The organism is Stenotrophomonas sp. GD04054, from assembly GCF_029836955.1.
GTDB classification, from domain to species: Bacteria; Pseudomonadota; Gammaproteobacteria; order Xanthomonadales; family Xanthomonadaceae; genus Stenotrophomonas; species Stenotrophomonas maltophilia_A.
The window spans coordinates 1-57,671 of record NZ_JAOECR010000020.1; the positions used below are offsets into that span (position 1 = coordinate 1).

A 57,671-nucleotide genomic window follows, 5' to 3' on the forward strand; every position below is an offset into this window, starting at 1 on the left:
CATCGCGCATCGCACGAACAGCAGCCAAGCATGGACTCGGTGCTACAGGCCATCAGGCAACAAAAAAAAAACCGGCTTTCACCGGGGGTTCTTCGTTTCAACGGGTTGCCGGCCAGCGGCCGGCACTACCATGCGTCGTCGGCCCACAAAAAAACCCCCGGCGCGAGCCGGGGGCTTTTCGTTACCGCATCAGGCGGCGACCGTCTTGGCCACGTCCTGGTATTCCTCGATCTGGTCGAAGTTCATGTAGCGGTAGATCTCCGCACCATTGGCGTTGATCACGCCGATGTCCGCCATGTACTCCTCCTTGGTCGGGATGCGGCCCAGGCGCGAGCAGATCGCCGCCAGTTCCGCCGAACCCAGGTACACGTTGGTGTTGCGGCCCAGGCGGTTCGGGAAGTTGCGGGTCGAGGTCGACATCGCGGTGGAGCCTTCGCGGATCTGCGCCTGGTTGCCCATGCACAGCGAGCAGCCCGGCATTTCCATGCGTGCACCGGTGGCGCCGAAGGTGCCGTATACGCCTTCCTTGGTCAGCTCCGAGGCATCCATCTTGGTCGGCGGGGCCACCCACAGGCGGGTCGGCAGGTCACGCTTGCCTTCCAGCAGCTTCGCAGCGGCTCGGAAGTGACCGATGTTGGTCATGCACGAACCGATGAACACTTCGTCGATCTTGGCGCCGGCCACTTCGGACAGGGTCTTCACGTCGTCCGGGTCGTTCGGGCAAGCCACGATCGGCTCGTGGATGTCGGCCAGGTCGATCTCGATGACGGCGGCGTATTCGGCGTCGGCATCCGGCTCCAGCAGCTCCGGGTTGGCCAGCCACGCTTCCATCTTCTCGATACGGCGCTGCAGCGAACGCGGATCCTGGTAACCCTCGGCAATCATCCACTTCAGCAGGGTGATGTTGCTGTTGAGGTACTCGATGATCGGCTCCTTGTTCAAGCGCACCGAGCAACCGGCCGCCGAACGCTCGGCCGAGGCGTCGGACAGCTCGAACGCCTGTTCGACCTTCAGCTCCGGCAGGCCTTCGATTTCCAGGATGCGACCGGAGAAGATGTTCTTCTTGCCAGCCTTGGCCACGGTCAGCAGGCCCGACTTGATCGCGTACAGCGGGATCGCGTTGACCAGGTCACGCAGGGTCACGCCCGGCTGCATCTTGCCCTTGAAGCGCACCAGCACCGACTCCGGCATGTCCAGCGGCATCACGCCGGTGGCAGCGGCGAAGGCGACCAGGCCCGAACCGGCCGGGAACGAAATGCCGACCGGGAAACGGGTGTGCGAGTCACCACCGGTACCGACGGTATCCGGCAGCAGCATGCGGTTGAGCCAGCTGTGGATCACGCCGTCGCCGGGGCGCAGCGAGACGCCGCCACGGGTGGAGATGAACTCCGGCAGGGTGTGGTGGGTCTTCACGTCCACCGGCTTCGGGTAAGCGGCGGTGTGGCAGAACGACTGCATCACCAGGTCGGCCGAGAAGCCCAGGCAGGCCAGGTCCTTCAGCTCGTCACGGGTCATCGGGCCGGTGGTGTCCTGCGAGCCGACCGAGGTCATCTTCGGTTCGCAGTAGGTGCCCGGGCGCATGCCCTGGCCTTCCGGCAGGCCACAGGCGCGGCCGACCATCTTCTGCGCCAGCGAGAAGCCCTTGCCGGTATCGACCGGCTGCACCGGCAGGCGGAACAGGTCGGTCGGGGCCAGGCCCAGCGCTTCACGCGCCTTGCCGGTCAGGCCACGGCCGATGATCAGCGGAATGCGGCCACCGGCGCGCACTTCGTCGAACAGCACTTCGGACTTGACCTGGAACTCGGCGATCACTTCACCGTTCTTCAGCGCCTTGCCTTCGTACGGACGCAGCTCGACCACATCGCCGTGCTCCATCTTCGACACGTCCAGCTCGATCGGCAGTGCGCCGGCATCTTCCATGGTGTTGTAGAAGATCGGGGCGATCTTCGAACCCAGGCAGACGCCACCGGCGCGCTTGTTCGGGATGAACGGAATGTCATCGCCGGTCCACCACAGCACGCTGTTGGTGGCCGACTTGCGCGAGGAACCGGTGCCGACCACGTCGCCCACGTAGGCGACCAGGTGACCCTTGTCCTTCAGCGACAGGATCTGCTGGATCGGGCCGCGCTTGCCGTCTTCTTCCGGGGTGAACGGCGCGTCGTCGCGCTTGTTCTTCAGCATCGCCAGGGCGTGCATCGGGATGTCCGGGCGGGTGGTCGCGTCCGGCGCCGGCGACAGGTCGTCGGTGTTGGTTTCGCCCGGCACCTTGAACACGGTGACGGTCAGGCTCTGCGGCACTTCCGGGTTGCTGGTGAACCACTCGGCGTCGGCCCAGCTCTGCAGCACGGCCTGGGCGTTGGCGTTGCCGGCCTTGGCCTTTTCCTGCACATCGTGGAAGGCATCGAACACCAGCAGGGTCTTCTTCAGACCGTTGGCGGCGATGGTGCCGACGCTGGCGTCGTCCAGCAGCTGCACCAACGGGGCAACGTTGTAACCGCCGAGCATGGTGCCCAGCAGTTCGGTGGCGCGCTCGCGGCTGATCAGCGGGTTCTGCTCGCTGCCCAGGGCGATCGCCGCCAGGTACGAGGCCTTGACCTTGGCCGCGTCGTCGACGCCGGCCGGCACGCGGTGGGTCAGCAGGTCGAGCAGGAACTCGGCCTCGCCCTGCGGCGGGTTCTTCAGCAGTTCGATGACATCGGCCGTCTGCTGCGCGCTCAGCGGCAGCGGCGGGATGCCAAGCGCAGCGCGCTCGGCGACGTGGTGGCGGTAGGCTTCCAACATGACAACTCCCGGGTAATGCGTAGGTTGAAAAAACAAAGTGGGCTCAGGCTTGCGGCACGATCAGCTTCAGGCCCTTGAAGTAGTCGCGGTAAAACGTGTCGTTCCAGGTGATCAGGCCATCGCACTGCAACAGTGCGTGGGCTCCGACCATGAATTCGTCCAGGCTGCGGCGGCTGCCGCTGCGCTGACGGTGGCGACGGTGCATCTCGCCGGCACGCAGCGCCGACTTGGCTTCCATCGGATTGAAGTGCACGCCCATTTCTTCCAGCGCTTCGAGCACCTCGGCACCGCCACGCAGCGATGCGCAGACCTCGGCCAGGGTCGCGCCGCAGACCACCACGCGGCCACCGACCAGGCTCTGCCTGAGGATGGCTTCCACGGCATCGGCCTGCGGACCATTGCTGAGCAGCTCGACCAGCACCGGAGAGTCGACGGCGATCATCACGGCTTATTCCTCGTCACGCACCGCGCGTACCGCTGCGTCGGACGATTCGAAACCGTCCAGCGCGAACTTGCCGCGCGCCCGTGAAATGGCATCGTCAACACTCTTGCGCAGGATGATGCGGCTGCCGTCCAGTTCGACCTTCAGCAGCGTGCCCTTGGTCAGGCCGAGGGCATCACGCACCGCCTTGGGCAGGGTGATCTGTCCGCGTTCTGCAACAGTGGCTTCCATCGGTAGGCCCTCCAGAGTATGCACAAATTATACATACTTCCCCGGGCATACTTCCACCCTGAACAGGACCGGCACCCCGCCAGCCCTTGCCTCGCAAAGGATCGGCCACAAACGTGACATACGCCATACACCTTCCCCTGTAGTCTGGAACCGATGCCGCAGGCCGGAACCCGGCCCGGATGAATCCATTCAGTCTGGGGTTCATACTGGGACCACCGGGGCCGTCAGGCCCGCGGCGACCGCAAGCAGGTCCGCCCATGCGCGGGCCACTGCAAGCCATCCGCAAGAAGGAGTTACCCCGCATGAGCGATTCGTTCTCCACCCGCAGCCAGCTGAATGTCGGCGGCAAGACCTACGACTACTTCAGCCTGCCCACGCTGGGCCAGCGCTTCGATATCTCCCACCTGCCCTACTCGATGAAGATCCTGCTGGAGAACCTGCTCCGGCACGAGGACGGCGGCATCACCGTCGGCAAGGACCACATCGAAGCCGTGGCCCGCTGGAACCCGGCGGCCGAGCCGGACACCGAAATCGCCTTCATGCCGGCGCGCGTGGTCCTGCAGGACTTCACCGGCGTGCCCTGCGTGGTCGACCTCGCCGCAATGCGCGACGCGGTGGTCAAGCTCGGCGGCTCGCCTGAGCAGATCAACCCGCAGATTCCCTCCGAACTGGTCATCGACCACTCGGTGCAGGTCGACGTGTTCGGCAAGCCGGACGCGCTGGACCTCAACGGCAAGATCGAGTTCCAGCGCAACCAGGAACGCTACGGCTTCCTGCGCTGGGGCCAGAAGGCCTTCGACAACTTCAAGGTAGTGCCGCCGAACACCGGCATCGTCCACCAGGTGAACCTGGAGAACCTGGCCCGCGTGGTGATGACGGCGGACAAGGACGGCAAGGCGGTCGCCTACCCCGATACCGTGTTCGGTACCGACAGCCACACCACCATGATCAACGGCATCGGCGTGCTGGGCTGGGGCGTGGGCGGCATCGAAGCGGAGGCGGCCATGCTAGGCCAGCCGTCGTCGATGCTGATCCCGCAGGTGGTCGGCTTCAAGCTGACCGGCAAGCTGCCCGAGGGCGCCACCGCCACCGACCTGGTGCTGACCGTCACCCAGATGCTGCGCAAGCAGGGCGTCGTCGGCAAGTTCGTCGAGTTCTACGGTGACGGCCTGCAGCACCTGCCGCTGGCCGACCGTGCCACCATCGGCAACATGGCGCCGGAATACGGCGCCACCTGCGGCATCTTCCCGATCGACGCCGAGTCGCTGAACTACCTGCGCCTGTCCGGCCGCAGCGAAGAGCAGATCGATCTGGTCGAAGCCTATGCCAAGGCGCAGGGCCTGTGGCACGAACCGGGCAGCCCGCACGCGCAGTACAGCACCACGCTGGAACTGGACATGGGCACGGTGAAGCCGTCGCTGGCCGGCCCGAAGCGTCCGCAGGACCGCGTGCTGCTGGAAGACGTGCAGAAGAACTACCGCGAAGCCCTGGTTGGCCTGACCACCAACCGTGACAAGCGCAGCGACGATGTCTCCTCGTTCGTCAACGAAGGCGGCGGTGCCGCGGTCGGCAACGAGCAGCTGGCAAAGGGCTACGCCGACATCGAAACCGAAGGCCGCAAGGTCCGCCTGAAGGACGGCGCGGTGGTCATCGCGGCCATCACCTCGTGCACCAACACCTCCAACCCGGCGGTGATGATCGGCGCCGGCCTGCTGGCCCGCAATGCGGCCGCCAAGGGCCTGAACCGCCAGCCGTGGGTCAAGACCTCGCTCGGGCCGGGCTCGCGCGTGGTCACCGACTACCTGGAAAAGGCCGGCGTGCTGAAGGAGCTGGAGAAGATCGGCTTCTACGTGGTCGGCTACGGCTGCACCACCTGCATCGGCAACTCCGGCCCGCTGCCGACCGAAGTCAGCGCCGGCATCGCCACCGGCGATCTGGTGGTCACCTCGGTGCTGTCCGGCAACCGCAACTTCGAGGGCCGCGTGCACCCCGAAGTGAAGATGAACTACCTGGCCAGCCCGCCGCTGGTGGTGGCCTATGCCATCGCCGGCACCACCGACATCGACCTGACCACCCAGCCGCTGGGTACCGGCAGCGATGGCCAGCCGGTGTTCCTGCGCGACATCTGGCCGAGCAACAAGGAAATCGGCGACGTCATCGCTGCCACCATCGGCCCGGAGATGTTCAAGCAGAACTACGCCGACGTGTTCAAGGGCGACACCCGCTGGAACACCATCGCCTCGCCGGACGGCAACCTGTACGAGTGGAGCGATGCCTCCACCTACATCAAGAACCCGCCGTACTTCGATGGCATGACCATGCAGACCGGCAGCATCGACGACGTGCACGGCGCGCGCGTGATGGGCCTGTTCGGCGACTCGATCACCACCGACCACATCTCGCCCGCCGGCAACATCAAGAAGGACTCGCCGGCAGGCCGCTTCCTGCAGGAGCGCGGCGTGCAGCCGGCCGACTTCAACAGCTACGGCAGCCGCCGCGGCAACGATGACGTGATGGTCCGCGGCACCTTCGCCAACATCCGCATCAAGAACCTGATGTTCGGTGGCGAGGAAGGTGGCAACACCCTGTACTACCCGGCCGCTGGCGGCCAGCCGGAAAAGCTGGCGATCTACGATGCGGCCATGAAGTACAAGGCTGACAAGGTGCCGCTGGTGGTGCTGGCCGGCAAGGAATACGGCACCGGCTCGTCGCGTGACTGGGCGGCAAAGGGCACCCTGCTGCTGGGGGTGAAGGCGGTCATCGCAGAGAGCTTCGAGCGCATCCACCGCTCCAACCTGGTCGGCATGGGCGTGCTGCCGCTGCAGTTCCGCAACGGCGAAAACGCACAGAGCCTGGGCCTGGACGGCTCGGAAGTGATCGACATCACCGGCCTGCAGGACGGTGCCAGCAAGCGCGCCACGGTCACCGCAACCAAGGCTGACGGCACCAAGAAGACCTTCGAAGTCTCGGTGATGCTGCTGACCCCGAAGGAAGTCGAGTACTTCCGCCACGGCGGCCTGCTGCAGTACGTACTGCGCCAGTTGGCAGCCAAGTAACTGGTAGCGCCGGGCCATGCCCGGCGGATCCCGGAAGCAAACGCAAAGGGCCGGATCCTCACAGATCCGGCCCTTTGCTTTGGCGTTCGCCGGGCATGGCCCGGCGCTACCTACCGCCGCGGGGCGTCCGGGTCGGTGCGCAGGGCCTTCAGCAGGCCCCACATGTAGAACGCCAGGGTGAACGAGAACGGCAGGCCGCACAGCACCACCGCGGTCTGCATCGCACTGAAGTTGCCGGCCAGCAGCAGGCCGACGCTGGCCACGGTGATGCCGGCCGCCCAGAACACGCGCAGCCAGATCGGCGCGTCGTGGCCATCCTCCACGCCGTCGTCAACGCGACGGGTGCACAGGTTGGCGATCATCAGCGTGCCCGAATCGACCGGGGTCAGGAACAGCACGAAGCCGATCACCACTGCGGCGCCGGCCACGTACGGCGCGCCGGGCAGGTACTCCAGCAGCTTGAACAGGGTCATCGCCGCATCATGCTGGGCCACGTCACCCAGGATCGCCTGGCCGTGGTTGAGCACCAGGTCGATGGCCGTGTTGCCGAAGATCGACAGCCAGGCCAGGGTGAAGCCGAGCGGGATCAGCAGCACGCCCATGATCACTTCACGGATGGTGCGGCCACGCGAGATGCGCGCCACGAAAAGACCGACGAACGGCGCCCAGGCGATCCACCACGCCCAGTAGAACAGCGTCCACGAACCCATCCACTCCCGGCCCTTCGGGTCGTTGAGGTACATGTCGAAGCTCTTGCGCACGAACGCGCCCAGGTAGTCACCGGTGTTCTGGATCAGGCCATCGAACAGGTGCAGGGTCGGGCCGGTGACCAGCACGAACAGCAGCAGCCCGCACAGCAGGCGCACGTTGAGGTTGGAGAGCCAGGCAATGCCCTTCTCCACACCGGCAACCACGCCGATGGTGGCCACCACCATCATCACCAGCACGATCGCCACCAGCACCTGCGGCGTATCCGGGATGTGGAACAGGTAGACCAGGCCGGACTGCACCACCAGCGCGCCGATGCCGAGGTTGGTCACCATCGAGATCAGCGTGGCCAGGATGCCGAAGCCATCGACCATGTCGCCGATGCGGCCGTGGATGCGCTCACCGAAAATCGGGTACAGCGCCGAGCGCAGCGCCAGCGGCAGGTCGCGGCGGTAGGCGAAGTAGCCCAGTGCCACGCCGACCAGCGCGTACAGCGCCCAGCCGTGCAGACCCCAGTGCAGGAAGGTCAGCACCATCGCTTCGCGGCCGGCGGCCACGGTTCCGCCGGGCTGCCCGGGCGGATGCAGGAAATGGTCCAGCGGCTCGTAGGCACCGTAGTACAGCAGCGCGATGCCGATGCCGGCCGAGAACAGCATCGAGACCCAGGCGACGTAGCCGAAGGCCGGTGATTCCTCGTTGTGGCCCAGGCGGATGCGGCCATACGGCGAGAACGCCAGCCACAGCACGAAGCCCAGGCACAGCACGATCAGCAGCATGTACCACCAGCCGAACGCGGCCGACACTTCGGCCTGCGCCCACTGCAGCCAGTGCTCGCTGCCTTCGGGATAGAGAACGGTGAGCAGCCCGAGGATGCCGATCGACACCGAGGAGCTGAAGAAGACAAAACGGTTCAAGCGCAGGGGCGAACGCTTGGGATGAGCCAGGGAAGACATGGGGTCGTCTCATCAAGTCCGAGGGAGCACATGGGCGGGGCCGGACCGGTAAACCGGGCCCATGGCGTGGGGCGCGAGCGCATCCTAGGGTTTATTGATTGAACGTTCAATCAATAAAAAGCATAATGGCGGGCAGCCCGATCCTTCGGGTCGCAATCCGTGGAGAGACAATGCCGAAGAAAGGCGTGGAACCGGTACGGCGCGAGCAGCTGATCCGGGCCACTTTCCAGACCATCGACGAGATCGGCATGGCCGATGCGACCGTCGCCACCATCGCGAAGAAGGCCGGGCTGTCCAGCGGCATCGTCGCCCACTACTTCGGCGACAAGGACGGCCTGCTCAATGCTGCAATGCGGCAGATCCTGCGCGAGCTGAAGGACGCGGTCGCCCGTTACCGCGCCGACGCCAGCGACGACCCGCGCGAGCAGCTGCGCGCCATCGTCGATGGCAACTTCGACGACAGCCAGATCAACGGCACCGCGATGCGCGTCTGGCTGACCTTCTGGGCCGCCAGCATGCACCAGCCGGAACTGGCCCGGCTGCAGCGCGCCAACGACCAGCGCCTGTTCTCCAACCTGTGCCACCAGTTCAACCGCCTGCTGCCCCACCCGCAGGCCCGCCTGGCCGCCCGTGGCCTGGCCGCGATGATCGACGGCCTGTGGTTGCGCGGCAGCCTGGTCGGCGGCCAGTTCAACGCCGAGAAGTCCCGGCGCATCGCTTACGGCTACATCGACTTCCAGTTGCAGGCTGTCGCGCTATAAGCGCTTCAGCACCCGCCCCCTTCCAAGGAGTACGCCCCATGACCACCCTGCCCGTCCAACAGCTCTACATCCACGGCCAGCGCGTCGATGCCAGCAGCGGCAAGACCTTCAAGACCGTGAACCCGGCCACCGGCGACGTGATCGCTGAAGTGCAGGTCGCCAGCCAGGCCGACGTCGAACGCGCCGTGCAGAGCGCGGCCGAAGGCCAGAAGGTGTGGGCGGCGATGACTGCCATGGAGCGTTCGCGCATCCTGCGCCGCGCCGTCGAGATCCTGCGCGAGCGCAACGACGAACTGGCGCACCTGGAAACCCTGGACACCGGCAAGGCGCTGGCCGAAACCACCACCGTGGACATCGTCACCGGCGCCGACGTGGTCGAGTACTACGCCGGCCTGGCCACCGCCATCGAAGGCATCCAGCTGCCGCTGCGCGAATCGAGCTTCTTCTACACCCGCCGCGAGCCGCTGGGCGTGGTCGCCGGTATCGGTGCCTGGAACTACCCGATCCAGATCGCCATGTGGAAGTCGGCCCCGGCCCTGGCCGCCGGCAACGCGATGGTGTTCAAGCCGTCCGAAGTGACCCCGCTGACCGCGATCCGCCTGGCCGAGATCTACACCGAAGCCGGTGTGCCGGCCGGCGTGTTCAACGTCGTGCAGGGCCCGGGCCGCGAGATCGGCCAGTGGCTGACCGAGCACCCGGTGATCGAGAAGATCTCCTTCACCGGCGGCGTCGCCACCGGCAAGAAGGTGATGGCCAGCGCCGCCTCCTCGTCGCTGAAGGAAGTGACCATGGAGCTGGGCGGCAAGTCGCCGCTGGTGATCTGCGATGACGCCGATCTGGACCGCGCAGCCGACATCGCGGTGATGGCCAACTTCTTCAGCTCTGGCCAGGTCTGCACCAACGGCACCCGCGTGTTCGTGCCGCGCAGCATGCTGGCCGCGTTCGAAGCCGCAGTGGTCGAGCGCGTCAAGCGCATCCGCATCGGCGACCCGATGGCCGCCGAGACCAACTTCGGCCCGCTGACCAGCTTCCCGCACATGGAAAACGTGCTGCGCTACATCGAAAGCGGCAAGGCCGAAGGCGCTCGCCTGCTGACCGGCGGCGGCCGTGCCACCGAAGGCGCGCTGGCCAATGGCGCCTACGTGCTGCCGACCGTGTTCTCCGACTGCCGCGATGACATGACCATCGTCAAGGAAGAGATCTTCGGGCCGGTGATGAGCATCCTCGCCTACGACGACGAAGACGAAGTGGTGCGTCGTGCCAACGACACCACCTTCGGCCTCGCCGCCGGTGTGGTCAGCAAGGACGTCAGCCGCGCCCATCGCATCATCCACCGCCTGGAAGCCGGCATCTGCTGGATCAACACCTGGGGCGAATCGCCGGCCGAAATGCCGGTTGGCGGCTACAAGGAATCCGGCGTTGGCCGTGAGAACGGCATCTCCACCCTCGGCCACTACACCCGCATCAAGTCGGTGCAGGTGGAACTGGGCGACTACGCCAGCGTGTTCTGATCGGCGCGCCCCGAGCGCGCACCTTCGTCCGGCCACCGCGCCGATCCGACATTCCGCCGGGACGCCTGCACGCAGCGCGCCCCGGCCTGCAGGAGACACCCATGAGCACCCATAACGAGTACGACTACATCATCATCGGCGCCGGTTCGGCCGGCAACGTGCTGGCCACCCGCCTCACCGAAGATGCCGATGTCAGCGTGCTGCTGCTGGAAGCCGGTGGCCCGGACTACCGGCTCGACTTCCGTACCCAGATGCCGGCGGCACTGGCCTTCCCGCTGCAGGGCAAGCGCTACAACTGGGCGTACAAGACCGATCCCGAGCCCTTCATGAACAACCGCCGCATGGACTGCGGCCGCGGCAAGGGTCTGGGCGGCTCGTCGCTGATCAACGGCATGTGCTACATCCGCGGCAACGCGATGGACTACGACAACTGGGCCAGCATGCCGGGCCTGGAAGACTGGACCTACCTGGACTGCCTGCCGTACTTCCGCAAGGCCGAAACCCGTGACATCGGCCCCAACGACTACCACGGTGGCGAAGGCCCGCTGCGGGTGACCACGCCCAAGGCCGGCAACAACGAACTGTTCGCTGCGATGGTCGAGGCCGGCGTGCAGGCCGGCTACCCGCGCACCGACGACCTCAACGGCTACCAGCAGGAAGGCTTCGGCCCGATGGACCGCACGGTGACCCCGAAGGGCCGTCGTTCCAGCACCGCCCGCGGCTACCTGGACCTGGCCAAGCCGCGCCCGAACCTGACCATCGTCACCCACGCGCTGACCGACCGCATCCTGTTCTCGGGCAAGCGTGCGGTGGGCGTGCAGTGGCTGCACAACGACCAGCCGCAGCGTGCCACCGCGCGCCGCGAAGTGCTGCTGTGTGGCGGCGCCATCGCCTCGCCGCAGATCCTGCAGCGCTCGGGCGTCGGCCCTGCCGACCTGCTGCGCAGCCTCGACATCGACCTGGTGCACCACCTGCCGGGCGTCGGCGCCAACCTGCAGGATCACCTGGAGATGTACCTGCAATACGAGTGCAAGAAGCCCGTCTCGCTGGCCCCGGCTCTGAAGCTGTACAACCAGCCGGCCATCGGTGCCGAGTGGCTGTTCCTGGGCACCGGCATCGGCGCCAGCAACCAGTTCGAAGCCGGTGGCTTCATCCGCAGCGACGCCGAATTCGACTGGCCGAACCTGCAGTATCACTTCCTGCCGGTGGCGATCAATTACAACGGCTCCAACCCGATCAAGGCACACAGCTTCCAGATGCACGTCGGTTCGATGCGCTCGCCCAGCCGCGGCCGCATCCACGTGCGTTCGAAGGATCCGCGCGAACATCCGAGCATCCTGTTCAACTACATGTCGCACGACCAGGACTGGCGCGAGTTCCGCGCGGCGATCCGGATCACCCGCGAGATCTTCGCGCAGCCGGCACTGGCGCCGTACAGCGGCCGCGAGATCTCGCCGGGCAGCGCACTGCAGACCGATGCGCAGATCGATGCGTTCGTCCGCGAGCATGCCGAGACCGCCTACCACCCGTCGTGCTCGAACAAGATGGGCCATGCCGATGACCCGATGGCGGTGGTCGACGGCCAGGGCCGCGTGCACGGGCTGGAAGGCCTGCGCATCGTCGATGCCTCGATCATGCCGCAGGTGGTGACCGGCAACCTCAACGCGCCGACCATCATGATGGCCGAGAAGCTGGCCGACGTGATCCGTGGCCGCACCCCGCTGGCCCGCAGCACCGCGCCGTACTACAAGGCCAACGGCGCACCGGTACGCAAGCAGGGCTGACGCAAGCGCCCTGCTTGGGGCCACGGTAGTGCCGGCCGCTGGCCGGCATCCACCGGAATCCCGATCGAGCGCAGATGCCGGCCAGCGGCCGGCATTACCAAGCAAAGAGGCCCTTCGGGGCCTCTTCGCGTTTTCCCTACGGCGGGGTATGCTGCAATGAACGGCCATTGTCGATACGCTCAGGGCCGTAACCTAAAACATCACGATTCCTGGAGGGGGAATATGAGTCTGGATCGTCCCTGGCTGCAGAGCTATCCGAAAGGCGTTCCCGCCGAAATCGACGTCAACGAATTCCATTCGGTCGCCTCGGTCTTCGACGCTTCCGTCGCGAAATTCCGCGACCGTCCCGCCTACTCCAGCTTCGGCAAGGTCCTCACCTATGGTGAGACGGACGCGCTGGTCACCCAGTTCGCCGCCTACCTGCTGGGTGAGCTCAAGCTCAAGAAGGGTGACCGCGTCGCCCTGATGATGCCCAACTGCCTGCAGTACCCGGTGGCCACCTTCGGCGTGCTGCGCGCCGGCCTGACCGTGGTCAACGTCAACCCGCTGTACACCGCGCGCGAACTCAAGCACCAGCTGGTTGATGCCGGCGTCAGCGCCCTGGTGGTGGTCGACAACTTCGGCGACACCGTCGAACAGGTCATCGCCGATACACCGGTCAAGCACGTGGTCACCACCGGCCTGGGCGACCTGCTCGGCGCCAAGGGCGCGATCGTCAACTTCGTGCTGAAGTACATCAAGAAGATGGTGCCCAACTACCACATCAAGGGCGCCGTCCGCTTCAAGCAGGCGCTCAAGCTGGGCAGCCGCCACGCGCTTCCGCCGGTCGAGATCGACCACGACGACATTGCCTTCCTGCAGTACACCGGCGGCACCACTGGCGTGGCCAAGGGTGCGATGCTGACCAACCGCAACCTGATCGCCAACATGCAGCAGGCGTCAGCGTGGCTGTCCACCTCGGGCATCGAGCCGGGCAAGGAAGTGATCATCACTGCCCTGCCGCTGTACCACATCTTCGCGTTGACCGCGAACGGCCTGGTCTTCATGAAGTTCGGTGGCTGCAACCACCTGATCACCAACCCACGCGACATGAAGGGCTTCGTCAAGGAGCTCAAGGGCACCCGCTTCACCGCCATCACCGGCGTCAACACGCTGTTCAACGGCCTGCTCAACACCCCGGGCTTCGACGAGATCGACTTCTCTTCGGTCAAGTTCACCCTGGGCGGCGGCATGGCGGTGCAACGTGCCGTGGCCGAACGCTGGAAGAAGGTCACCGGCGTGACCCTGGTCGAAGCCTATGGCCTGACCGAGACCTCGCCCGCGGCCTGCATCAATCCGCTCACCCTGCCCGAGTACAACGGTGCCATCGGCCTGCCGATCCCGTCCACCGATGCCTGCATCAAGGACGACAACGGCAACATCCTGGCGCTGGGCGAAGTGGGCGAGCTGTGCATCAAGGGCCCGCAGGTGATGAAGGGCTACTGGCAGCGTCCGGAAGAAACCGCCACCGCCATCGATGCGGACGGCTGGCTGCACACCGGCGACATGGCGAAGATGGACGAACAGGGCTTCTTCTACATCGTCGACCGCAAGAAGGACATGATCCTGGTGTCCGGCTTCAACGTGTACCCGAATGAGGTCGAAGACGTCATCGCGATGATGCCGGGCGTGCTGGAAGTCGCCGCCGTCGGTGTCCCGGACGAAAAGTCCGGCGAAGTGGTCAAGGTCGTGATCGTGAAGAAGGACCCGAACCTGACCGCGGAAATGGTCAAGGAACATGCGCGGGCAAACCTGACCGGTTACAAGCACCCCAGAATCGTAGAATTCCGAAAGGAGCTGCCGAAGACCAACGTCGGCAAGATTCTCCGTCGCGAGCTGCGTGATACGCCCGCCCAGTAAGGGTTTCCGGGCAACGGGAGAGTACAGGGACCCCGCCGGAGACGGCGGGGTCTTTTTATTACCGGAACATGGCCGGTACATCGCTTGCGGGCGGTTCACGACGGGTGCATAGAATCAGTCGCCGCCGCACGTTCAGCCCGCCCCCTCACTCCTCTCCGTCCGCTCTGCGGTTGGCCGGACGGTCACACGGAGAACTCCCATGTCCGCAGTACGCCCCATCATCACCCGTCCCTCGCAGCACCCTACCCTGCGTATCACCGAAGAACCCGAGCGGGATGTCTACTGGATCCACATGCACGCCAACCTGGTCAACCAGCCGGGCCGGCCGTGCTTCGCCTCGCGCCTGGTCGATGACATCGTCGACTACCAGCGCGAACTGGGCGATCGCCTCAGCGCCTCGCACGCTCTGTCACCCCATGTCGTTCTTGCCTCGGACAGCGACGTGTTCAACCTGGGTGGCGATCTCGAACTGTTCTGCCGCCTGATCCGCGAGGGCGACCGTGCCCGCCTGCTCGACTATGCCCAACGCTGCGTGCGCGGCGTGCATGCCTTCCATGCCGGCCTGGGCACCCGTGCCCACAGCATCGCCCTGGTCCAGGGCAATGCACTGGGTGGCGGCTTCGAGGCCGCACTGAGCTGCCACACCATCGTCGCCGAGGAAGGCGTGCTGATGGGCCTGCCCGAGGTGCTGTTCGACCTGTTCCCGGGCATGGGCGCCTACTCCTTTCTGTGCCAGCGGATCAGCCCGCGCCTGGCCGAGAAGATCATGCTGGAAGGCAACCTCTACACCGCCAGCCAGCTGAAGGAGATGGGCCTGGTCGACATCGTGGTGCCGGTGGGCGAAGGTGTTGCAGCGGTCGAACAGGTGATCAAGGAAAGCCGGCGCATTCCGCACGCGTGGGCAGCGATGCGTGAGGTCAACGAGATCGCCACCATGGTGCCGCTGCATGAAATGATGCGGATCACCGAGATCTGGGTGGACACCGCCATGCAGCTCGGCGAGAAGTCCCTGCGCACCATGGATCGGCTGGTACGGGCGCAGGCCCGGCGCAATGGCGACCCGGCCTGACCGTCTGGCGGGTCAGGACGGGCTGCGCTCGCTGTCGTCGCGGTGCGATGCTCCCGCACTACGGGCAGCCAACGCATTCCTGCCGTTGCGCAGGGCGGTCGCCAGGCTGCCGAGGCGGGCGTTCCATTCCCCCTTCAGCTGCCAGTCCGCCATGCGCATGATTTCGCCACTGGAGGCGGCAACCTGGACAAGCCCCAGGTTGCTCGCCACACCGCGCAGCGCGTGTGCGTGCTCGCGGAAATCCTCCCAGGCCTGGCGCTCGCCGCAGCCCTGCAGCTGGCCCATGCTCGCGTCGACGTCCGCCAGGCACTGGTCGATGAACTTGCGTTCGAAGCCATCGCCCATGCCCAGCGACGCCAGCTCGTCCAGCACCGCGGTATCGAGCACGCCATCGCCAACCGGCAATGCCGGCACCGACTGGATGCCGGACTCGGCGCGGGTGTTGGCGGCGACATCGGCCAGCACTTCCAGCAGACGGGTGGCCACCACGGGCTTGGCAAGGAAGGCGCGGGCACCGGCCTGCTCGCAACGCAGGATGGACTCGGGGGTGACGTCCGCGCTCAGCACCATGACCGGAACGTAAGGCATGCCACTGGCCTGCATCACCCGCAACTGCTTGAGCAGGTCCAGTCCGCTCATGCCGGGCATGTGCAGATCGACGATCGCTGCGTCGTAACTGGCCTGCTCCAACGCATCGAGCACTTCGGCGCCGCCATTGACGCAGGTGACCTTGTGGCCGGCCTTCTCCAGCAACCGCTGCAGCACCATGCGGTTGGCTTCGTGGTCGTCGGCCACCAGCACCCGCAGGCTGCGCACCCGCGCACGATGGCGCAGGAAGGGATTGGAGAACGCGATGACATTGCCGGCTTCAGCCACCTCGGACGGAACCGCCGGGGCTGATGAAGTGTCTGCGACGTCCAGCGTGATCTCGACCCAGAACACGCTGCCACGCGGGCTGTTCGGCGCATAACCGACCTGCCCGCCCATCGACTCGACCAGGCCCTTGGCAATGGCGGTGCCCAGACCGGTGCCTTCATGCCGGCGGGCCAGGCCGACATCGCCCTGCTCGAAGGCATTGAACAGCCGGCCGCGCAGCGCCACCGGCACGCCGATGCCGCTGTCGACGATCTCGAATCGCAGGCGCATCCGCTCGCTGCCCAGCACATCGGGGCTGGACACGCGCAGATGCACGTAGCCGCTGTCGGTGAACTTGACCGCGTTACCCATCAGATTGAGCAGGATCTGCTGCAGATGACCGGCATCACCCAGCAGGCGCGGCGGCACGTTGTCATCCACCTGCACGCGATAGTCCAGCGATTTGGAGCGGGTCTGCGGGGTCAGGATCAGGTTGATCGCCTGCAGCACGTCGGCCAGCGCGAACTCGTGCCACTCCACGCGCACCTTGCCGGCTTCGATCGCGGAGATGTCCAGCACCTCTTCCACCAGCGCCAACAGGCTGCGGGTCGAGGCCTGGATGGTGTTCAGGCACTCGCGCTGTTCGTCGTCCAGGCGGGTGGTGGCCAGCACTTCGGTCATGCCGGCCAGCCCGTTCAACGGCGTGCGGAACTCATGGCTCATGTTGGCCAGGAAACGGCTCTTGGCTTCGTTGGCCTGGCGCGCCTCTGCCACCGCCCGGGTCAATGCATGCAGCAGCGAATCGAAGTACAGCGGAATCGCGCCCAGGCCCAGCAGCAGGCCCCAGCCCAGATAGTCGTGGCCGCGCCAGTACGGCGACAGCATCACCGTGCACAGGAAGGCCAGGCAGCCCATGGCCGTGGCCACGCGCAGGTAGGTGCTGCCGTAGCGCATGCCGTTGCCGATCGTGACCCACAGCATCACCGCATACAGCGGTGCCGCCGGCTCACCCTGGATGGTCATGATCCAGGCCATGCAGGTGTAGTCGGTCAGCATGCCGATCACCCGGCGCACATGCGACACACCCGGATTGACCAGGATCGCGGTCAGCAGGCCGGCGGAAATGGTCAGCTCGAAGGCGAGGATCAGCCACGTCGCAGTCAGTGCCTCACCGCCGCCGCTCAGCGAGCGCCAGCCGAGATAGCTGATGAACAGCGCCGTGATGATGATGCGGATCAGGTTCTGCGCGTGCTCGCTGTCCTCGCGCCCGGACAGGCGTTGCTTGAAGCGTGCCAGCAGCGAGCGCTTGTCGGAGCCAGCGGCGGGAGTCGTATCCATGGTCGGATGTCGCATCCTTCGGCGCAGCAGGGAGGAGCAGCACAACGGTACTGCCAGCAACCCCAACCACAGGGAAATGGCCAGCCCGAGGTTGGCCTGCCAGTAAGGGGTCAACAGCACGGTGGCGCCGAAACTGACCATCGCCAGCACGATGGCAGCGGCCAGGTAACGCGGCCCGAAGCGCAGGCCGTTGCCCACCGTGACCCACATCACCACCGCGTACACCCAGGCCAGCGGTTCGCCCATCTGGATCATGCCGATGGCGATCAAGCCGTAATCGGCCAGCATCCCGGCCACCCGGCGCGGATCGGAGCGATCAGGCTTCCACAGCAGCCAACCGAACAGCAGCAGCGAAAGCCCCAATCCGGTCAGCACCGTCGCCAGCACGCCCTGGTACTGCTCCAGACGGTGCAGGCGCGCACCGGACAGCAGCACATAGACCAGGATCAGCGAGATCAGCACCACCCGCACGATCGCCTGGCCATGCTCCGAATCCGGACGCTGCGCCAGCCGACGCCTCACGCGTGCGAACAGGTCCTGCATGTCACCCACCCGGTCGCGTCGATGCCGTCGAGTGCTGGGCGCAGATATCCATCAACTGCTGGTGGCCGCGCATCAGCGCATCCACGCAGCGTGGATCGAACAGGCGGCCACGCTGGGCATACAGATAGGCCAGTGTGGCTTCCATGGTCCATGCTTCCTTGTACGGACGGGGTGAGATGAGTGCGTCGAAGACGTCGGCCACGGCGACGATGCGCGCTTCCAGCGGAATCGCCTCACCGACCAGCCCATCCGGATAGCCGCTGCCGTCGTAACGTTCGTGGTGGCGCAGCGCGATCAATGCGCCGACCTGGATGAAGCGGTTCTGGCTGCCACTGAGCAGCTCATGGCCGATGCGTGGGTGCCGGCGCATGATCGCCAGCTCCTCGTCGTTGAGCTTGCCCTGCTTGAGCAGCACTGCATCGGGAATGGCGATCTTGCCCATGTCATGCAGCGGCGCGGCCATCTCGATCAGGCGCACGTCGTCTTCGGGCAGGCCGAGCTGCTCGGCGATCAGCCCTGCCACGCGCGCCATGCGTTCGAGGTAGGCACTGGTGCCGGCATCACGGAACTCGATCGCCCGTGCCAACCGCGACAGGGTCTCGCGCTCGCGTTCCTCGACCTCGTGCATGCTGGCCAGCAAGCGCTGCTCCAGGGACAAGGCGCGTTGCTTCACGTTCTCGGTCTGCTGGCGCAGCTGCAACAGGTTGTAGCAGCGCGCGCGCAGTTCGCGCGGACGGATGGGCTTGACCAGGAAGTCGATGACCCCCGCTTCCAGCGCCGCCTGACGGATCGGCTCGTCGCCGACCACGGTGATCAGGATCACCGGAATGTCGCGATGCTTGGGCAGGCGACGGAAACGACGGGCGAACTCCAGCCCGTCCATTTCCGGCATGCGGTAATCGAGCAGCAGCAGGTCGACCGGATGCGCCTCGCACCAGGCCAATGCGGTCAGCGGATCACCGAAGTCATACACGCTCAGTTCCGGCGCGATATCTTCGATGACGTGACGCAGCATCGTCCGGGCGGACGTCTGGTCGTCAACAATGACGATGTTCAACGCGTACTCTGCCTGGTTTCTCGACCATGCTGGATCATCAGCAGGCGAGGATACCCTGCCGCTGCGAACGCTCGCACCCTGCATCGGCCTGACTCCCGTGTCATGCGTCCCGGTTCATGATCGTCATCACATTGTGAAGCGGACTCTCCACAATGCGCACTCCCCCTGGCGCCGATCAAGCCACAACAGACGTCAAGGTAGTGCATTAACGATACGCCGAGTGCGGGAGGCGTCAATCGCGCCGTCTCATTTCGCGACGGCGCGCACAAACAGGAGTCAAAAAGACGACTTACTGCTCCGGACGCATGTACGGGAACAGCAGCACGTCACGGATCGAGTTGCTGCCAGTCAGCAGCATCACCAGGCGATCGACGCCGATGCCGAGGCCGCCGGTCGGTGCCATGCCGTACTCCAGCGCACGGATGTAGTCGGCGTCGTAGTGCATGGCCTCGTCATCGCCGCCTTCCTTCGCCGCCACCTGGGCCTGGAAACGCTGGGCCTGGTCTTCCGGGTCGTTCAGCTCGGAGAAGCCATTGGCCAGCTCCTTGCCGTTGACGAACAGCTCGAAGCGGTCGGTGTAGCCCGGATCGTTGTCGTTGGCACGGGCCAGCGGCGAGACCTCCACCGGATGGTCGGTGATGAAGGTCGGCTGGATCAGGGTGTGCTCGACCGTGGCCTCGAAGATCTCCAGCAGCAGCTTGCCCCAGCCGTACGACGGCTTGACGCGGATCTTCAAGCGCTCGCAATGGCGCAGCAGTGCATCGCGGTCGGTGCAGTCGGCAGCAGAGATTTCCGGGTTGTGGTGGCGGACCGCCTCATCCATGCGCCAGCGGCGGAACGCCGGGCCCAGGTCGATCTTCGCGCCATCCCACTCCACTTCGGTGGAACCGTTGACGGTCGTGGCCACGTCACGGATCACGCCTTCGGTCAGGTCCATGATCTCGTTGTACGTGGCATAGGCCTCGTACAGCTCCATCATGGTGAACTCCGGGTTGTGGCGGGTGCTGACGCCTTCATTGCGGAAGTTGCGGTTGATCTCGTACACGCGCTCCAGGCCACCCACGGTCAGGCGCTTGAGGTACAGCTCCGGCGCCACGCGCAGGTACAGGTCCAGGTCCAGCGCATTGTGGTGGGTGGTGAACGGCTTGGCCGCCGCGCCGCCGGGGATGTAATGCATCATCGGCGTTTCGACTTCGAGGAAGTCGCGGTTGTCCAGCCACGCGCGCATCGCGCGGATGATCTTCGAGCGCTTGATGAACACCGCGCGCGACTCCGGGGTCACGATCAGGTCGACATAGCGCTGGCGGTAGCGCTGCTCGACGTCGGCCAGGCCATGCCACTTGTCCGGCAGCGGGCGCAGCGACTTGGTCAGCAGCCGGATCGATTCGGCCTTGACCGACAGCTCGCCGGTCTTGGTACGGGTCAAGCCGCCTTCAACGGCGATGATGTCGCCCACGTCCCAGCCCTTGAAGGCGGTGTAGGCGTCGCCCAGCACCGTGCCCTGCAGGAACAGCTGGATGCGGCCCGACTCGTCCTGGATCTGCGCGAAACTGGCCTTGCCCATGATGCGCTTGGCCATCAGTCGGCCGGCCATCTTCACCTGGCGGCCGTTGCCTTCCAGCGCCTCAGCGGTCCACTGTTCGGCGTCGGCGAATTCTTCCTGCAGGCGCCCGGCGAAGTCCTCGCGACGGAAGTCGTTCGGGTACGCGATGCCCTGCCCACGCAGCGTTTTGAGTTTCTCGCGGCGCTCGGCGATCAACTTGTTTTCGTCAACGGGGGGGGTATCGGTAGCTTCGCTCATGGATCTGCGGGAATCGTGTAGTGAGGGGGGATGTTGCGCCCGGCACAGCCGGTTGCCCAGCATACCAAAACCGCCCCGCCCCAGCCCTGGGCCAGGCCCCGGCCTGGTCGTCGCCAACCTTGGTTGGCGGTCCATCGTGTCGACCAAGGTCGACACCTACCAGGCCCACTGCCCGCCGCCTGGTAGCCGCCAACCTTGGTTGGCGGTCCGCGTGTCGACCAAGGTCGACACCTACCAGGTCCGCTGCCCGCCGCTCTGGTAGCCGCCAACCTTGGTTGGCGCTCCATCGTGTCGACCAAGGTCGACACCTACCGGATTCCGGGGAACCGATGCCCCGGTAGGCGTCAACCGTTCCCGGGGAACGCCTGCCGCAGCTCGTCCACCAGCACCCGCTGGTTCTCCGAGTAGTCGATCGGCACCGATACCAGGTGCACCCCACCCTCGTTGAACGCCGCCTCCAGCGTCGGGATGAACTGCTCGATGGCCGTCACCTCATGCCCCTTGCAGCCATAGGCTTCCGCATACTTCACGAAATCCGGGTTACTGAACGTCATGCCGTAGTCGGTGAAGCCATCCACCGCCTGCTTCCAGCGGATCATCCCGTATGCGCCGTCGTTGAGGATCAGCACCACCAGGTTCAGGCCCAGCCGCCGCGCGGTCTCCAGCTCCTGGCTGTTCATCATGAAACCGCCATCGCCGCACACCGCCAGCACCCGCCGCTGCGGGTACAGGATCGAGGCCATGATCGCCGACGGCAGGCCCGCGCCCATCGTCGCCAGCGCGTTGTCCAGCAGCAGCGTATTGGCCACCTGGGTGCGGTAATTGCGCGCAAACCAGATCTTGTACATGCCGTTGTCCAGCGCCACGATGCCGTCCGGCGGCATCACCTGGCGCACGTCGTGCACCAGCCGCTGCGGGGTGAATCCAGCTTCCTCGGCACGGTCAGCCAGGTGTTCCAGAATGGTAGTGCGCAGCGGCAGCAGCGCGTCGGCATTCGGCACTGCGCCTTCGATACGGTCGGCCAGCTGGGTCAGCGAACGGCCGATGTCACCGATCACTTCCACCTGTGGGAAGTACACCTGCTCCACCGCTGCCTGCGAATAGCCGATATGGATCACGGTCGGCCCACCCGGGCGCATCACGAACGGCGGCTTCTCGGTGACCTCGTGGCCGATCGTCACGATCACGTCGGCCTGGTCGATCGCCATGTGCACGTAGTCGCGCTCGGTCAGCGCGGCGGTGCCCATGTACAGGCCCGAACCACCGGCCACCGCGCCCTTGCCCATCTGCGTGGTGAAGAACGGAATGCCCGCGCGCAACACGAATGCCGACAACGCTTCGCTGGACTGCGGCCGCGACGCCGCCGAGGCGATCATCAGCAGCGGGCGCTTGGCGTTGCGGATGATCTCCGCCGCGCGGTCCAGTGCTTCCGGACTGGCAATGGGACGATCCACCGCATGCGGCGGAATCAGCGCTACGTCCCCGACCTCATCGGCCGCGATGTCTTCGGGCAGCTCCAGCAGCACCGGGCCCGGGCGCTCTTCCAGCGCGGTACGGAATGCCTCGCGGACGATGGTCGGAATGGTGCGCGCCGACACGATCTGCCGCGCCTGCTTGGTCAGCGGCTTCATGGTGCTGACGATGTCGACGATCTGGAAACGCGCCTGCTTGCTGGCGACGATGCCCTTCTGGCCAGTGATCATGATCACCGGCCACGCGCCAAGCAGCGCGTAGGCGGCACCGGTGGTGAAGTTGAGCGCGCCCGGGCCAAGCGTGGCCAGGCACACGCCCGGCTTGCCGGTCAGGCGGCCATAGGTGGCCGCCATGAACACGGCCGCCTGTTCGTGGCGGGTGATGACCAGCTCGATGCTGGAATGGCGCAGCGACTCGACCACGTCGAGATTCTCTTCGCCGGGAATACCGAAAATACGCTCGACGCCTTCGTTCTCAAGCGCGGCGACGAGCAGATCTGAACCCTTGGACATTGGAATGCCGTCCTTTTCGCTGGACTGATGATGGATCGTTGCAGGAAGGATGGAAGCTGCGCGTCAACGCTTGTCGAACCACACCGTCTGCGCGTTGACGAATTCGCGGATGCCGAAGTGCGAGAGCTCACGGCCGAAGCCGCTCTTCTTCACGCCACCGATCGGCACGCGCGGGTCAGAGGCGGAAAAACCGTTGACGAACACGCCGCCGGTCTGCAGCCGGCGCGCCAGCTGCATGGCCCGTGCGCGGTCGCCGCTCCACAGGTTGCCGCTGAGGCCGAACTCGCTCTGGTTGGCCAGTTCCACCGCATGGTCGGCATCGCGGGCACGGCTGATCGAGGCAACCGGACCAAAGGTTTCGGTATCGAAAGCCTGCATGCCCGGCTCCACGTCGGCCAGCACGGTGGGCGCGTAGAACGCACCCGGGCGATCCAGCTGATGGCCGCCGACCAGCAGCTTCGCGCCCGCGTCCACCGAGGCCCGTACCTGCGCGTCCAGCTGTTCCAGCAGGTCCTGGCGTGCCATCGGGCCGATACGGTTGCCGGCTTCACGGCCGTCGCCGATGGTCAGCGCCTGCACCTTCTGGCAGAACTGCGCCACGAAGCGGTCGTAGACCGCGTCTTCAACGATGATGCGCTTGCCGGCGATGCAGACCTGCCCGGTGTTCTGGAAGCGTGAGGCCACCGCCGCTTCGACGGCAGCGTCCAGATCGGCGTCGGCCAGCACGATGAACGGGTCCGAGCCGCCCAGTTCCAGCACCACCTTTTTCAGCGCCTGCCCGGCCTGGGCGGCAATGCTGCGGCCGGCGGCCACGCTGCCGGTCAGGGTGACGGCGGCGATGCGGTCATCGGCGATCGCACGGCTGGTGCCCTCGCGGCTGATGTTGGCGGCGATGAAGGTGCCTTCCGGCAGGCCTGCGTCGCGCCAGGCGGCGTCAAGCAGCTGCGCGGTACCGACGATGTTCTCGGCCGGCTTCAGCAGGAAGCCGTTGCCGCCCATCAGGATCGGTACCGCCGCGCGCATCACCTGCCAGTACGGGAAGTTCCACGGCATGATGCCCAGCACCACGCCCAGCGGCAGGTAGGACACGTAAGCCTTGTCGTCGGGCACCTGGGTCGGTTCGTCGCGCAGGAACTGCGCACCGTGGTCGGCGTACCAGTCGCACAGCACGGCACACTTCTCGATCTCGGCCAGCGATTCGGCCTGGACCTTGCCCATTTCGGCGGTGGCCAGCGCGGCCAGCTTTTCACGGTCACGGCGCAGTACCACCGCCATCGCACGCAGTACGTCTGCACGCTGTTCGAGGCTCCTGGCGCTCCAGGCCGCGAAGCCAACCTGGCCGCGATCCAGGATTGTTTCCAGTTCGGCGTCGGTGGCAAAGGGATGGCTGGCGATCTGCTGGCCGGTGGCCGGATCGCGGGAAATGGCAGTAGTGGGGGCAGCGGACATGCAGGTCTCCTGGTGTCTCGACAACGGGCGGCGGCCCGTCTCCTGCACAGGAATGTGGACCCGATCGACGGGCACAACAAGGCGTCTGCTTATCCTGTGACCTGCACTTACCTGCCTGAATGGGGTTATCGGCAGGGCTGCGCACTGCACCCGCCGAAGCAACAGCAACAATGGGGTTATCGGCAGGGCTGCGCCCTGCACCCGCCGAAGCAACAGCAACAGCCGAAGCAACAGCACAAGCTGGTTTCCTGCGGGATGGCGGGGTGGGTCCGGTTGCGGGGGTCGCTGCAAGTACGTCCATGTAAGCTCGGTCGCCGCTTGCTCGTGTGCGCAGTCCTGCGCACACGGCAAGACCGGGGTTGGGCGTCCTGCCCAACCCGCCCGAGGCATGCCTCGGGCCCATGCGGCTCACGCCCCCACAACCGGACCCACCCCGCCTTCGACAGATCTCCGCGATCTGCAGTAGATCCACGCCATGCGTGGATGAATCTCCATCGGAATCGAATATTTCGAATGGGAATCGAAAAGCATCCACGCATGGCGTGGATCTACTGTGTCGACCAAGGTCGACACCTACCAACAGCCGCAGGGATCTGTCAGAGGTGGGGCGGTGTGGGTGGGCAGGACCGTTGGCGCCATGGATGGCGCCATCGAGCCCCCATGGACGGGTCTACGGCGTGTCCTGCCCACCCACACCGCCCCGCCATCCCGCGGATAGCCGCTGTTGCTGTTGCCGTTGCGTTGAGCAGGTGCAGGGCCGCAGGCCCTGCCGACCCACCCTAATCTTCGACCGGGAACTCCTCGATCGGCTTCAGTACATCGTAGTGCTCGCGATGCAGCTTGCCCTTCAGCTTCGGCAGCTCCGGCAACGGCGCATCCACCCGCGTGTCCGGCAACCGGTCCAGCAGGTTGCGCACCAGCGTCAGCCGACCCAACCGCTGGTCGTTGAAATCCACCAGCGTCCACGGTGCCGCCTCGCGATGCGTCGCGCGCAGCATCGCCTCGCGGGCCTCGGTGTAGGCGCTGTACTTGCTGCGGGATTTCAGGTCCACCGGGGAGAGCTTCCAGCCCTTCAGCGGATCGAGGTGGCGCTCGGCGAAGCGTTTTTCCTGCTGTTCCTGATCCACGCACAGCCAGTACTTGAACAGCAGGATGCCGTCGTCCACCAGCAGTTGCTCGAATACCGGCGCCTGATGCAGGAACTGCTGGTACTCGGTTTCGCTGCAGTAGCCCATCACCCGCTCCACGCCGGCACGGTTGTACCAGCTGCGGTCCATCAGCACGATCTCGCCGGCGGCCGGAAGATGCGAGGCATAGCGCTGGAAATACCACTGGGTGGCTTCGCGGTCGGTGGGCTTGGGCAGTGCCACCACCCGGCATTGACGCGGGTTGAGGTGCTGGCTGATGGCCTGGATCGCGCCGCCTTTGCCTGCGGTATCACGGCCTTCGAACAGCACCAGCAGGCGTTGCCCGCTGTGCTGCACCCAGCGCGCCATCGCGGTCAGTTCCAGCTGCAGCGGCAGCAGCAGTTCGTCGTAGTCCTTGCGCTTGAGCTTGGCCATCATCACACCACGCGGGGAGGGAGCCCGAGCGTAGCGCAGGGATCGCTCAGGCGATGTCGAGGCCCTGCCAGCCATGCTCGCCGGCCAGTCGCTGCAGCAGCGCCGACAGGTCGCGGGCGAAGCTGGCCATGTCGAACAATCCACTGCGCTCGCGTGCCTGCGCCAGCTCGGCGTGCAACGCTGCCAGTGCTGCCGGGTCGTTGCCCAGCGCGCTGGCGGTGGCGATGAATGCCGCATCGTCGGCGACATTCATCCGTGCCAGCCCCAGATGGTGATTGAGGCTGGCGGCCACGCGCGCGGCGAAGGTGTCGCCGGGGCAGGTCAGCACCGGGCAGCCGGCCCATAGTGCGTCGGATGCGGTGGTGTGCGCGTTGTACGGATGCGTGTCGAGGAACAGGTCGGCCAGCGGATAGCGAGCCAGGTACTGCGGATGTGGCAGCTTGGCCATGAACACCAGGCGTGCCGGATCCAGGCCAGCGGCCTTTGCGGCGCTGCGCAGGCGCGCGTCGGCCTGGCCGGGACCGGACAGCAGCCACAGCACGCTGCCGGGCACCGCCTGCAGCACCGCGAAGGCGCGGCCCATGCTGCGTGGATTGAGCTTGTAGCTGTTGTTGAAGCAGCAGAACACCACGCCCTGTTCGGGCAGGCCGCACTCGGCCCGGGACGGTGCCGGTTCGAGCAAGCGGGTGTTGTCCGAGGGCTGGAACGCACGCGGCAGGCGCAGTACGCGCTCGCTGTAGTGGGGTTCCAGTGACGGTGGCAGAACGAAGCTGTCGCCGATCACCGCATCCATCCACGGCGCACCGGACGTGCCGGGATAGGCCAGCCAGTTCAACTGCAGCGGGGCAGGGCGCATCGCCAGCACTTCCGGCGTACCGCCGCCGCCCCAGCCGCGCAGGTCGAACAGCAGGTCGATGCCCTGTGCGCGGATGCGTGCAGCAGTGTCTGCATGGCGGAGTGCGGCCACATCATGCAGCTGCGTGGCCACCTGCAGGCGCTGGCGGATGCGGCTGCCGTCATCGTGGTTCAACGCGAACAGGTGCAGCTGCAACGCCGGGTCATGACGCAACTGCTCGAACAGGGCCACGGTCAACAATCCGGTGGGATGCGCGCCGAAACCATTGGAAAGGAAGCCGACCCGCAGCGGGCCCTGGGAACGCACCTTTACTGGCGGCAACGGCCGCACTGAAGCGGCAACGGCGGATGCCCGGGCACGCGCGCAGGCCAACTGCTCGGCTGCGCTGGCATCTTCGCTGAGGAACGCGAACGGTTCGACCACGCCCTGCCCAGAGGCAAGTGCACCACGTACCTGTGCCGCCAGCGCGTCCACGTCCTGCCAGTCGCACAGGCGACGCTGCCAGGCCAGGCGCTGGGCGGCGATATAGGGTTCGCCCGGCATCAGTGCATGCGCACGGCGATAGGCTGCCGCCGCGCCTTCGGCATCATCGGCATCTTCCAGCGCATGGCCCAGCCACAGCGCAATGCCCGGGTGCTGCGGGGCCAAGGCCGAGGCCTGGCCGAGCAGCTTCGCCGCATCGGCATGCGCGCCGGCCATCCAGGCCACGCGACCCAGCCGTGCCAGTGCTTCAGGGTGGTTCGGGCGCAGCTGCAGTGCACGGCGCGCGGCCTGCTCGCCGGCGGCGATGTCGCCGGCTTCCAGTTCCAGGTCCGCCAGCATCACCCAGGCGACGAAGTCGCCCGGCTGGCGTGCAATCGCCTGTTGCAGGTGCTGCCGCTGCTGCCAGGCCGACATGCGACTCAGCCCGCCGACAACTGGGCCAGGGCGTCGACCTGGTGCTCGTGGCTGAGCCGCTGCAGCAGCGGGTCGAGGTCGCCGGCCAGCACGTTGGGCAGGTCGTACAGGGTCAGGCCTTCCACGCGGTGGTCGGTGATCCGGCCCTGCGGGAAGTTGTAGGTGCGGATGCGCTGGCTGCGGTCACCGCTGCCCACCTGCAGGCGCCGCGACTCGGCCTGCGCCGCGTCCTGGCGCTGGCGCTCGGCATCGAGCAGCTGTGCCTTCAGGCGCTTCATCGCCTTGTCGCGGTTGGCGTGCTGGCTGCGCTCGGTCTGGCATTCCACCACCACGCCGGTCGGCACGTGGGTGATGCGGATGGCCGATTCGGTCTTGTTCACGTGCTGGCCGCCGGCACCGGACGAACGGAACGTATCCACCTTCAGGTCGGCCGGGTTGATGACGATGTCATCGACCTCATCGGCCTCGGGAATGATCGCCACGGTGGCCGCCGAGGTATGGATGCGGCCCTGCGATTCGGTGGCCGGCACGCGCTGCACGCGGTGCGTGCCCGATTCGAACTTCAGGCGCGAGAACGCGCCACGCCCGACCACGCGCGCCACCACTTCCTTGTAGCCGCCATGCTCGCCCGGGCTGTCCGATTCGATCTCGACCTTCCAGCCCTGGCGCTCGGCGTAGCGGGCGTACATGCGGAACAGGTCGCCGGCAAAGATCGCGGCCTCGTCGCCGCCGGTACCGGCGCGCACTTCCAGGAACAGGTTGCCTTCGTCACGCGGGTCGCGCGGCACCAGCAGCAGCGCCAGCTCCTGCTCCAGTTCCTGCAGGCGCGCCTGTGCAGCAGCGATTTCCTCATCGGCCAGCTCGCGCAGGTCCGGGTCGGCGCGCATGCCTTCGGCGGCGGCCAGATCGGCCTTGGCACGGGCTTCATCGGCCAGGGCGATGGTGATCGGTTCAAGTTGGGCGAATTCGCGCGAAAGGTCGCGGAAACGAGTGTTGTCGGCGACCACATCGGGTTCGGCGAGCAGGCGTTCCAGTTCTTCGCGGCGCTCGGCCAGCGCTTCCAGCTTACGGCGCAGGGTCGGCGTCATCGGGTCTCACGGGTGGGTGGCGGTAACCCGGCGTGGCCGGGAACAGGCGCTCGGCGGCGCGGGTCAGGTCGGCATCGCCACTCAGCGCGGCCGCACGCAGGGCGGCGGTCGGCGGATGCAGCAGGCGGTTGGTCAGGCCGTGGGCAAGCAGCTCCAGCACTTCGTCGGCCGGCTTGCCGTTGGCCAGTTGCTGGCGTGCGCGCTCCAGCAGCTCGGCACGGGTGGCTTCGCCGAACGCGCGCAGCTGCCGCAGCGGCGCCTGGTGGGCGCTGGCCTGCTGGGTCTCGACGAAGCGCGACACCTGCAGGTCGATGATCGCCTCGGCTTCGGCGGCGGCCTCGCGACGGCCACGGCGGTTGTCTTCCACCGCCCGCTCGAGATCGTCCACGGTGTAGAGGAAGGCGTCGTTGAGCGTGCCGACCTCGGCCTCGATGTCGCGCGGTACGGCCAGGTCGAACAGCAGCATCGGCTTGTGCCGGCGCGCGCGCAGGGCCTTGGCCACCATTTCGCGATGGATCACCGGTTCGCGCGCAGCGGTGGCCGAGAACACCACGTCGGCCTCACCCAGGTGGCGGTCCAGTTCGGTCAGCGGCAGCGCCACGCCACCATGTCGGCTGGCCAGTTCCTGCGCGTGGGCGAGGGTGCGGTTGGCGATCAGCAGCCGGCGTACCTTGCCTTCGCTCAGGTGCCGTGCAGCCAGTTCGATGGTCTCGCCGGCACCGACCAGCAGTACGGTGGAATCGTCCAGCCGCGCGAACGCGTTCTGCGCCAGGCGCACCGCAGCCGACGCCACCGATACCGGGTTGGCGCCGACCTGGGTATCGGTGCGCGCACGCTTGGCCACCGAGAAGGTCTGCTGGAACAGGCGGTCCAGGCGTTGGCCGAGCAGGCCATGGTCGCGCGCGGTCGACCAGGCATCCTTCACCTGGCCGAGGATCTGCGGTTCACCCAGCACCATCGAGTCCAGCCCGGTGGCGACCCGGAACAGGTGACGCACGGCCTCGGCGTCGGCGTGCTGGTACAGGTAGCCCTGCAGGTCGCCGGCCTGGGTGTGCAGCCACTGGTCCAGCGCCTGTGCCGAATCGGCCACGGCGTACAGCTCGGTGCGGTTGCAGGTGGACAGCAGCACCGCCTCGGCGATCTGCGGAGTATCGCGCAGCGAACCGAGCGCGCGCCGCAACGCCTCACCGGCGAAGGCCGCGCGCTCGCGCAGCTCCACCGGTGCGGTCTGGTGATTCAGTCCGAGCACCCACAGGGTCATTGTTCAGTTGCTTGCGATAAGCTGCTGGCCATTGGACGACATTTTAAGGCCCCGATGCCGACGATGCCCGCATTGATTCGCATCCCCAGTGTTCTGCTGCTGTCCCTGGCCTGCGCCCAGGCCCTGGCGGCGGTGCCGGCCAAGGCCCCCGTGCGGGCCGCGGCCACTGAGGAACTGGCGCTGGAACCGGTGATGGCCGGTGAATTCGCCCTGCAGGCCGGCAAGCTGGCCGAGGCCGCGCGCTGGTACCTGCAGGCCGCGCAGCAGACCGACGGCGACGCCGGCCTGGCCGAGCGCGCGACCCGCATTTCCATGCTGGCCAACGATGACGCCAGCGCCGCCAAGGGCCTGGCGCTGTGGCAGCAACGCGCCCCACGCTCGCTGACCATGCGCAGCGCCGCCGGTGCACTGGCCATGCGCCAGGGCGATGTGAAGGCCGCCCGCACCGAGCTGCAGGCGCTGCTGGCCGACCCCGACGAGCGCGGCTGGAAGTTCGCCCTGGCCGCACTGATCGGCGGTGGCCGCGACCCGGCGGTGCCGGCGCAGGTGCTGGGCGAGCTGGTCGATGCCAATGCCATTCCACCGAAGATCGAGGCCTGGCAGGAGTTCGGTCGCCTGGCCCTGCGCATGGACAAGCCCGAGCTGGCGCGGCGCATGATCGATGAAGTGGTCAAGCGCTTCCCGGAAGAGCCGCGTGTGGCGCTGCTGCGTGCCAGCCAGCTGCAGCAGGCGGGCGAGACCGACAAGGCGTTGTCGCTGCTGCACGACGTCGAGCCAAAGACCCGCCAGGACCCCGAGCTGCGCAATGCGGTGGCCATCGCCTACGACAGCCTGGGACAGCCGGCTGCGGCCGAGCGCGTACTGGCGTTCGGCCCGCAGGACGTACAGACCTGGGGCATGCGCGCCTCGCTGCTGGCCAAGCAGGGCGACAAGGCAGCGCTGTCCAACCTCTACAACGAGCTGTCGCGGCAGGCGGCCAAGCCGGATCCGGCGCAGCGCCTGTTGCTGGGCAAGATCGCCGAATACCTGAAGCGTTACCCCGAGGCGGTGCAGTGGTACCACAGCGTGCCCGGTGGCGATGAACTGAGCGAAGCGCGCCTGCGCGCGGCCAATGCCCAGGCCCTGGCCGGGCGCCTGCCGCTGGCGCTGGACGAAGTGCATGCGATCCAGTCCGATGCGGTGGTCGATGACGATGTACGCCGCGACGCCTACCTGCTGGAGGCCGAGCTGCGCCAACGCGGTGACGACAGTGCCGGTGAACTGGATGCGCTGGCACGCGGCCTGGCCGCCTACCCGGATGACAACGGCCTGCTGTACGCCCGTGCGCTTGCCTGGGAGCGCCGCGACGACATCCCGCGCGCCGAGGCCGACCTGCGTAAGATCCTGGTGACCGACCCGGAAAACGTGCCGGCGCTGAACGCGCTGGGCTACACCCTGGCTGACCGTACCGGCCGCCTGCAGGAGGCGCTGGAGCTGATCGACCGCGCCCGCGTGGCCGAGCCGGACAACGCCGCCATCGTCGACAGCTATGGCTGGGTGCTGTATCGCCTGGGCCGCAAGGAAGAAGCGCTGGTGCAGCTGCGCCGGGCCTGGACCCTGGCCAAGGACCCGGAGATTGCTTCGCACGTTGGCGAAGTGCTGTGGGTGCTGGGCAAGCACGATGAGGCCCGTCATTTCTTCGAGGAAGCGGCCAAGCTCGACCCTGAAAACCGCGCGCTGCTGCGCGCCCGCGAGAAATTCAATCCATGAGTGTTTCCCTGATCCGGCCGTTGCTGTTGGCGGCCGCGACCCTGGCGGTCAGCGCCTGCACCAGCGTGGGCACGCAGAAGACTCCGGCGCCGGCGGTGGTCGAGATCGTTTCCGCCGAAGCGGCGCAGGCCGAAGCGGCGCGCGTGGCCGCGCTGCAGGCACAGCCGGACTGGGCCTTCCAGGGTCGGGTCGCGGTCAGCAAGGGCAAGGACGGCGGCAGCGGTCGCATCGACTGGAAGCAGGACGGGCGCCGCTACGTGGTCGAGCTGAGCGCGCCGGTGACCCGGCAGAGCTGGAAGCTGACCGGCGATACCCATTCCGAAGCCGGTCGCCTGGAAGGGCTGGCCGGTGGCACCCGTGACGGTGAGGACGCCCAGCAGCTGCTGCTCGAGGCGACCGGTTGGGACATTCCGGTCAACCAGCTGCCGGAGTGGATCCGTGGCCTGGTGGCCGGCGATGCTGCCGGTCCGGAGAAGGTCGAGCGCGACGGTGAAGGCCGGCCGCGCCGCATGCAGCAGATGGGCTGGCAGGTGCAGTACCTGGACTGGTACCCGGCCGACGCCGGACGGCCGGCGCTGCCGCGCCGGATCGAGGCCAGCAATGGCGACGCCAAGGTACGCCTGCTGGTGGACCAGTGGGGGCAGGGCACGCCATGAGCGGGGCAGTCGACGACGCGGGCTGGTCCTGGTGGCCGGCCCCGGCCAAGCTGAACCTGTTCCTGCACATCACCGGCCGCCGGGCCGACGGCTACCACGAGCTGCAGACCGTGTTCCGCCTGCTGGACTGGGGGGACCGCATCGGCCTGCGTCTGCGTGAAGACGGCCAGGTGCGTCGGCAGGGCGAGGGCCTGGCCGGTGTGGCCGAGGCCGATGACCTGGCGGTGCGCGCCGCGCGCCTGCTCAAAGAAGTGGCGAATGTCGCGCAAGGCGCGGACATCATCGTGGAAAAGCATGTGTCTGCCGGTGGTGGCTTCGGCGGTGGTTCGTCCGATGCGGCCACCGTGCTGGTGGTATTGAACCGGCTCTGGCGCGCCGGGTTGGACGAGGACGCGCTGGCGGCGCTGGGCCTGCGCCTGGGCGCCGACGTGCCGGTGTTCGTGCGTGGCCGCAATGCCTGGGCTGAAGGGGTGGGCGAGCGCCTGCAGCCGATCACGCTGGCCCCGGCCTGGTATGTGGTGGTTGAACCGGGCGTTCATGTTCCTACGCCGGTCCTGTTTGCAGACCCGGATTTGACGCGCGACAGCCCAGTGGCGAAAATAGAGGACTTCGCTTCCGGGACCCTGGTCGGGAACGCGTTCGAACCGGTGCTGCGCCGCCGTGAGCCTGCCGTCGAGGCAGCGCTTGCCGCGTTGAGCGACATCGGCGCGGCGCGGCTGACCGGGTCGGGAAGTGGTTGTTTCGTCGAGTTCGCATCGCAGGCTGCTGCAGAGCAGGGACGGTCGAAGTTGCCGAAGGAGTTGCGGGCAAGGGTGGCAGCGGGCGTTGCGCGTTCGCCACTGCTGGATGCACTCGAGCAACACTGATTTATCAATGCAGGGGCGTCGCCAAGAGGCCCAAGGCACCAGGTTTTGATCCTGGCATTCGTAGGTTCGAATCCTACCGCCCCTGCCAATAGCGGCTGTGTCCGCGCCTTCCAGCGCATCACCTGCGCGGGACGTGGAAACAACCGCGGTGTTGTCAGCAGCAAGGGTCCATCGGGTCCTTGCCGACTCCGGATCCCCGCCACTCGTCCCCGCCCGAGACAATCATGATGCAAGAGTCCCCGAACCTGCTGGTCTTTTCCGGCAACGCCAACAAACGTCTGGCGCAGAACATCTGCAAGGAACTGGGGGTTCGCCCGGGCAAGGCGCTGGTCTCGCACTTCTCCGATGGTGAAGTGCAGGTGGAAATCGAAGAGAACGTCCGCAAGCAGGACGTGTTCGTGATCCAGCCGACCTGCGCGCCGAGCGCGGAAAACCTGATGGAACTGCTGGTGCTGATCGACGCGCTCAAGCGCGCATCGGTGGCCAGCGTGACCGCCGTGGTGCCGTACTTCGGCTACTCGCGCCAGGACCGCCGCATGCGTTCCTCGCGCGTGCCGATCACCGCCAAGCTGGCGGCGAAGATGTTCAGCACCGCTGGCGCTGATCGCGTGCTGACCGTCGACCTGCACGCCGACCAGATCCAGGGCTTCTTCGATATTCCGGTGGACAACGTGTATGCGTCCCCGCTGCTGCTGGCCGACATCTGGCGCGCCTACGGCACCGAGAACCTGATCGTTGTGTCGCCGGACGTGGGCGGCGTGGTCCGCGCCCGTGCGGTGGCCAAGCGCCTGGATGACGCCGACCTGGCGATCATCGACAAGCGCCGCCCGCGCGCCAACGTCTCCACCGTGATGAACATCATCGGTGACGTCGAAGGCAAGACCTGCGTGATGGTCGATGACATCGTCGATACCGCCGGCACCCTGTGCGCCGCTGCCGCTGCCCTGAAGGCGCGCGGTGCGCTCAAGGTCGCCGCCTACTGCACCCACGCGGTGCTGTCGGGCCCGGCGGTGGACAACATCACCAATTCCCAGCTCGACGAGCTGGTGGTGACCGACACCATCCCGCTGAAGGACGCAGCGCGGGTGTGCAGCAAGATCCGCCAGCTGAGCGTGGCGGAAATGCTGGCCGAAACGATGCGCCGCATCGCCTTCGGCGAGTCGGTCAGCTCGCTGTACGTCGACTGAGTTTTTCGTCCCTGCCGGCAACGGCGGGGACATACCCCGGGTGCTTCTGGTCGCGGAAGCATCTTCAACCGCCACGCCGCAAGGCAAGGCAACAACCTGAGTAGTCGAAAATGTCGAAGACCCATGAAATCAAGGTCACCAAGCGTGAACTGCAGCGTAAGGGTGCGAGCCGCCGCCTGCGTCACGCTGGTGTGATCCCGGCCATCGTGTACGGCGGCAACGCCGAGCCGGTCGCCATCAGCCTGGACCACAACGAAATCTGGCTGGCCCAGCAGAACGAGTGGTTCTATGCCTCGATCCTGGACCTGAACCTGGACGGCCAGGTGCAGAAGGTCCTGCTGCGTGACATGCAGCGCCATCCGTACAAGCAGCTGATCATGCACCTGGACTTCCAGCGCGTGAACGAGAACGAAGCCCTGACCGCTTCGGTCCCGCTGCACTTCATCAACGAAGACACCTCGCCGGCCGGCAAGGCTGCCGACGTCGTGGTCACCCACGAACTGAAGGAAGTGACCATCACCTGCCTGCCGAAGGACCTGCCGGAGTCGATCGAAGTCGACCTGGGCGAGCTGAAGGCCGGTGACGTGGTGTACCTGTCCAACATCAAGCTGCCGAAGGGCGTGGAAATCCCGGCTCTGGCGCTGGGCAAGGACCACGACGACGCCATCGTCACCGCCAAGGCCGGCAAGGCCGACGCGGCTGACGAAGAAGCGGCTGCCGCCGAGTAATACCGCTACGGTGCCTGCCTCCGGGCAGGCACCGTATTGGAAGGAACCATGGCAGGACTGCGACTGATCGTCGGTCTGGGCAACCCCGGATCGGAACACGCCCGGACCCGGCACAATGCCGGGTTTCATTTCGTTGAGGCCCTGGCGGAAAAAGCCGGTGCACGATGGAATGTGGACAGCAAGCTGTTCGGTGAGACCGCCAAGGTCGAGATCGCCGGGCAGACGGTGTGGCTGCTCAAGCCCGCCACCTTCATGAACCTCAGCGGCAAGTCGGTCACCGCCGCACAGCGGTTCTGGAAGATCGAGCCGGAAGAAACCCTGCTGGCCCACGACGAACTGGACCTGGCGCCCGGCGTGGCGCGGCTGAAGTTCGACGGTGGCCACGGTGGCCAGAACGGCCTGCGCGACACCATCCGCCTGCTCGGCCACGGAAAGTTCCATCGCCTGCGCGTGGGTATCGGCCATCCTGGCCATAAGGACCGCGTGGTGGGTTGGGTGCTTGGTCGCCCTTCCAAGGATGATGACGTACTGATTTCGCGCGCCATCGACGATGCCATCGATGTGATGCCGCTGGCAGTGCAGGGCGATTTCAGCGAAGCGATGAAGCGGCTTCATACCCCGAAATAGCCCGCTTTCGGTAGGTGCCAACCTTGGTTGGCACACAATGATCGACACCGAGATGGATTGGCCAAGCAGCGCGCGCGCTGTTTCACCAATCACTTTCACCCCAGAGAGCTGTCACCCATGGGTATCAAATGCGGCATCGTCGGCCTGCCCAACGTCGGCAAGTCGACCCTGTTCAATGCGCTGACCAAGGCGGGTATCGCCGCGGCGAACTTCCCGTTCTGCACCATCGAACCGAACGTCGGCATCGTGCCGGTGCCGGATCCGCGCCTGAACGAGCTGGCAGCGATCATCAACCCGCAGAAGGTCATCCCGACCGCGGTCGAATTCGTCGACATTGCCGGCCTGGTTGCCGGTGCCGCCAGCGGTGAAGGCCTGGGCAACAAGTTCCTGGCGCACATCCGTGAAGTCGATGCGATCACCCACGTGGTGCGCTGCTTCGAGAACGCCGACGTCATCCACGTCAACAACAAGGTCGACCCGATCTCGGACATCGAAACCATCGATACCGAGCTGGCGCTGGCCGACCTGGACAGCGTCGAGAAGGCGCTGAACCGCGCCGAGCGTGCGGCCAAGGGTGGTGACAAGGACGCCGCGGCGCGCAAGCCGGTGCTGGCCAAGCTGCAGGCGGCGCTGTCCGACGGCAAGTCCGGCCGTTCGGTGGGCCTGGACGAGGAAGAGAAGGCGCTGGTGCGCGATCTGTTCCTGCTGACCCTGAAGCCGGTGATGTACATCGCCAACGTGCTGGAAGACGGTTTCGAGAACAACCCGCACCTGGAAGCCGTGCGCGCGCATGCCGCCGCCGAAGGCGCGCAGGTGGTGCCGGTGTCGGCCGCGATCGAAGAAGAGCTGTCCCAGCTCGATGACGAAGACCGAGATACCTTCCTGGCCGATCTGGGCCTGAGCGAGCCGGGCCTGAACCGCGTGATCAACGCGGCCTACAGCCTGCTCGGCCTGCAGACCTACTTCACCGCTGGCGTGAAGGAAGTCCGTGCGTGGACCGTGCGCAAGGGCGCCACCGCCCCGCAGGCCGCCGCGGTCATCCACACCGACTTCGAGAAGGGCTTCATCCGCGCCGAAACCATCGCGTATGACGACTTCATCAAGTACAAGGGCGAAGCCGGCGCCAAGGAAGCCGGTCGCCTGCGCCTGGAAGGCAAGGAATACCGCGTGCAGGAAGGCGACGTGCTGCACTTCCGCTTCAACGTCTGATCCAGCGGCATCGGATCGGCCCCGGACGCCCCGCCTTGTGCGGGGCGTTCGCGTTTCCGGTTATGGACAAAAAAGCACCAGGCTGCGAAACGCTTGCGGTGCGACGTTTGCCGGCACTTGTCCACAGCAAACTCCCATCGCTTTCCACGCCGGATGTGGAAAACCGTGGGGGCGGATCCCTTTCCACGGGAAAGGGCTCCGACCCCGATCAGTGCAGTCGGACCGTGGACAGAATTTCACCACGCTTCGAAACGCCTGCGCTGCAATGCTCGCGCCCACTTGTCCACACCAAGTTCCCATCGCTCTCCACGTCCGGTGTGGAAAACAATCGAAGGACATGGACAAAAAATCACCACGTCCGGAAACGCCCGCACTGCAAGCCTCGCGCCCACTTGTCCACACCAAGTTCCCATCGCTTTCCACGCGCGGTGTGGAAAACCCGCGTGGCCCGCTCTGGTAGTCGCCCACCTTGGTGGGCGCGTGGCAGATCAGTGCCCACCAAGGTGGGCATCTACCAGAGCCAGGTTCCCAAACAACAAGGCCCGCCAATGGCGGGCCCTGTCGTCCACGTTCTGCAATGCGGCGTGCCTTACAGCGCGCTGCCACCGAACTTGTGGGTGTACTGCAGGTTGATGGTGCGGCCGACGCTGTCGAACCAGGACACGTCGTAGTACGGATACGCGGTGTACGTGGCGTCCTTCGGCGGCATCTTGTTGAACACGTTGACCACCGACAGCGACAGGCGCGAGTGGTCGTCGAAGCGGTACTGCAGCGACGCGTTGTAGCGGTAGGTTGCCTTGATGTACGGGCTGTCACCGCTGTCCCACTTGAATACCTGGTCGTAGCTGTCCGAGGTCGGCAGCTTGCCCAGGCGCGAACCATAGACCGTGGCCGACCACGCGTCCTTCTCCCAGGTCACGCTCAGGCTGGTCTTGGTACGCGGGATGTCGAAGTTGCTGTTGACCGCGAACTGGTCCTGGATCGGATCACCGGGGTAGCGCTGGAAATCGTGCTTCTTCACCCAGGTGTGGGTGCCGTTGAGGATGAAGTCGCCGATGCCGGTCTGCAGGCGGTAGCGCAGGCCAATGTCGATGCCGGAGGTGGATTCGCGGGCGACGTTGATCGGGGCGACACGCACGCCGTACAGGCGGCCATCACTGGTGCGGGTGATGCGGTCGAGCGCGTCCACGCAGGTCGGCGAGTTGATGTCGGCACTGCCGAGGCGGCAGTTCGCTTCGCTGGCCAGGATCGTGCGCACGTCCATGTCCTGCACCTGCTTGCGCATGTCGATGTCGAACCAGTCCACCGACAGGTCCAGGCCGATCGCCGGCGACCAGACGAAGCCGGCACTCCACGAGGTGCTGGTTTCCGGGTCGAGCTGGCGGTTGCCGGTGCGGCTGCGGATCAGGTTGTGCTCGTAGTCGGAACAGTCGGCGGCATCGTCGGCGCGGCAGCTGTACAGGTCCACTGCGCTGGTCTCGTCGTTGCCCGGGCCGGCGAACACGTAGTGGAGGTCCGGCGCACGGAACGCGGTGCCGTACGAACCACGCACCAGCAGGGTGTCGATCGGGCGCCATTCCAGACCGCCGCTCCAGGTCGCCTTGCCGACGGTGTGGCCGGAATAGCGGTACTGGTCGTAGCGGCCGGCCACGCTCAGGTTGACCGTCTCGTGCAGCGGCATGCGCAGCTCGGCGGCGGTCGCCCAGCGGTTGCGCGAGCCCTGGCCGTCCGAATCCTTCCAGCTGTAGTAGTAGTACTGGGTGGCCAGCGGATCGGGATTCAGCGCATAGGCCTGCTGGCCCACTTCCACGGTCGCGGCGAACCCGGCATCACCGCCCGGCAGGCCGAACAGCGCGGAATTGGTCAGCGTGAATGCAGCCGTCTCGGTGCGCGACTTCGGCGAATAGGTAGTGCGTGCGGCAATCGAATCGTACTCGGCGCGGGTCAGCGGCCGGTACAGCCGCGACGGGTCCGCGTTGTAGATCGGGAAACCGTCGTCGTCCACGCCCAGCTGCGGGCCCAGGAACAGGTCATTCGCCTTGGCGGCGATGATCTGCGCCCAGCTGATCCGCGACTGGTACTGCGAATGGCTCAGCGCCGCTTCGTAGTCCCAGTTGCCGGCCAGATTGCCCTTGAAGCCGGTGGTCACGCTGAAGGTCTTCTGCGTGCTGCGCACCATTGCATTGCGCAGGCCACCCATCTCCTCGGGCGAGAACTGGCGCTGCCAGAACTCGATCTCGCCGGTGGCCTGGTTGTTGAAATAGCCCGACTCATCGCCATTGGCGTCCATGCGGCCCCACTTGGTGACGTCGCGCATCAGCGACATCGTGTGGTAGCCCAGCTGCACATCGGCGAACCATTGCTGGCCGTTGTCGAAGTCGTAGCTCAGCGAGGCGTAGCCATTGGCGCCGCGGCGCTTGCTGAGGATGGTGCCGTAGCCGATCGAGCTGTCGCTGCCGCAGTAGTAACCGTAGCGCGGGCGGTAGGCGCGGTAGGTGCTGCCCTGGTTCTGCCCGGCCAGCGCTTCGCAGGTGGCCGCGCCCGGATCCAGGTAGTCGTCGTTGTAGTCCGTACGCAGGTAAGCGCGGCGGGCGATGCGCGAGCCCTCGGTGGGGCCGTCCTGGGTCGAATCCTGGATGTCGCGCTCATAGGCCCACAGCGGGGTCTGCGACTGCAGCTCGACGCTGTACACGGCGTTGAAGTTGCCGCGGCTGAAGCCGCTGGCCAGGCTCATGTCGAACGACTCGCCACCGCCTTCGCTGGTGGTGCCCATGCGCATGTCGATCGTGGTGCCGTCGGCCTTCTTCTTCAGGATGAAGTTGACCACGCCGGCGATCGCGTCCGAGCCGTAGATGGCCGAGGCGCTGCCGGTCAGCACTTCGATGCGCTCGATCATCCCCAGCGGGATGTTGGAGACATCGGTGAAGTTGCTGCGGCCCTTGAACGGCATCGGGAAGTCGGCGATGCGGCGGCCATTGACCAGCACCAGCGTGTGGTTCGGGCCCAGGCCGCGCAGGTCCACCTGCTGGGCGCCCGGCGAGAAGTCGGCGCCGCTGGAAGACTGCTGGCTCTGGGTCTCACCGCCGTTCTGGGTCATTGCGCGCAGCACGTCCGGCACGCTGGTGAAGCCGCTTGAGCGGATCTGTTCGGCGTTGATCACCGTGATCGGGGCGGGGCCTTCCACCTGGGCGCGCGGAATGCGCGAACCGGTGACCTGCACCGCGTCCAGTTGTTGAACCGAGGAGGAAGCCGGTGCTTGGGCCGCCGCGGAAGCAGCCACGCCCATCAACGCCAGCTGGATCGACCACGCCATCGCCTTTCTACGCATGAGGAATTCTCGGAAATGAAGCCGGCCCGCAGAGGAGGGGCCCTGTCCCCCATTCAGATTTCCGGAACGGGCGCGCGCATTTAACGCCTTTTTCATGTCCTTGACTACTGGGTCCCTATCTGGCAAAGAGTGGAAACGCTTGCAAGTCGATTTTGTTCAGGGAGATCAAGATGCGACGCCTCCATCGGACCCTGCGTGCCCCCTTCGCCTGGCTGGCGCTGCTGGTCTTGGCCGTGCCGTTGGTCGCCCTTGCGCAGGACCTGCAGGGCCCGGGCTTCGCCTACTACGAAGCCGGCGATCTCGACGCGCCCCGGCCCGGTCCGCGCGCACCGGCCATGATGCTGATGGGCGGTGGCGAATGGGTGCCGGAGGCCTTCCACTGGTGGCTGAAGCAGGCTGGTAATGGCCGCGTGCTGATCCTGCGCGCTTCTGGCAGTGATGAGCTGCAGGACCGCCTGTACCGCGAGATCGGCGGTACCACCGCAGTGCAGACGCTGGTCTTCGACAGCCGCCGCGGCGCCGACGATCCGGCCGTGCTGCGCGTGGTTGCCGCAGCTGATGCCATCTTCATTGCCGGTGGTGACCAGTCGCGCTACATCCGCTTCTGGAAGGGCACTGCGCTCAACCGCGCGCTGAACGCCCACGTGCGCGCTGGCAAGCCGATTGCCGGTACCAGTGCGGGGCTCGCCATCCTCGGTGGCTATGCCTACGGCGCGATGGACGGCGGCAGCATCACCTCTGCCGGTGCCCTGGCGGACCCGATGGGCAGCGCGGTGACCATGGACAGCGGCTTCCTGCAGATGCCCTACCTGCAGCGCGTGGTCACCGACACCCACTTCGACAAGCGCGACCGGCTCGGTCGCCTGATCGTGTTCGTGGCGCGCGCTGCCCAGGACAGTGGCGACCCCGACATCGTCGGCATCGGCGTCGACGAGGACACCGCCCTGTGCGTGGAGCCTGATGGCCAGGCGCAGGTCTACAGTGCTGACGGCGAGGGTAAGGTCTGGGTGGTCAGCCCCGGCCGCGATGCCGACCGCCTGGTCGAGGGCGAGCCGCTGCGCTTCCGGGCGGTGCCGGTAACGGTGGTCGCCAGCGGCAGCCGCATGCGCCTGGATGACGTCCAGGCCGAGGCCGACTACCAGGCCGTGGCCGACGTCAGCGATGGCGAGCTTGAGTTCACGCTTCGGTAGTGCCGGCCGCTCGCCGGCAACCCACCTTCCCTGGTACGCCCCTCGCCGGCCAGCGGCCGGCACTACCCTGCAATCCATTCCCCGTTACGGCTGGAGACGTATCCGATGAAACTGCGCCTGGCGCTGTCTATGCTGCTGTCCCTGCCCATGCTTGCCCAGGCCGCACCGGCCGCTTCACCGCTGCTGGTCATCCACGGCGGCGCCGGCGTCGAGCGCAAGGACCTGTCGCCGGCCGAGGAAAAGGCCGCACGTGACGCGCTGCGGGCGGCACTGCTGAAGGGTCATGCGGAACTGGCGGCGGGGCGCCCCGCGCTGGCCGCAGTCACCGCCGCGATCACCGTGCTGGAGGACGATCCCACCTTCAACGCCGGCAAGGGCGCAGTGTTCACCCACGACGGCCGCAACGAGCTGGATGCGGCGGTCATGGATGGCGCGAACCAGGCGGCGGGCGCGGTGGCGGGCGTTCAGCGGGTGCGCAACCCGATCCTGCTGGCGCAGACCGTGATGCAGAAATCCCGCCACGTGATGATGGTCGGGCAGGGCGCCGAAGCCTTCGCGGCCGAGCAGGGGATTCCTCTGGTCGATCCCTCCTACTTCCGTACAGAGAAGCGCTGGCAGCAGCTGCAGCGCGCGCTGAAGGAAGAGGCCAGCGGCCAGGCGCATGCCGACCTGGAGACTGCAAAGCACTTCGGTACCGTTGGTGCGGTCGCATTGGACGCGCAGGGGCATCTGGCCGCCGGCACCTCCACCGGGGGCATGACCAACAAGCGTTACGGCCGGGTCGGTGACTCGCCGATCATCGGTGCCGGCACCTGGGCCGACGCACGCTGCGCGGTGTCCGGCACCGGGTGGGGCGAGTACTACATCCGCACTGCGGCCGCGCACGAGATCTGCGCGCGCATGCGCTACCAGGGGCAGAGCCCGGAGCAGGCCGGCAAGGGCGTGATCAACGAGACGATTCCGCAGATGGGCGGCGACGGCGGTGCGATCGTGCTCGGCGCAGACGGAAAAATGGCCACGCCGTTCAACACCCAGGGCATGTATCGGGGCTGGATCGGCGGCGACGGCGTCCCTCATGTCGCAATTTTCGCCAACGAGACCCTGCCGGTTCCCGGGCAATAACCTTGCGTATCAATGGGTTTGCGACAGCGTGTGAAAAAAATGGAAAAAAGCGTTGACAGCCCCCCGTCCCATCAGCAGAATAAGCGGCTCACCACCACACACCGCAACGCTTCGGCGGCAACGGAATGGGGTGGTAAGGAGGGATACCCAAGCGGCCAACGGGGGCAGACTGTAAATCTGCTGGCTTACGCCTTCGGTGGTTCGAATCCACCTCCCTCCACCAGTTTCACGTTGTGACATTCCCGGCGCGGGAGTAGTTCAATGGTAGAACCTCAGCCTTCCAAGCTGATGGTGCGGGTTCGATTCCCGTCTCCCGCTCCATTGAATGAACTTTGAATATTATCGAGTTCATGTCATAATGCAAAACTCGGCTCACGTAGCTCAGTCGGTAGAGCACTTCCTTGGTAAGGAAGAGGTCGAAGGTTCGATTCCTTTCGTGAGCACCATCTTAAGCATCACCTCTCAGACGAATTCGAGATAAGCAGCCATGGCCAAGGGTAAGTTCGAGCGCACCAAGCCGCACGTCAACGTCGGCACCATCGGTCACGTCGACCACGGCAAGACCACGCTGACCGCCGCACTGACCAAGATCGGTGCCGAGCGCTTCGGTGGCGAGTTCAAGGACTACTCCTCGATCGACGCCGCTCCGGAAGAAAAGGCGCGTGGCATCACGATCTCGACCGCGCACGTCGAATACGAATCCCCGATCCGTCACTACGCCCACGTTGACTGCCCGGGCCACGCTGACTACGTCAAGAACATGATCACCGGTGCCGCCCAGATGGACGGCGCGATCCTGGTGTGCTCGGCCGCTGACGGCCCGATGCCGCAGACCCGTGAGCACATCCTGCTGTCGCGCCAGGTCGGCGTGCCGTACATCGTCGTGTTCCTGAACAAGGCCGACATGGTGGACGACGCCGAGCTGCTCGAGCTGGTCGAGATGGAAGTGCGCGAACTGCTGAGCAAGTACGAGTTCCCGGGCGACGACACCCCGATCATCGCCGGTTCGGCCCGTCTGGCGCTGGAAGGCGACCAGAGCGACATCGGCGTGCCGGCCATCCTGAAGCTGGTCGACGCGCTGGACAGCTGGATTCCGGAGCCGGAGCGTGCGATCGACAAGCCGTTCCTGATGCCGGTGGAAGACGTGTTCTCGATCTCGGGCCGCGGCACCGTGGTGACCGGTCGTATCGAGCGCGGCGTGATCAAGGTTGGCGACGAAATCGAAATCGTCGGCATCCGTCCGGTGCAGAAGACCACCGTGACCGGCGTTGAAATGTTCCGCAAGCTGCTGGACCAGGGTCAGGCAGGCGACAACGCTGGCCTGCTGCTGCGCGGCACCAAGCGTGACGACGTCGAGCGTGGCCAGGTGCTGGCCAAGCCGGGCACGATCAAGCCGCACACCAAGTTCGAAGGCGAAGTGTACGTTCTGTCGAAGGACGAGGGCGGCCGTCACACCCCGTTCTTCAACGGCTACCGTCCGCAGTTCTACTTCCGCACCACCGACATCACCGGCGCCGCCAAGCTGCCGGAAGGCGTCGAAATGGTGATGCCGGGTGACAACGTCAAGATGGAAGTCACCCTGATCAACCCGGTGGCCATGGACGAAGGTCTGCGCTTCGCCATCCGCGAAGGCGGCCGTACCGTCGGCGCTGGCGTGGTCTCGAAGATCATCGAGTAAGCCTGCAGTACCGGTGGTTGCATAGCGCCGCCGGTTACGCGAATGGCGGGCCGGGAACCTCGGTCCGCCTTCGCCGTCTAAGGGAAGGCAAGTTTCAACACGTACGCCAGTAGCTCAATTGGCAGAGCAGCGGTCTCCAAAACCGCAGGTTGGGGGTTCGAGTCCCTCCTGGCGTGCCATCTGCCCACCTTATCCAGCGGCCTGGGCCGCTAAAGCAGACACAGCCGGATGAATAGCAAGATCGAACACTCCAAGGACAACTCCGCCAACGGCGGGGATATCGTCAAGTACGTCGCCGCATCGCTGCTGGTGCTGGCCGGTCTGTTCGTCTGGTTCTGGTTCTCCGCCGACTCCGGTCGCGCCACCCAGCTGGGTGCGTGGGCGGGTCAGCTGCGTGCGTTGGCGGTCGTGGTCGGTCTGGTTGGCGGTATCGGCGTGTTCATGCTGACCGGCAAGGGGCGCGACACCCGCGAATTCCTCTCCGAGTCGCGCTTCGAACTGCGCAAGGTGGTCTGGCCGACGCGCCAGGAAGCCATCCGCATGACCTGGGTCGTGATGGTGGTGGTGACCATTCTCAGTCTGTTGCTGGGTGGGTTCGATTACGTCATTCAGTGGCTGGTTCAGTTGTTCCTGAGCCGCTAAGGAGAATTGCATGAAGCGTTGGTACGTCGTTCACGCCTATTCGGGCTTCGAGAAGTCGGTGGCGCAGGCTCTGCGCGATCGCATCGTCCGTGACGGCATGGAAGAGCGCTTCGGCGATGTCCTGGTCCCGACCGAAGAAGTGGTCGAGATGCGCGCTGGCCAGAAGCGCCGCTCCGAGCGCAAGTTCTTCCCGGGTTACGTGCTGGTCCAGATCGAGACCCACGAAGAAGCCGGTATTCCGCGCATCGACAACGAAAGCTGGCACCTGGTCAAGGAAACCCCGCGCGTGATGGGCTTCATCGGCGGCACCGCCGACCGTCCGCTGCCGATCGCCGATTCCGAGGCCGAAGCCATCCTGAATCGCGTTCAGGAAGGTGTCGAGAAGCCGCGTCCGAAGGTGCTGTTCGAGCCGGGCCAGATGGTCCGCGTTACCGACGGCCCGTTCAATGATTTCAATGGCGTCGTCGAAGAAGTCAACTACGAGAAGAGCCGTCTGCGCGTCTCGGTGCTGATCTTCGGTCGCGCCACTCCGGTCGAACTCGAGTTCGGCCAGGTCGAAAAGGCCGTCTGACCTGCCCGTAGAGTCGAGCTTGCTCGACTTTGCTGATCAGTCGAGCAAGCTCGACTCTGGGGAACCAGGAGCCGGGCCTTGCCCGGTTTCGTCCGTTTATGTGCCGCTTCAGGCATGTGAAGAAAAAACCTGTTATAGTGCGCGGCTCCCCGCTGGGAAGCCAGCAGGACGAGGCCGCCGCAAGGTGGCCTTCAGCATGATTTCAAAACGCGATGCCGGGACGCGTGATTCCCGGTCCGATGGGGAGCCTGTTGTCGAAAGGCGCTAGCACCCGGAGAGTACTCACATGGCAAAGAAAGTTGTCGGTTACATCAAGCTGCAGGTGAAGGCCGGTCAGGCCAACCCCTCGCCGCCGGTCGGTCCTGCGCTGGGTCAGCGCGGTCTGAACATCATGGAATTCTGCAAGGCGTTCAACGCTGCCACGCAGAAGCTCGAGCCGGGTCTGCCGGTTCCGGTGATCATCACGGCCTACTCGGACCGTACGTTCACCTTCATCACCAAGAGCACCCCGGCCACCACCCTGCTGAAGAAGGCCGCTGGCATCTCGTCGGGCTCCAAGCGCCCGAACACCGAGAAGGTCGGCAAGGTCACCCGTAAGCAGCTGGAAGAGATCGCCAAGGCGAAGGAACCGGATCTGACTGCCGCCGACCTGGACGCCGCCGTGCGTACCATCGCTGGCTCTGCCCGTTCCATGGGCCTCGTGGTGGAGGGTTAATAAGATGGCACAGACCAAGCGTGAGAAGGCCATCAAGGCCGCCGTCGTTCCGGGCAAGGCATACGCCTTCGAGGACGCGATCAACATCCTGAAGAGCGCCACCAAGGCCAAGTTCGTCGAGTCGATCGACGTCGCTGTGCGCCTGGGCGTCGATGCGAAGAAGTCCGACCAGCAGGTCCGTGGCTCCACCGTGCTGCCGGCCGGTACCGGCAAGTCGGTCCGCGTCGCCGTGTTCGCTCCGGCCGGTGCCAAGGCTGACGAAGCCCTGGCCGCTGGCGCCGAAGCCGTCGGTATGGATGATCTGGCCGAGAAGATGCAGGCCGGCGATCTGAACTACGACGTCGTCATCGCGACCCCGGACGCCATGCGCGTCGTCGGTAAGCTGGGCACCGTGCTGGGCCCGCGCGGCCTGATGCCGAACCCGAAGGTCGGCACCGTTTCCCCGAACCCGGGTGAAGCCGTGAAGAACGCCAAGTCGGGTCAGGTCCGTTACCGCACCGACAAGGCCGGCATCATCCACTGCACCATCGGCAAGGCCGACTTCGCCGAAGACGCGCTGAAGTCGAACCTGACCGCGCTGCTGCTGGACCTGATCAAGGCCAAGCCGGCCACCTCGAAGGGCACCTACCTGCAGAAGGTTTCGGTCAGCTCGACGATGGGCCCGGGCGTCACCGTCGACCAGTCGTCGCTGACCCTGAAGTAATTGTTTCAAGCGGTCACGGTACCTTCGGTGCCGTGACCGTGACATTTGAAGGCATCGCTGGCCGTACATCGCCCGCGGTAGCCGTCAAAGACCGCAGGCGCGGTCGTGGCAATACCGGCGACGGGCACGGAAGCTCGATCTGGCAAGGAGTCGCCGCCGGAGCAGTCATGAGCGCTTAATCGATTCCCCGGAATCACCCTGCGTAGATGGTGCCCTTCTGGAGTTTTTCTGGTTCACGCACGTCTGGGTTTCCCAGGTTGGCCCACTCCAGGTCTAGAACGGCCCACCCCCGGAACATCATCCCGATGTTCCCGGCGTCCAGGACGGATGCCGCACAGGACCGCACACGGCAGGAGCCGTAAGCGGAGTTCAATAGGAGGAGTGCAATGGCTCTCAATCTGTCCCAGAAGCAAGAAGTAGTCGCCGAGCTGGCAGACGTCGCCGCCAAGGCCCACTCCTTGATCGCAGCCGAATACGCTGGCACCACGGTCGCCCAGATGACCGCGATGCGCAAGCAGGCTCGTGAAACCGGTGTTTTCTTGAAGGTTGTCAAGAACACCCTGGCTTCGCGCGCCGTTGAAGGCACCGAGTTCGCAGTCGCCCAGGACCAGATGGTTGGTCCGCTGCTGTACGCGTTCTCGCTCGAGGAGCCCGGCGCTGCCGGTCGCCTGATCAAGGAAGCCGCCAAGGGCAACGACAAGCTGAAGGCTAAGGTCGTCGCCATCGGTGGCGAAGTGTTCCCGGCAAGCCACGTCGAAGTGCTGGCCTCGCTGCCGACCCGCGACCAGGCCCTGGCCATGCTGGCCCGCGTCCTGACCGAGCCGGTCACGATGTTTGCCCGCGCCATCAAGGCCGTTGGCGAGAAGCAGGGTGGTGGCGACGTCGCCGCCGACGCTGCCGAGCCGGCCGCCGAGACCGCCTGAGTTTCGACTTACCGTGGTTCCTGACGGAACCTCAACCCAGAAAATCATCCAAAGGTATTAATCATGTCCCTTACCAACGAACAGATCGTCGACGCCATCGCCGAGAAGTCCCTGATGGAAGTGATGGAGCTGGTCAAGGCCATCGAAGAGAAGTTCGGCGTCTCCGCCGCTGCTCCGGTTGCCGTGGCTGCTGCCGCTGGCCCGGCCGCTGCTGTTGAAGAGCAGACCGAGTTCACCGTCACCCTGAAGTCGGCCGGCGACAAGAAGGTCGAAGTCATCAAGGCCGTCCGCGCCATCACCGGCCTGGGCCTGAAGGAAGCGAAGGACCTGGCCGAAGCCGGTGGCGTCCTGAAGGAAGGCGCTTCGAAGGACGACGCCGAGAAGATGAAGAAGGACCTGGAAGCTGCTGGCGCGACTGTCGAAGTCAAGTAAGCAGTTACCTTGCATCGTCACCGATTCACGGCGATGCAGCCAAGGCTGGGGGCGTAAGCCCCCGGCCTTTGGTCGTTGTTGCAGTACCGGTAGGGTCGACTGTTGGTCGACTGTTTCAAAAGCAGAAAAAGCCCAACACGGGCTGCGGTCAGACCCCGGCAGGCCAGCGCAGAGCGCGGCAGCGGGGGAGTGGATGCAGACGAGTTGGCAGTTGGAAGTAGCGGGAGAAGGCGTGCTGGTGCCGGCAATACCAGCGACTTCCAACTGACAATTTCAAGTTCCCTTCGGATCGTGGGCGCACGATCCGCACAACAAGGTGGAAGACCTCATGACGTCCTATTCGTTCACCGAAAAAAAGCGTATCCGCAAGGATTTCGGCAAGCAGCGCTCGATTCTCGAAGTGCCGTTCCTGCTCGCCATCCAGGTGGATTCCTATCGTGAATTCCTGCAGGAAAACGTCGATCCGGCCAAGCGCACGGACCACGGCCTGCACGCTGCGCTGAAGTCGGTCTTCCCGATCGCCAGCTACAGCGGCAATGCTGCCCTGGAATACGTCGGCTACAAGCTGGGCGAACCGGTCTTCGACGAGCGTGAGTGCCGCCAGCGTGGCATGAGCTACGGCGCGCCGCTGCGCGTGACCGTGCGCCTGGTGATCTACGACCGTGAGTCGTCGACCAAGGCCATCAAGTACGTGAAGGAGCAGGAGGTCTATCTGGGCGAAATCCCGCTGATGACCGAGAACGGCACCTTCATCGTCAACGGCACCGAGCGCGTCATCGTCTCGCAGCTGCACCGTTCGCCGGGCGTGTTCTTCGACCACGACCGTGGCAAGACCCACAGCTCGGGCAAGCTGCTGTACAGCGCCCGCATCATTCCTTACCGCGGCTCCTGGCTGGACTTCGAGTTCGACCCGAAGGATGCGCTGTTCACCCGTATCGACCGTCGCCGCAAGCTGCCGGTGTCGATCCTGCTGCGCGCGCTCGGCTACAGCAACGAAGAGATGCTGGCCGAGTTCTTCGAGATCAACACCTTCCACATCAACCCGGATGAAGGCGTCCAGCTGGAGCTGGTGCCGGAGCGCCTGCGTGGCGAAACCCTGGGCTTCGACCTCGCCGACGGCGACAAGGTCATCGTGGAAGCCGGCAAGCGCATCACCGCGCGTCACATCAAGCAGCTGGAAGCCTCGGGCATCGCCGCCCTGGCCGTGCCGGACGACTACATCGTCGGCCGCATCCTGTCGCACGACGTGGTCGATGCTTCGACCGGCGAACTGCTGGCCCAGGCCAATGACGAGATCACCGACGAGCAGCTGCAGGCCTTCCGCAAGGCCGGTGTGGATGCCGTGGGCACCCTGTGGGTGAACGATCTGGATCGTGGCCCGTACCTGTCCAACACCCTGCGCATCGACCCGACCAAGACCCAGCTGGAAGCCCTGGTCGAGATCTACCGCATGATGCGTCCGGGCGAGCCGCCGACCAAGGATGCCGCGCAGAACCTGTTCCACAACCTGTTCTTCACCTTCGAGCGCTACGACCTGTCCGCGGTCGGCCGCATGAAGTTCAACCGTCGCGTGGGCCGCAAGGAAACCACCGGCGAAGCCGTGCTGTACGACCGCAAGTACTACGGTGAGCGCAACGACGAAGAGTCCAAGCGCCTGGTTGCCGCCCATGGCGACAGCTCCGACATCCTGGACGTGATCAAGGTCCTGACCGAGATCCGCAACGGTCGCGGCGTGGTCGATGACATCGATCACCTGGGCAACCGTCGCGTGCGTTCGGTCGGCGAAATGGCCGAGAACGTGTTCCGCGTGGGCCTGGTCCGCGTCGAGCGCGCGGTCAAGGAGCGCCTGTCGATGGCCGAGTCGGAAGGCCTGACCCCGCAGGAGCTGATCAACGCCAAGCCGGTTGCCGCTGCCATCAAGGAGTTCTTCGGCTCCTCGCAGCTGTCGCAGTTCATGGACCAGAACAACCCGCTGTCGGAAGTGACCCACAAGCGTCGCGTCTCGGCCCTGGGCCCGGGCGGCCTGACCCGTGAGCGCGCCGGCTTCGAAGTGCGCGACGTGCACCCGACCCATTACGGCCGCGTCTGCACCATCGAAACCCCGGAAGGCCCGAACATCGGCCTGATCAATTCGCTGGCCGTGTACGCCCGCACCAACCAGTATGGTTTCCTCGAGACTCCGTACCGCAAGGTCGTGGACGGCAAGGTCTATGACGAAGTCGAGTTCCTGTCGGCGATCGAAGAAAACGAGTACGTCATTGCGCAGGCCAACGCGCTGACCGACGCCAAGGGCACCCTGACCGAGCAGTTCGTTCCGTGCCGCTTCCAGGGCGAATCGCTGCTGAAGCCGCCGGCGGAAGTCCACTTCATGGACGTCTCGCCGATGCAGACCGTGTCGATCGCGGCCGCGCTGGTTCCGTTCCTGGAGCACGATGACGCCAACCGCGCACTGATGGGCGCCAACATGCAGCGTCAGGCGGTGCCGACCCTGCGTGCGCAGAAGCCGCTGGTCGGTACCGGCATCGAGCGCGCCGTGGCGCGTGACTCCGGTGTGACCGTGAACGCCCGCCGTGGTGGCGAGATCGTGCAGATCGACGCGGCCCGCATCGTGGTCAAGGTCAACGAGGAAGAGATCGTTGGCGCTACCGATGCAGGCGTGGACATCTACAACCTGGTCAAGTACACCCGTTCGAACCAGAACACCTGCATCAACCAGCGTCCGCTGGTCCAGGTGGGTGACGTCATCGCCCGCGGCGACGTGCTGGCCGACGGTCCGTCCACCGACATCGGCGAACTGGCCCTGGGCCAGAACATGCTGATCGCGTTCATGCCGTGGAACGGCTACAACTTCGAAGACTCCATCCTGCTCTCCGAGCGCGTGGTGGAAGAGGATCGTTACACCACGATCCACATCGAAGAGCTGACCTGCGTCGCGCGTGACACCAAGCTGGGGCCGGAGGAAATCTCCGCCGACATCCCGAACGTCTCCGAGCAGGCGCTGAACCGCCTGGACGAGAGCGGCGTGGTGTACATCGGTGCGGAAGTCCGCGCCGGCGACATCATGGTCGGCAAGGTCACCCCGAAGGGCGAAAGCCAGCTGACCCCGGAAGAAAAGCTGCTGCGCGCGATCTTCGGCGAGAAGGCTTCGGACGTGAAGGACAGCTCGCTGCGCGTTCCGCCGGGCATGGACGGCACCGTCATCGACGTGCAGGTCTTCACCCGCGACGGCATCGAGAAGGACAAGCGCGCCCGCCAGATCGAAGAGTCTGAAATCAAGCGCGTCAAGAAGGACTTCGACGACCAGTTCCGCATCCTGGAAGCCGCCATCTACATGCGTCTGCGTTCGCAGATCGTGGGCAAGGTGGTCAACGGTGGCGCTGGCCTGAAGAAGGGCGACGTCATCAGCGACGCGTTCCTGGACGGCCTGAAGAAGGCTGACTGGTTCGCCCTGCGCATGAAGGACGAGGACGCTTCGGAAGCCATCGAGCGCGCCCAGAAGCAGATCCAGGCGCACGAGAAGGAATTCGAGCGTCGCTTCGCCGACAAGCGCGGCAAGATCACCGCCGGTGACGACCTCGCCCCGGGCGTGCTGAAGATGGTCAAGGTGTTCCTGGCCGTGAAGCGCCGCATCCAGCCGGGCGACAAGATGGCAGGCCGCCACGGCAACAAGGGTGTGGTCTCCAACGTGGTGCCGGTCGAGGACATGCCGTACATGGCCTCGGGCGAAACCGTGGACATCGTGCTGAACCCGCTGGGCGTGCCGTCGCGTATGAACATCGGCCAGATCCTGGAAGTGCATCTGGGCTGGGCTGCCAAGGGCCTGGGCCGCAAGATCCAGGCGATGATGGAAGCCCAGGCGGCGGTTGCCGACCTGCGCAAGTTCCTGGACGACATCTACAACCACGACGACACCAACGTGGCCAACCGTGTCGACCTGTCGCAGTTCAGCGACGAGGAACTGCTGCGTCTGGCCCGTAACCTCACCGACGGCGTGCCGATGGCCACCCCGGTGTTCGACGGCGCCACCGAAGCGGAAATCAAGCGCATGCTGGAACTGGCCGACCTGCCGAGCAGTGGCCAGACCCAGCTGTACGACGGCCGCACCGGTGAAGCGTTCGATCGCCACACCACCGTGGGTTACATGCACTACCTGAAGCTGAACCACCTGGTCGACGACAAGATGCACGCTCGTTCGACCGGTCCGTACTCGCTCGTCACCCAGCAGCCGCTGGGCGGCAAGGCGCAGTTCGGCGGCCAGCGCTTCGGTGAAATGGAAGTCTGGGCGCTGGAAGCCTACGGCGCGGCCTACACCCTGCAGGAAATGCTGACGGTGAAGTCCGATGACGTGCAGGGCCGCAACCAGATGTACAAGAACATCGTCGACGGTGAGCACGAGATGGTCGCGGGCATGCCGGAATCCTTCAACGTGCTCGTGAAGGAAATCCGCTCGCTGGCCATCAACATGGAACTGGAAGACAACTGATCCATGCCGGCGCTGCGGCCTCTGCCGCCGCGCCGCTGGCAGTCAACTGAAAGCCCATCGACACAGCATTCCTCCTTCTGGAGAACACCATGAAAGACCTGCTCAACCTCTTCAACCAGCAGCGCCAGACGCTGGACTTCGACGCGATCAAGATCGCGCTGGCCTCGCCGGACCTGATCCGTTCGTGGTCCTTCGGCGAAGTGAAGAAGCCGGAAACCATCAACTACCGTACCTTCAAGCCGGAACGCGACGGCCTGTTCTGCGCCGCCATCTTCGGCCCGGTGAAGGACTACGAGTGCCTGTGCGGCAAGTACAAGCGCATGAAGCACCGCGGCGTGGTCTGCGAAAAGTGCGGCACCGAAGTGACCCTGGCCAAGGTGCGTCGCGAGCGCATGGGCCATATCGACCTGGCTTCGCCGGTCGCGCACATCTGGTTCCTGAAGTCGCTGCCGTCGCGCATCGGCCTGATGCTGGACATGACCCTGCGCGACATCGAGCGCGTGCTGTACTTCGAAGCCTACGTGGTGACCGAGCCGGGCCTGACCGCCCTGGAGCGCCGCCAGCTGCTGACCGAAGAACAGTACCTGCAGGCCCGCCAGGAGCACGGTGACGACTTCGACGCCGCGATGGGCGCCGAGGCCGTGTACGAACTGCTGCGCACGATCGACCTGCAGTCGGAAATGACCCGCCTGCGCGAGGAAATCGCCGCTACCGGTTCGGAAACCAAGCTCAAGCGCCTCACCAAGCGCATCAAGCTGATCGAAGCCTTCCTGGAGTCGGGCAACCGTCCGGAATGGATGGTCATGACCGTGCTGCCGGTGCTGCCGCCGGACCTGCGTCCGCTGGTCCCGCTGGATGGTGGCCGCTTCGCGACCTCCGACCTGAACGACCTGTACCGCCGTGTCATCAACCGTAACAACCGCCTGCGCCGCCTGCTCGAACTGAGCGCGCCGGACATCATCGTGCGCAATGAAAAGCGCATGCTGCAGGAATCGGTCGATGCGCTGCTGGACAACGGCCGTCGTGGCCGTGCCATCACCGGCACCAACAAGCGCCCGCTGAAGTCGCTGGCCGACATGATCAAGGGCAAGCAGGGCCGCTTCCGCCAGAACCTGCTGGGCAAGCGCGTCGACTACTCGGGCCGTTCGGTCATCGTGGTCGGTCCGTACCTGCGCCTGCACCAGTGCGGCCTGCCGAAGAAGATGGCGCTTGAGCTGTTCAAGCCGTTCGTCTTCGCCAAGCTGCAGCGTCGTGGCCTGGCCACCACCATCAAGGCCGCCAAGAAGCTGGTCGAGCGCGAAGAAGCCGAAGTCTGGGACATCCTGGAAGAGGTCATCCGCGAGCATCCGGTGATGCTGAACCGTGCGCCGACCCTGCACCGTCTGGGCATCCAGGCGTTCGAGCCGGTGCTGATCGAAGGTAAGGCCATCCAGCTGCACCCGCTGGTCTGCACCGCGTTCAACGCCGACTTCGACGGTGACCAGATGGCCGTCCACGTGCCGCTCTCGCTGGAAGCCCAGCTGGAAGCGCGTGCGCTGATGATGTCGACCAACAACATCCTGTCGCCGGCCAACGGCGAGCCGATCATCGTGCCGTCGCAGGACGTCGTGCTGGGTCTGTACTACATGACCCGGTCGCTGGAAAACAAGAAGGGCGAGGGCATGGCCTTCGCCAACATCGCTGAAGTGAAGCGTGCCTACGACAACCGCGTGGTGGAACTGCACGCGCGCGTCAAGGTCCGCATCACCGAGGTGGTGACCGACGAAGACGGTGTGAAGCAGAACAAGACCTCGATCGTGGACACCACGATCGGTCGCGCCCTGCTGGCTGAAATCCTGCCGGAAGGCCTGCCGTTCGCGCTGGCCAACACCGAGCTGACCAAGAAGAACATCAGCCGCCTGATCAACTCCAGCTACCGCCAGCTGGGCCTGAAGGACACGGTCGTGTTCGCCGACAAGCTGATGTACACCGGCTTCGCCTACGCGACCCGCGCCGGCGTCTCCATCGGCATCGACGACATGCTGATCCCGGACGAGAAGAAGGGCATCCTCACCGAGGCCGAAGCTGAAGTGCTGGAAATCCAGGAGCAGTACCAGTCGGGCCTGGTCACCGCCGGCGAGCGCTACAACAAGGTGGTCGACATCTGGTCGCGCACCAACGAGCGCATCGCCAAGGCGATGATGGACACCATCGGTACCGAGAAGGTGGTCAATGCCAAGGGTGAGACCATCGACCAGAAGTCGATGAACTCGCTGTACATCATGGCCGACTCCGGTGCGCGTGGTTCGCAGGCGCAGATCCGTCAGCTGGCCGGCATGCGTGGCCTGATGGCCCGCCCGGACGGCTCGATCATCGAGACGCCCATCAAGGCGAACTTCCGCGAAGGCCTGAACGTGCAGGAGTACTTCAACTCCACCCACGGTGCCCGTAAGGGTCTGGCCGATACCGCGCTGAAGACCGCGAACTCGGGTTACCTGACCCGTCGTCTGGTCGACGTGGCACAGGACGTGGTGATCACCGAGGTGGATTGCGGTACCACCGAAGGCCTGATCATGACCCCGATCGTGGAAGGCGGCGACGTGGTCGAGCCGCTGAAGGACCGCGTGCTGGGTCGCGTGGTTGCCGAGGACGTGTTCCTGCCGGGCAACGACGAAGATCCGATCGTCACCCGCAACACCCTGCTGGACGAAGCCTGGGTTGCCAAGCTGGAAGATGCCGGCGTGCAGACCATCAAGGTCCGCTCGACCATCTCCTGCGAATCGGCCTTCGGTGTCTGCTCGCGCTGCTACGGCCGCGACCTGGCCCGTGGCCACCTGGTCAACATCGGTGAAGCGGTCGGCGTCATCGCCGCCCAGTCCATCGGTGAGCCGGGTACCCAGCTGACCATGCGTACGTTCCACATCGGTGGTGCGGCGTCGCGAGCTGCTGCGGTCGACAACATCACCGTCAAGACCACCGGCTCGGTCAAGTTCAGCAACCTCAAGTCCGTCGAGCATGCCAACGGCTCGCTGGTGGCAGTGTCGCGCTCGGGCGAAATCTCGGTGCTCGATGCCCACGGCCGTGAGCGTGAGCGCTACAAGCTGCCGTACGGTGCGACCATCACGTCCAAGGACGGTGATGCGATCAAGGCTGGCCAGACCGTGGCCAACTGGGATCCGCATAACCACCCGATCGTGTCGGAAGTGGCCGGTTTCATCCGCTTCATCGACTTCGTCGACGGCATCACCGTCATCGAGAAGACCGACGAGCTGACCGGCCTGGCGTCGCGCGAAATCACCGATCCGAAGCGTCGTGGTACCCAGGCCAAGGACCTGCGCCCGATCGTGCGCATCGTCGACGCCAAGGGCAACGACCTGTCGATCCCGGGCACCGACCTGCCGGCGCAGTACCTGCTGCCGCCGCGCTCGATCGTCAACCTGCAGGACGGCGCTGCCGTCGGCGTGGGTGACGTGGTCGCCAAGATCCCGCAGGAAGCGTCGAAGACCCGCGACATCACCGGTGGTCTGCCGCGCGTGGCCGATCTGTTCGAAGCGCGCAAGCCGAAGGATCCGGCGGTGCTGGCCGAGCGTTCGGGCATCATCAGCTTCGGCAAGGACACCAAGGGCAAGCAGCGCCTGATCATCAAGGACACCGATGGTTCGGAGCACGAAGAGCTGATCCCGAAGTACCGCCAGGTCATCGTGTTCGAAGGCGAGCATGTCACCAAGGGTGAAACCATCGTGGACGGCGAGCCGAGCCCGCAGGACATCCTGCGTCTGCTGGGTGTCGAACCGCTGGCGGCCTACCTGGTGAAGGAAATCCAGGACGTGTACCGCCTGCAGGGCGTGAAGATCAACGACAAGCACATCGAGGTGATCACCCGCCAGATGCTGCGCAAGGTCGAGATCACCGACCAGGGCAGCAGCAAGTTCCTGAACGGCGAACAGGTGGAGCGTCAGCGCGTTATCGAGGAGAATGCGCGCCTGTCGACCCGCAACGAGCTGCCGGCGCACTTCGATCCGGTCCTGCTGGGTATCACCAAGGCGTCGCTGGCGACCGAATCGTTCATCTCGGCCGCTTCGTTCCAGGAAACCACCCGCGTGCTGACCGAAGCGGCCGTCCGCGGCACCTCGGACAACCTGCGTGGCCTGAAGGAAAACGTCATCGTGGGTCGCCTGATTCCGGCCGGTACCGGCCTGGCGTACCACAGCAACCGCCGTCGCGGCGCTTCCGGTCTCACCGAGTCGGAAATGCAGACCCTGGCCGGCACCCCGGCTGCGGTCGAGGCACCGGTGGTTGAAGCCGAAGCTGAACAGGCCTCGGGCGAAGAATGAGGTATCCGGTCCGGCCGCTAGGCCGGACCACCCCATCGGTCCATTGATGGGATTGGGAAAGGGCAGGGGAGATCGTCCGCGATCGACCCGGCCAACCTGAACGGGGTACATGGAGGCCCCCCAGTAACGTTCCGGGATCAGGAACGGGCTTGACAGGAGGCGTTTGACTGCTTTCCTGGCAGGTTGCTACAATCGTCTGTCTCAGCAGGCCAGAATTTTGGCCTGCTTTAACATTTCCGCATCTCTGGTCGGATTTTCCGGCCACCAATCAGAAGAACCTACTGATGGCGACGATCAACCAGCTGGTCCGCAAGCCGCGGCAAGCGACCACCTACAAGAGTGCCTCGCCGGCGCTCGACAAGTGCCCGCAGCGCCGTGGCGTCTGCACCCGTGTCTACACCACCACTCCGAAGAAGCCGAACTCGGCTCTGCGCAAGGTTGCCAAGGTCCGCCTGACCAACCAGGAAGAAGTGATTTCCTACATCGGTGGTGAAGGCCACAACCTGCAGGAGCACTCCGTGGTCCTGATCCGCGGCGGTCGCGTCAAGGACCTGCCGGGTGTGCGTTACCACACCGTTCGTGGCTCGCTCGACGCCGCCGGCGTTGCCAAGCGTCGCCAGGCCCGTTCCAAGTACGGCGCCAAGCGTCCGAAGGCATAAGGA

Annotated in this window: 39 protein-coding genes and 5 tRNA genes; 30 read left to right on the forward strand and 14 right to left on the reverse strand. The window is 65.6% G+C overall.

Annotated features, from left to right (window positions below; all coding sequences use genetic code 11):
* Window positions 1-189 precede the first annotated feature (189 nt).
* Genes acnB through N7573_RS11230 form a run of 3 tightly spaced genes read right to left on the reverse strand, consistent with a single transcriptional unit; the run spans window position 190 to window position 3,454 of the window.
* Window positions 190-2,781: a bifunctional aconitate hydratase 2/2-methylisocitrate dehydratase gene (gene acnB, locus N7573_RS11220; RefSeq protein WP_049424625.1), complete on the reverse strand. Its 2,592-nt coding sequence runs from the start codon at window positions 2,779-2,781 to the stop codon at window positions 190-192.
* Between the two features lie 43 nt (window positions 2,782-2,824).
* Window positions 2,825-3,223 (reverse strand): type II toxin-antitoxin system VapC family toxin, encoded by a 399-nt coding sequence (locus N7573_RS11225; RefSeq protein ID WP_008267153.1) that lies wholly within the window; start codon window positions 3,221-3,223, stop codon window positions 2,825-2,827.
* 6 nt (window positions 3,224-3,229) lie between these two features.
* Complete coding sequence (locus N7573_RS11230; RefSeq protein ID WP_005409505.1) at window positions 3,230-3,454, reverse strand: AbrB/MazE/SpoVT family DNA-binding domain-containing protein; 225 nt, start codon at window positions 3,452-3,454, stop codon at window positions 3,230-3,232.
* A 302-nt stretch (window positions 3,455-3,756) separates the two neighbouring features.
* On the opposite strand from N7573_RS11230, the gene acnA reads away from it, so the two are divergent.
* Window positions 3,757-6,510, forward strand: a complete 2,754-nt coding sequence (gene acnA / locus N7573_RS11235; RefSeq protein ID WP_279943157.1) for an aconitate hydratase AcnA — start codon at window positions 3,757-3,759, stop codon at window positions 6,508-6,510.
* A gap of 110 nt (window positions 6,511-6,620) precedes the next feature.
* Here acnA and N7573_RS11240 read toward each other — a convergent pair whose 3' ends face one another.
* Window positions 6,621-8,171: a BCCT family transporter gene (locus tag N7573_RS11240; RefSeq protein WP_279913844.1), complete on the reverse strand. Its 1,551-nt coding sequence runs from the start codon at window positions 8,169-8,171 to the stop codon at window positions 6,621-6,623.
* A 170-nt stretch (window positions 8,172-8,341) separates the two neighbouring features.
* Between N7573_RS11240 and betI the strand changes: the two genes are divergently transcribed.
* The 5 genes from betI (at window position 8,342) to N7573_RS11265 (ending at window position 15,195) form a co-directional block, all read left to right on the forward strand.
* The gene (betI, locus tag N7573_RS11245; protein ID WP_005409501.1) at window positions 8,342-8,932 is read left to right on the forward strand and encodes a transcriptional regulator BetI; all 591 of its coding nucleotides are present in this window, start codon (window positions 8,342-8,344) and stop codon (window positions 8,930-8,932) included.
* A 38-nt stretch (window positions 8,933-8,970) separates the two neighbouring features.
* Complete coding sequence (betB, locus tag N7573_RS11250) at window positions 8,971-10,443, forward strand: betaine-aldehyde dehydrogenase (protein WP_279913846.1); 1,473 nt, start codon at window positions 8,971-8,973, stop codon at window positions 10,441-10,443.
* Window positions 10,444-10,544: 101 nt separating this feature from the next.
* On the forward strand, window positions 10,545-12,227 hold the full coding sequence (gene betA / locus N7573_RS11255) for a choline dehydrogenase (RefSeq protein WP_014037074.1): 1,683 nt from the start codon (window positions 10,545-10,547) through the stop codon (window positions 12,225-12,227).
* Window positions 12,228-12,449: 222 nt separating this feature from the next.
* A complete protein-coding gene (locus N7573_RS11260) occupies window positions 12,450-14,126 on the forward strand; it encodes a long-chain fatty acid--CoA ligase (RefSeq protein WP_032129834.1) in 1,677 nt (558 codons plus the stop codon).
* Window positions 14,127-14,325: 199 nt separating this feature from the next.
* Window positions 14,326-15,195 carry a crotonase/enoyl-CoA hydratase family protein gene (locus N7573_RS11265; protein ID WP_012480080.1) on the forward strand — a complete coding sequence of 290 codons (870 nt, stop codon included), beginning with the start codon at window positions 14,326-14,328 and terminating at the stop codon, window positions 15,193-15,195.
* 12 nt (window positions 15,196-15,207) lie between these two features.
* On the opposite strand, the gene N7573_RS11270 is transcribed toward N7573_RS11265, so the two are convergent.
* The 9 genes from N7573_RS11270 to hemA form a co-directional block, all read right to left on the reverse strand.
* Window positions 15,208-17,388, reverse strand: coding sequence for a response regulator (locus N7573_RS11270; protein ID WP_032129844.1), 2,181 nt, complete (start codon window positions 17,386-17,388; stop codon window positions 15,208-15,210).
* A gap of 544 nt (window positions 17,389-17,932) precedes the next feature.
* The gene (locus tag N7573_RS11275) at window positions 17,933-19,072 is read right to left on the reverse strand and encodes a two-component system response regulator (protein ID WP_006364528.1); all 1,140 of its coding nucleotides are present in this window, start codon (window positions 19,070-19,072) and stop codon (window positions 17,933-17,935) included.
* 205 nt (window positions 19,073-19,277) lie between these two features.
* A complete protein-coding gene (lysS, locus tag N7573_RS11280) occupies window positions 19,278-20,789 on the reverse strand; it encodes a lysine--tRNA ligase (RefSeq protein WP_279913461.1) in 1,512 nt (503 codons plus the stop codon).
* 344 nt (window positions 20,790-21,133) lie between these two features.
* Entirely contained in the window at window positions 21,134-22,774 is a 1,641-nt protein-coding gene (locus tag N7573_RS11285; RefSeq protein ID WP_197585335.1) for an acetolactate synthase large subunit, read from the reverse strand.
* Between the two features lie 63 nt (window positions 22,775-22,837).
* Entirely contained in the window at window positions 22,838-24,223 is a 1,386-nt protein-coding gene (locus tag N7573_RS11290; protein ID WP_279913463.1) for an NAD-dependent succinate-semialdehyde dehydrogenase, read from the reverse strand.
* Between the two features lie 779 nt (window positions 24,224-25,002).
* A complete protein-coding gene (ppk2, locus tag N7573_RS11295; protein WP_032130438.1) occupies window positions 25,003-25,785 on the reverse strand; it encodes a polyphosphate kinase 2 in 783 nt (260 codons plus the stop codon).
* A 46-nt stretch (window positions 25,786-25,831) separates the two neighbouring features.
* Window positions 25,832-27,538 carry a tetratricopeptide repeat protein gene (locus tag N7573_RS11300; RefSeq protein ID WP_279913083.1) on the reverse strand — a complete coding sequence of 569 codons (1,707 nt, stop codon included), beginning with the start codon at window positions 27,536-27,538 and terminating at the stop codon, window positions 25,832-25,834.
* A 5-nt stretch (window positions 27,539-27,543) separates the two neighbouring features.
* The gene (gene prfA / locus N7573_RS11305) at window positions 27,544-28,626 is read right to left on the reverse strand and encodes a peptide chain release factor 1 (protein WP_279913081.1); all 1,083 of its coding nucleotides are present in this window, start codon (window positions 28,624-28,626) and stop codon (window positions 27,544-27,546) included.
* Window positions 28,604-29,887, reverse strand: coding sequence for a glutamyl-tRNA reductase (gene hemA / locus N7573_RS11310; protein WP_279913079.1), 1,284 nt, complete (start codon window positions 29,885-29,887; stop codon window positions 28,604-28,606). The genes prfA and hemA overlap by 23 nt, the downstream gene beginning before the upstream one ends.
* 63 nt (window positions 29,888-29,950) lie before the next feature.
* On the opposite strand from hemA, the gene N7573_RS11315 reads away from it, so the two are divergent.
* The 8 genes from N7573_RS11315 to ychF all read left to right on the forward strand — a co-directional run bounded on the left by N7573_RS11315 (window position 29,951) and on the right by ychF (window position 36,909).
* Entirely contained in the window at window positions 29,951-31,636 is a 1,686-nt protein-coding gene (locus N7573_RS11315) for a tetratricopeptide repeat protein (RefSeq protein WP_279913077.1), read from the forward strand.
* On the forward strand, window positions 31,633-32,292 hold the full coding sequence (lolB, locus tag N7573_RS11320; protein WP_075675291.1) for a lipoprotein insertase outer membrane protein LolB: 660 nt from the start codon (window positions 31,633-31,635) through the stop codon (window positions 32,290-32,292). The genes N7573_RS11315 and lolB overlap by 4 nt, the downstream gene beginning before the upstream one ends.
* Window positions 32,289-33,158 (forward strand): 4-(cytidine 5'-diphospho)-2-C-methyl-D-erythritol kinase, encoded by an 870-nt coding sequence (ispE, locus tag N7573_RS11325; protein ID WP_075675290.1) that lies wholly within the window; start codon window positions 32,289-32,291, stop codon window positions 33,156-33,158. Before lolB ends, ispE begins: the two co-directional genes overlap by 4 nt.
* An 11-nt stretch (window positions 33,159-33,169) precedes the next feature.
* A tRNA-Gln gene (locus N7573_RS11330) sits at window positions 33,170-33,246 on the forward strand.
* A 139-nt stretch (window positions 33,247-33,385) separates the two neighbouring features.
* Window positions 33,386-34,345, forward strand: coding sequence for a ribose-phosphate diphosphokinase (locus N7573_RS11335; RefSeq protein ID WP_005415400.1), 960 nt, complete (start codon window positions 33,386-33,388; stop codon window positions 34,343-34,345).
* A gap of 110 nt (window positions 34,346-34,455) precedes the next feature.
* Window positions 34,456-35,073, forward strand: a complete 618-nt coding sequence (locus tag N7573_RS11340; protein ID WP_014036085.1) for a 50S ribosomal protein L25/general stress protein Ctc — start codon at window positions 34,456-34,458, stop codon at window positions 35,071-35,073.
* Between the two features lie 48 nt (window positions 35,074-35,121).
* Window positions 35,122-35,700 carry an aminoacyl-tRNA hydrolase gene (pth, locus tag N7573_RS11345; protein WP_279913074.1) on the forward strand — a complete coding sequence of 193 codons (579 nt, stop codon included), beginning with the start codon at window positions 35,122-35,124 and terminating at the stop codon, window positions 35,698-35,700.
* Window positions 35,701-35,817: 117 nt separating this feature from the next.
* Window positions 35,818-36,909 (forward strand): redox-regulated ATPase YchF, encoded by a 1,092-nt coding sequence (gene ychF / locus N7573_RS11350; protein WP_097050006.1) that lies wholly within the window; start codon window positions 35,818-35,820, stop codon window positions 36,907-36,909.
* A gap of 589 nt (window positions 36,910-37,498) precedes the next feature.
* On the opposite strand, the gene N7573_RS11355 is transcribed toward ychF, so the two are convergent.
* Window positions 37,499-40,237 (reverse strand): TonB-dependent receptor, encoded by a 2,739-nt coding sequence (locus tag N7573_RS11355; RefSeq protein WP_279913072.1) that lies wholly within the window; start codon window positions 40,235-40,237, stop codon window positions 37,499-37,501.
* Window positions 40,238-40,407: 170 nt separating this feature from the next.
* Here N7573_RS11355 and N7573_RS11360 point away from each other — a divergent pair, with 170 nt between their 5' ends.
* The 16 genes from N7573_RS11360 to rpsL all read left to right on the forward strand — a co-directional run bounded on the left by N7573_RS11360 (window position 40,408) and on the right by rpsL (window position 57,668).
* Window positions 40,408-41,427: a cyanophycinase gene (locus N7573_RS11360; RefSeq protein WP_005408200.1), complete on the forward strand. Its 1,020-nt coding sequence runs from the start codon at window positions 40,408-40,410 to the stop codon at window positions 41,425-41,427.
* 105 nt (window positions 41,428-41,532) lie between these two features.
* A complete protein-coding gene (locus N7573_RS11365; protein ID WP_005412336.1) occupies window positions 41,533-42,549 on the forward strand; it encodes an isoaspartyl peptidase/L-asparaginase in 1,017 nt (338 codons plus the stop codon).
* A 137-nt stretch (window positions 42,550-42,686) separates the two neighbouring features.
* Window positions 42,687-42,772 (forward strand) — tRNA-Tyr (locus N7573_RS11370).
* Window positions 42,773-42,796: 24 nt separating this feature from the next.
* Window positions 42,797-42,870: transfer RNA gene (locus tag N7573_RS11375), tRNA-Gly, on the forward strand.
* A 49-nt stretch (window positions 42,871-42,919) separates the two neighbouring features.
* A tRNA-Thr gene (locus N7573_RS11380) sits at window positions 42,920-42,995 on the forward strand.
* Window positions 42,996-43,036: 41 nt separating this feature from the next.
* Window positions 43,037-44,227, forward strand: coding sequence for an elongation factor Tu (gene tuf / locus N7573_RS11385; protein WP_049416993.1), 1,191 nt, complete (start codon window positions 43,037-43,039; stop codon window positions 44,225-44,227).
* Between the two features lie 103 nt (window positions 44,228-44,330).
* Window positions 44,331-44,406, forward strand: a tRNA-Trp gene (locus tag N7573_RS11390).
* A 49-nt stretch (window positions 44,407-44,455) separates the two neighbouring features.
* Window positions 44,456-44,869 (forward strand): preprotein translocase subunit SecE, encoded by a 414-nt coding sequence (gene secE / locus N7573_RS11395; protein WP_005408202.1) that lies wholly within the window; start codon window positions 44,456-44,458, stop codon window positions 44,867-44,869.
* 10 nt (window positions 44,870-44,879) lie between these two features.
* A complete protein-coding gene (nusG, locus tag N7573_RS11400) occupies window positions 44,880-45,440 on the forward strand; it encodes a transcription termination/antitermination protein NusG (protein ID WP_004154362.1) in 561 nt (186 codons plus the stop codon).
* A 286-nt stretch (window positions 45,441-45,726) separates the two neighbouring features.
* Complete coding sequence (gene rplK / locus N7573_RS11405; protein ID WP_004145248.1) at window positions 45,727-46,155, forward strand: 50S ribosomal protein L11; 429 nt, start codon at window positions 45,727-45,729, stop codon at window positions 46,153-46,155.
* Window positions 46,156-46,159: 4 nt separating this feature from the next.
* Entirely contained in the window at window positions 46,160-46,858 is a 699-nt protein-coding gene (gene rplA / locus N7573_RS11410; protein WP_004154350.1) for a 50S ribosomal protein L1, read from the forward strand.
* A gap of 386 nt (window positions 46,859-47,244) precedes the next feature.
* Window positions 47,245-47,781, forward strand: coding sequence for a 50S ribosomal protein L10 (gene rplJ / locus N7573_RS11415; protein ID WP_010480377.1), 537 nt, complete (start codon window positions 47,245-47,247; stop codon window positions 47,779-47,781).
* A 63-nt stretch (window positions 47,782-47,844) separates the two neighbouring features.
* A complete protein-coding gene (gene rplL / locus N7573_RS11420) occupies window positions 47,845-48,213 on the forward strand; it encodes a 50S ribosomal protein L7/L12 (protein ID WP_010480374.1) in 369 nt (122 codons plus the stop codon).
* Between the two features lie 328 nt (window positions 48,214-48,541).
* On the forward strand, window positions 48,542-52,696 hold the full coding sequence (gene rpoB, locus N7573_RS11425; protein ID WP_279943158.1) for a DNA-directed RNA polymerase subunit beta: 4,155 nt from the start codon (window positions 48,542-48,544) through the stop codon (window positions 52,694-52,696).
* An 89-nt stretch (window positions 52,697-52,785) separates the two neighbouring features.
* Window positions 52,786-57,009, forward strand: coding sequence for a DNA-directed RNA polymerase subunit beta' (gene rpoC / locus N7573_RS11430; protein ID WP_094002411.1), 4,224 nt, complete (start codon window positions 52,786-52,788; stop codon window positions 57,007-57,009).
* A 284-nt stretch (window positions 57,010-57,293) separates the two neighbouring features.
* Window positions 57,294-57,668, forward strand: coding sequence for a 30S ribosomal protein S12 (gene rpsL, locus N7573_RS11435; RefSeq protein ID WP_004145320.1), 375 nt, complete (start codon window positions 57,294-57,296; stop codon window positions 57,666-57,668).
* The last annotated feature ends 3 nt before the right edge of the window (window positions 57,669-57,671 follow it).

Coding starts and splice junctions, on each gene's coding strand:
- betB (WP_279913846.1), top strand. CDS start 8,971: ATGACCACCCTGCCCGTCCAACAGCTCTACATCCACGGCCAGCGCGTC.
- ppk2 (WP_032130438.1), bottom strand. CDS start 25,785: ATGGCCAAGCTCAAGCGCAAGGACTACGACGAACTGCTGCTGCCGCTG.
- secE (WP_005408202.1), top strand. CDS start 44,456: ATGAATAGCAAGATCGAACACTCCAAGGACAACTCCGCCAACGGCGGG.
- N7573_RS11355 (WP_279913072.1), bottom strand. CDS start 40,237: ATGCGTAGAAAGGCGATGGCGTGGTCGATCCAGCTGGCGTTGATGGGC.
- N7573_RS11270 (WP_032129844.1), bottom strand. CDS start 17,388: ATGGATACGACTCCCGCCGCTGGCTCCGACAAGCGCTCGCTGCTGGCA.
- rplA (WP_004154350.1), top strand. CDS start 46,160: ATGGCACAGACCAAGCGTGAGAAGGCCATCAAGGCCGCCGTCGTTCCG.
- N7573_RS11275 (WP_006364528.1), bottom strand. CDS start 19,072: ATGCAGGGTGCGAGCGTTCGCAGCGGCAGGGTATCCTCGCCTGCTGAT.
- lolB (WP_075675291.1), top strand. CDS start 31,633: ATGAGTGTTTCCCTGATCCGGCCGTTGCTGTTGGCGGCCGCGACCCTG.
- N7573_RS11365 (WP_005412336.1), top strand. CDS start 41,533: ATGAAACTGCGCCTGGCGCTGTCTATGCTGCTGTCCCTGCCCATGCTT.
- rplJ (WP_010480377.1), top strand. CDS start 47,245: ATGGCTCTCAATCTGTCCCAGAAGCAAGAAGTAGTCGCCGAGCTGGCA.
- rpoC (WP_094002411.1), top strand. CDS start 52,786: ATGAAAGACCTGCTCAACCTCTTCAACCAGCAGCGCCAGACGCTGGAC.
- hemA (WP_279913079.1), bottom strand. CDS start 29,887: ATGACCCTGTGGGTGCTCGGACTGAATCACCAGACCGCACCGGTGGAG.
- rplL (WP_010480374.1), top strand. CDS start 47,845: ATGTCCCTTACCAACGAACAGATCGTCGACGCCATCGCCGAGAAGTCC.
- N7573_RS11285 (WP_197585335.1), bottom strand. CDS start 22,774: ATGTCCAAGGGTTCAGATCTGCTCGTCGCCGCGCTTGAGAACGAAGGC.
- N7573_RS11360 (WP_005408200.1), top strand. CDS start 40,408: ATGCGACGCCTCCATCGGACCCTGCGTGCCCCCTTCGCCTGGCTGGCG.
- rpsL (WP_004145320.1), top strand. CDS start 57,294: ATGGCGACGATCAACCAGCTGGTCCGCAAGCCGCGGCAAGCGACCACC.
- lysS (WP_279913461.1), bottom strand. CDS start 20,789: ATGAGCGAAGCTACCGATACCCCCCCCGTTGACGAAAACAAGTTGATC.
- acnA (WP_279943157.1), top strand. CDS start 3,757: ATGAGCGATTCGTTCTCCACCCGCAGCCAGCTGAATGTCGGCGGCAAG.
- nusG (WP_004154362.1), top strand. CDS start 44,880: ATGAAGCGTTGGTACGTCGTTCACGCCTATTCGGGCTTCGAGAAGTCG.
- betI (WP_005409501.1), top strand. CDS start 8,342: ATGCCGAAGAAAGGCGTGGAACCGGTACGGCGCGAGCAGCTGATCCGG.
- N7573_RS11225 (WP_008267153.1), bottom strand. CDS start 3,223: ATGATCGCCGTCGACTCTCCGGTGCTGGTCGAGCTGCTCAGCAATGGT.
- rpoB (WP_279943158.1), top strand. CDS start 48,542: ATGACGTCCTATTCGTTCACCGAAAAAAAGCGTATCCGCAAGGATTTC.
- prfA (WP_279913081.1), bottom strand. CDS start 28,626: ATGACGCCGACCCTGCGCCGTAAGCTGGAAGCGCTGGCCGAGCGCCGC.
- acnB (WP_049424625.1), bottom strand. CDS start 2,781: ATGTTGGAAGCCTACCGCCACCACGTCGCCGAGCGCGCTGCGCTTGGC.
- N7573_RS11300 (WP_279913083.1), bottom strand. CDS start 27,538: ATGTCGGCCTGGCAGCAGCGGCAGCACCTGCAACAGGCGATTGCACGC.
- ispE (WP_075675290.1), top strand. CDS start 32,289: ATGAGCGGGGCAGTCGACGACGCGGGCTGGTCCTGGTGGCCGGCCCCG.
- betA (WP_014037074.1), top strand. CDS start 10,545: ATGAGCACCCATAACGAGTACGACTACATCATCATCGGCGCCGGTTCG.
- N7573_RS11240 (WP_279913844.1), bottom strand. CDS start 8,171: ATGTCTTCCCTGGCTCATCCCAAGCGTTCGCCCCTGCGCTTGAACCGT.
- N7573_RS11340 (WP_014036085.1), top strand. CDS start 34,456: ATGTCGAAGACCCATGAAATCAAGGTCACCAAGCGTGAACTGCAGCGT.
- tuf (WP_049416993.1), top strand. CDS start 43,037: ATGGCCAAGGGTAAGTTCGAGCGCACCAAGCCGCACGTCAACGTCGGC.
- N7573_RS11230 (WP_005409505.1), bottom strand. CDS start 3,454: ATGGAAGCCACTGTTGCAGAACGCGGACAGATCACCCTGCCCAAGGCG.
- N7573_RS11290 (WP_279913463.1), bottom strand. CDS start 24,223: ATGTCCGCTGCCCCCACTACTGCCATTTCCCGCGATCCGGCCACCGGC.
- N7573_RS11315 (WP_279913077.1), top strand. CDS start 29,951: ATGCCCGCATTGATTCGCATCCCCAGTGTTCTGCTGCTGTCCCTGGCC.
- ychF (WP_097050006.1), top strand. CDS start 35,818: ATGGGTATCAAATGCGGCATCGTCGGCCTGCCCAACGTCGGCAAGTCG.
- pth (WP_279913074.1), top strand. CDS start 35,122: ATGGCAGGACTGCGACTGATCGTCGGTCTGGGCAACCCCGGATCGGAA.
- N7573_RS11265 (WP_012480080.1), top strand. CDS start 14,326: ATGTCCGCAGTACGCCCCATCATCACCCGTCCCTCGCAGCACCCTACC.
- N7573_RS11260 (WP_032129834.1), top strand. CDS start 12,450: ATGAGTCTGGATCGTCCCTGGCTGCAGAGCTATCCGAAAGGCGTTCCC.
- rplK (WP_004145248.1), top strand. CDS start 45,727: ATGGCAAAGAAAGTTGTCGGTTACATCAAGCTGCAGGTGAAGGCCGGT.
- N7573_RS11335 (WP_005415400.1), top strand. CDS start 33,386: ATGCAAGAGTCCCCGAACCTGCTGGTCTTTTCCGGCAACGCCAACAAA.